Genomic DNA, 40,725 nt, shown 5'->3' with positions numbered 1-40,725 from the left:
ATCGGGAGCGGCCATTCGTCGCCGGGAACGTCGGCTTCGATCGCGCCTTCCGTCGAGCAGACGACGAGCCACTGACCGGCGTACGACCCGAGCGGCGGCAGGCTCCAGCGCTCGCCGGGCGCAGGATCGGCGCTGAAGACCGGCAGCCGGCCGCTCGCGACGAGCCACGTCGCGAGCACCGGCGGCGGCTTTCCTTCGATGCGCGCGAGCCGAAAGCCCAGCATCGACGTGACCTGCTGCGCCACCGCGAGCGCCTCCGCAAGCGACGGCGAGCGCACGATCAGCCCCGCGTTCGGCCGGTCGCGCAGCATCGCGGCGCGGCGTCGCGCCTCGTGCGTCACCTCGTGCGGCAAAGGCAGCGGCGGCGCGGGCCGCAGGCTCACGCAGTCGAAGTCGGCGTCGCAGCCGCACAACGCCGCCGCGAGCGGCGTCGGGATTGCGAGCGTGCGTTCCGCGAGCGCCGCCGATTCGCTGCCCGTCGCCGAAATCGTCGCGATCGTCAGCAGACCGGCCCGCGCGGCCGCGCCAAAGGCCAACCCCGCCACGCTAGCGCCCACGCATTCGAACACCGCCGCCGCGAAACCGAGCAAGGGCCGCGAGCCGCCGAGCGGCGTCTGGGCTTCGGCGAGAGCGCGGGCGACCATCGCATCGGTGTCGGCGGCGAGGATCAGCGCGACCGTCAACAGTTCGAAACGATCCAGCGCGAAGGCTTCGGCGACGCGCAGCAGCCGGCGATCGCGCTCGCTGCCGACGACCTGCAGCGCGTCGATACACGCTGGCAGCATGCGCGCCTGAAAGCCGGTCTCGTCGCGGCCGAGATGCGCCGAGACCGCGGCCAGCGCCAGCACACCGAGATCGGCGACGGGCGGCCCGGAGAGTCCATTCATCGTCAGGCCTCGTCGCGATAGTGATACGTGATGTGCCGCCCGAGCCAGCCGACCCAGCCCGGATCGACATCGAGCGCGCGCAACCGCAGCGCGATATCGGCCTGGGAGAGCCGGAAGCGCACGCTCACGCCCGAGGGATGTGCGCTCAGCCAGCCGCGCCGCAGCACGACGCGCGCGAGCGTGCGGCGCACGCGGCGGCGCAGCCAGCGGTCGAGGCCGACGCGCCATGCCGTGAGCCATCCGGGCTGAAGATCGTCGATCGGCGGCGGCAGGAACGCGAACAGCGGATCGTCGGGCGGAACGCGCATGCCCCACGCGATGTGCCGCAGCAGCGCCGGTCCGAAACCAGCAGCGGCGAGCGCGGGCCGCGCGTCGAGCCACGCGCCGAAGCCGATGCACTCGAGCGGTCGCACCAGCAGCCAGACGCCGGCAGCGGCGCTCGGCTGTTCGTCGGGCGCGGCGATCCACGCGTGCTGAGGCGTGTCGGCGTCGAGCGTGGACAATGCCGTCGCGGCGTCGGATGCCTGCGCGTCGCGGCGCTGCTTATCGCCGCGCGCGGGCGCGATGTCGAGCGGGAACGGCGGCGCGTCATGCGGCGCGTCATGGCGCGCCCCGGTCGGCAAATCATGCAGCGCGACGCTGCGCTCGGCCGACGGCCGCGCCTCTTCTCGCAACAGCGCGATGACCTCGTCCGCGCAGGCGTCGAGATGAGCGGCATCCGCGACGAGTTCCGGGGAATCCGCGATCAGCGCAAGGCGCACGAACAGGCGCAGCGCGGCGAGGGGCAGACGCGCGTCGCGCGCGGCCTCGGCCAGACGCGCGCGCGAGGCCATACGCGTCGCGCGCCGCCGCGCCTCGGCCGGCACGGGCACGGGGCGCGCCGCCGCGAACGGCTCCCGCGTGGCGAAGGCGCTCGAAGGCGCATCGCCGATCCACGGCGACAGCGCGCGCATCAGCGGCACATCGGCAATGTCAGTCACGATACGCGCCAGTTCCGCCAGAAGCTTCGGACTCCGATTCGCCTGCGCGAGCAGCGACGCGAAATAATGGCGCGCGGCGGGCGCGTCTTGCCAGTCCGGCACCGCAAGACGCCAGTACCACGCGGACGGCCGCCGTCCCACCGCCAGCTGGGCGAGCAGGAGCAGGCGCGCTTCCATGTCCGACGCGAACCAGACCGCCTCGGCGGACGCGGCGGCGACGGACGACGCATGCACGGCGCGCGCGATCGATCCGGACAGGCGCGTGTGCGCGCGCTGCGCCCACTGCGCCGCCGATGCCGTCGCGCGCAGGCAGCCGAGATCGAGCCGCCGCACGACGACGAGCCGCTCATCGTCCGGCGCGGCGATGCGCAGCGCGTCCTCGGCGCACGCCCGCGCGCGCGTCGCCGCGGCGGCGGGCGCGCGCAGCCGCAGGCAGGCGACATCGACGCGCGTCACGCTCATCCGACCAGCGACGCGGCGAGCGCGATCGGCCGGTCGCTGAGATCGATGCGCGTGGACGCCGTAAGCGTGTCGATCGCGCCGAATGTCTGTGTGATGCGCGACTGCGCGACGCCATCGGACAAGTCCTCGACGACCGCGTGCGCGAGCACCTTGCCGCCCGCATCCCGCACGAGCGCCGTCATGCCGATGCGCACCGCGCTGCTGTCCGCGAACACGTGGAACACGCTGCCCGGGCGCGCGGGCGCGGGCGCGACGAGGCGCGCCGGAATCAGCCGCTCGACCGGCGCGTGCGCGGCCATCAGCAGGCAGATGCGCACGAGTTCGCTGATCGCGGTCAGTGCGGCGGGAATCGACGCATCGATGCGGCCGAACAGCCAGTCGACCAGACCTTGCTGCGTGCGCCGCGTGTCGGGCGGCAAACCGGTCCAGCCGGCGAGGCCGCTGAGATCGCGCAGCAGCACGGGCTTGTCGAACTCGCTCAGAAGCTCCGCCCATCGCAGACGGCTCGCGGGCGGCGCGTCGCCGAACGCGGCGTGCAGACACGCGGCGGCGGCGGCAATCTGATCGATCTCCTTCGCCACCGCCGTGCTCAGGACGGCGCGGTTGTGATCGCCCGCGAGCAGGTCGGCGAGCGAGCCGCGCTGGATCAGCACGCGCCGCGCGTTCGCGAGACTGCTCGATGCGATCGCGCCCAGATCGAGCTGCAGCGCCTGCGTGCGGCGGCCGGCGAGCGCGGTCTGCTGCGCAACCATCACCCGCCCGACCGTCAGCAGGAATTTAGACGCCGTCGCCGACGCCGCGACCGACGCGGCCGCAACCGGCGCAGCCGCGGCCCGCTGTTGCACGGAGACGAGCGCGGCGCGCACGGCGTCGAGCCGGTCGATGCGATCGACGAGCGGATGCACGTTCGGGAACCACGACACCGGCGCGTCGCGCAGCAATGCAACGTACGCCTGGATCTGCTCGGGCACGGCCGGATGCTCGCGGTTGCACGCGACGATCGGCGCGGCATCGGACGCGGACGCCGCCGCGACGGTCGGCACCGATGACATGCGCGCCGCGCGCCGCGGACGCCGGTACAGCACGATGTTTGCGTTGGCCGCGAGCACAGCGTGACGCCGCGCGTTGAGCGCATCGACGCGCGCCTGTTCCTCCGCGCGCAGCGACGACGCGACGCCGAGATCCTGGCGCGCTTCCTCGACCTGCACGTCGATGGTGCGCAGTCGCGCGTCGGCGTCGACGATATGGCCCGTCAGCGCGACGCGCACGCTGCGAGCATCGGCGACGAGGCCGTCGTAGGTCGCGATGCGCGCCTCCACCAGACGCATCATCGCGATGCTGTTGTCGATCGCCTTGACGGCAAAGGTGAAATAATCGGCTTCGTGGCGCGCCGGTGCGCCGTTCTTGTCGGGGATGGCCTCGGTGTCGCCGAACGCGCGCTGGTCGGCGGCCTTCTGCTGATCGGCCAGCAACTGGGCGACGGTCGGCCCTGCGTCGCCGGCCTTGAGCGCGTGAAATCCAGGCGCGGGCAGATCGCCCAGCGCGATGCCCGCGGGCCGCACGCTGCCATCGGTCTGGATCAGGCCGCCGAGCGCATCGACGACATCCTGCTTGCCTGCGATGGCGTAGCTGTACGCATCCACTGACGGCGGCGGCGTCAGGCGTTCGGCGACGCTCGCGGTGCGGTCGATCGGCCCGGCGATGGGCAGTTGCGCCCGCACGTCGGCGATGCTCACGCCGCGCCACTGGGCCGCGAGACCCGCGGCGAGCGACGTGAGGGTGACGGGCGTCTGTACGTCGTGCACGAGCGCCGCACCCGCGAGCGCCGACACGGCGGACGTGAGCGTCAGCGTGCCGGGCGTCGTCGCGGCGGCGAGCGAGACTTTCTGCGTCGCGGAGGGCGTAACGATGGGCGTGAATATCGGCGCAGCGAAGGGCGTGGCGATGGGCGCAGCGGCGCCGATGACCGGGCTCACCCGCGCGATGCGCGTGAGGTCGAAATTGCGCACGGGCGGCACGGCCACCGCGACCGGCGTGAACGAGCGGATGTCGTCCGGGCCTTTGGCCACCGGCTTGACGATCGGCCCGGGCGCGTTGCCGGGCGCGGCCGGCGTCGCCTCGAAGGTGCCCGGCGGCGCCGTCTTCAGCGGATTGGACGGATCGCGCAGAAAATCGGTCTCGTAGGCGGCCTTCGCGAAGGTCGAGAGGTCGGCGCTCTGCGCGCGGGCGCTTTCATTGCGCACGACCGTATCGGCGAGCGCGGGCGACGTCACGAGGCGCGACGCGGCATCCGCGCCGAGTATGTACTGGCGCACGCGATAGATGTTCGCGCGCGACTTGAGGAAACCGAGATCGACGGCGTCGTTGGTCGCCGTGATGCGGCTCTCCAGAGCCTGCACGAAACCGTCGATGCCGGCTTCGTCGAGATCGCGGAAATCGTTGGCGAAGAGATCCTGCGGCCAGCGCGCGCGGAGAGCCAGCACCTCCGCCGCGGTGCGCACGCCGCCGCTCGCGACGGTCGCGAAGTCGTCCTCGGGCGGATCGGGATTCACACCGCCGCCCGCCGGAACGCTCGGCCAGACGCTCGCATTGGCGTTCGCCGAATCGGCCAGACGCGCGCCGGGCGGCGCCTCGTCGGCGATCCAGACAGTGTCGAGCCCGGCGGCGTCGAGCTTGCCGATCGGCCCCCACTGCACCGTGCCGCCGTGCTGCGCGAGCTGAATGCCGTCGATGCTCATGCGCACGAGCGACGCGTTCGCCGCGGTCCACGCGCGATCGGCCGGCACGCGCAGCATAGTCCACTGGCTCGGCGCGGGCAGCGCGCCCGCCGACAGGTTCGCCGGAGGCGCGCCACCGGCCGCGTCCGCCGCGCCCCAGAACGCCAGATGGCTCCAGTCGGGCGCGGCCGTGCGCGTATTCATGCCGAGCGCGACGGAAAATCCCGTCAGATTCGCCGCATCGACGATGCGCACCCAGCAGTAGAAGACATCGCCCGGCGCGAAGACGAGCGAGCTGCCCGCGGCGGTCATTGTCAAGGTGCGCGGGTTCGCGCCTGCCGCTACCTCTCGGATCTGCGTGCAGCCGAGCGGCGCCCGCGCGGCCGGGTCGGGCAGCATCTCGTCGGCGCTGACGTCGGCGGTCGGCCAGCTGGGACGCTGGCCGCTCACCGCGTCCTGCAGCACATCGCGGCGGCGGCGCACCCACTCACGCCGCGCGAGCCACTCGCTGCGCGCCGCGATCGCGCCATCGACGGCGCGATCGAACGCGGGATCCATCCCGGCGATCTGCAACAGGCCCGGCTCGTAGACCCGCTCCGGCACGGGCACAAACAGTTCCGCCTCGTCGATGACGTCGAGATTGAACGGCAGCAGCGCGGCCGATTCGGCGGCGACCAGATCGGCCTGTTCGAGCGGCAGTGGCGCGAGCGTCACGCCCCATCCGGCGGAGAAGAAGTTCTGCCGATGCTGCGCCAGCTCGACAACATCGATCGGCAGAAAGCCGACCGGCGGCAGACGCCGGAATGTCGCGGCGAGCGTCGCGGGCGCGAGGTCGCTCAGGCTCGCCATCTGTTCGGAAAACTGCGAAACCTGCGCCTGCCACAGCAGCGCGTTGCCCGCGCCCGCCACGGCCGGCGTGCGCGGCTTTGGCATGCCCGCGAGCCGCGCGACGCTGCTTCGATCGACGAAGGCGAGCGTCCAGTCGGCATTGAAGCCGATCAGCGCGAGCGCCACGCCGACGTCTTCCCACGGATGCGTCTCGTCCGGCGCCTGCAGCCGCTCGACATCGAAGATCCGGTACGCGAGTTGATTGCGCTGGGCGGGTCCCGGCGCGGGCAGCGAATAATCCGAGACGCCCGCGCGCGCGACCATCTCGGCGGGCCACAGATCGAGCAGCAGGCGCACGCCGTCGACGCGCTGGAGATCGTCGTAGGGATCGTCGCGCGGATCGGGGCCGCAGGCGTCGGCGGCTTGCGCGAGCATCGTGACCGTCACCGGCTGCGCGACCAACACTGCGACGCGCGGCAGCGCCGCTGCGGCCGCCGCGCCGATCAGCCCGCCGAGCGACGGCTTCGAGAGCCGGCGCGGCAACGGCGCCGCCATGCCCGCGAGCACGCCCGCGACCGCGATGCCCGCGCCCGCCGGCACTGGCGGAATGGCGGGCGCGGGCGCGCCGGAGGCGATGGCATCGAGCACATCGACGCGCGCCCGCACCGGCAAATCCGCCAGCGCGATGCTGCGTGGCGACGCCACCACCACGTCCTCGCCGGAGCGCGCGAGGCCGAGGCCCGGAAGAATCTGCATGCGCGCGTGGTTGGGCGCGCCGCCGAGAGCGCCCGGCTCCAGCATCACGTCGAGCCCGGAGACGATGCCCGCGCTCACGCTCTGCCCGCGCAGCCGCTGCACGCCGGCACGCGCATCCTGTTCGGCGGTCAGCGCGAGATCGCTCAGCGAGCGGCCCGCGAGCGGATTGATGCGGCGCCGCCACACGCCCGGCAACTGCGCGACGAGCGGCGGATCGACACCGATCACGTGTTCGTCGGCGAGCGGGCGGTCGATGGCGGAAACGATGCGCATGAGGGACTCCTCGTCGTTAGCCGCCGGGCGCGTCGGCGATCAGCGTCTTCAGCGCGGCGGCGGAAGCGTCGTCGGCCTTGCGCGCGAGCGTGCGCACCGAGGCGGCGAACTGAGTCAGCGCGTCGCCTGCGAGATGCAGCGCCGCCTGATCCAGGTCCGGCGCGAGACCAGTGCCGCCGATCCAGAGCTGTGCGTTGTTGTCGAGCGGATCGCTCGCCTGCGCGGCGAACAGCGCGATGAGGCCGTCTCCGGCATCGGGCGCGTCGTAGCGATTCGTGATGTCGATGACATCGCCTTCCAGCAGATGCGCGCTCTTCGGCTGCAGCGGCGGCAACTGCACGCCCGGGCGCGGCAGGATCAGGCGCGGCGGCGGATTCGGCGCGGCGGGATCGGCGGGCGGCGCGGCTATGGCGAGATCGTGCACAACCGACGCCGTCAGCACGGTGGAGGCCGCGATGCGCGGCAGTCCCAGCAGCGCGTAGATGCGCGCGACGGCGAACGGCGTCGCGCGGCTCACCAGGTCCTTGAGCTTAGCAGTGAGGCCGAGCGTCTGCAGGCGGGCGTCGACGCTCAGCATCAGCGCCTCGTCGCCGTCGCCGGCCTCGACCGCGAGGCCGATCATCTGTGAATCGTAGGCGACTGCGCGGCGGCGCACGTACCAGAGCAGCGGCACGCCCGACGCATCCGGCGCGATCGCGGCGAGCGCCTCGGCCCAGGAGGTCTGCCAGAGCTGCGTCTGCTGCTGCGCCTGCGCATTCGCGGCGAGCGCGGGCGGCGCGGCCGGCCTCATCTGCGGCAGGCGAATCTGGCGCGACACGAGCTGCGCGAGCAATTGCGACGGCACGCGCCGCAAGCCCTGCGAGGGGTCCGACCGCGCGGGCTGCGACAACGCCGCGAGCGCCGATTCGAAGCGCTGCAGCATCGAACGCGCGACGGGCGCGAGCACGACGACGCCGGTCGCGTCGAGATCGGCGGGATCGGCCAGCAAATCGATGGGCGGCAGCGCGAGACTTTCCTCAACCAGCGCCGCGATCTCGTCGGCCGGAACGAAGCTCACGTCCACATCGACGCTCGGCGGAAACCACATCTGCCGGAAGCCGAGGTTGTCCGGCAGGATCGCCGCGGCGGGCATTTGTCCGGCGGCGGGCAGCGCGGCGAAGTATTGCGCGGCGGAGAAGGCCGGCGCGAGGCCGGCGCGCGCGCGATCGGCAAGCACGTCCGCGAGATGCTGCCGATGCTGCAGCACGAACGCCTCCGACAACGCGCGCGGGCGAGCGCCCATGTTGACCTGCAAGGGCGTGTCGGTGCCGGTCTCGCGCCGCACGAGATCGACGTCGATCCAGCGCACCGTTCCTTTATCGAGCGCAATCATCGCGAGCGGCAGCGCGTCCTGCGGCAGTCCGTGCGCCGCGCCGAGAAATAGCCGCCGCGCGACCGCGCGCCGCGAGTCGTCGAGGGACACGGAGCCGGCCTCGGGATACGGAATCAGGTCGATCGACGTCGCCTCGATGATGTCGCCGTCCTGAATCTGGCGCGGCCCGTCGATGCGCGTCGGATACGCGGCGATCGGATTCGCGGTGAATTCGACCGGGCGCAACGCCAGCACGAACAAGCCTGTGCGCCGGCCGATCGGCACGCTCGGCAGCTCGCTCAGGCCGAAGGTGACGTCGAGCTGGCGGCTCGACGCGAGATCGAGCAAGGGCACCGCGCGCGCGCTCGTGACCATCACGAGATCGCCCGACGGCGTGATGCCGTGTCCCGGCTGGATGACGAGCGTCTGGCCACCACTCGCGCCGCCGAGGCTCACGCGCAACCCCGTCACAACGCCCGTGCCGCTGGCGCGCGCGAGATCGCTCTGGCGCTGGCGCACGTAATCCTGATCGCGGCTGAAATCGACGCCGGTGAGAAAGCGGCCGTCGAAATAGCGCGGCCGAGTGCGCAATCCGTCGAGCACGAGCGCGGACTGGCCGAGCAGGCTCTGCATGTCGTCGTTCGAGATGATGCCGGGGTCCGCCGTGCGCGCCATCCGCGCGATTTCGGAGACTTCGGCGACGTCGATCCCGATCCGGCTGCTCGCGACGCTGAGGTTGAGGTTTTTCATGGGCGGTTCCTCCGGTCCTCATGTCCGTCATCAAGGCTGCACGAGCGGCGTCGCGTCGAACGCGCGGCCCAGCCACTTGCCGGGCATGAAGATGAACGGCCGCAGACTGTTGTCGACCGACACTCGCCGTGCGAGATCGAGCGCGGGCCGGTCGTCCGCGCCGTTGCCGACGTTCACCGGAATCGCCACGCGCGCGAGCAGCGTCGCCGACGTGTCCTGGCCGATCACGTGCTCTTGAAGCGGATCGAGGCCGCCCTGCGCATCGTTCGCGTCGGGCGCTTCCCAGCTGCCGAGCACGGCCTGCAGGCGCGTGGCGGCGTCGGCGGTCGGCGCGGGCCAGAAGTTCTTCGGCGCGGGCGTGGGCGACGCCTCCGCGCGCAGCACCAGATCGAGCTGCGGCTGCTCGGCGAGACGCGCGGGCGTCACGGCGTCGAGCCCTTGCGCGAGGCCGCTCGCGAACGCCTGCGTCTTGCCGCGCGCGCAACAGCGTGCCGACAGGAACACATCGGCGACGAGATTGCCTGGCGTCGGAATCGCCGCGCGCAACAGCGGCGTCGAGGTTGCGGCGAACCAGCGCGCGAGCCGGATGCACTGCGGCGCGTCGATCTGGATCAGGCGTCCAAAACGATCGACCGCGAGTCCCGGCGAGACGCTCAGCTCTAGTTCGGCGTCGCCCTCGGCCGGCGGTACGACGCGCAAGCCGCTGAGCGTGCCGAAGCCGTCAACCGCCTTGAGCGCCGCCGCGAGACGCGAGCGGTGATAGGTCTGCTCGTCGACGAAATCCTGCGAATCGAGCAGCACGCCCGTCGCGTAATTGACGCGCTCCGGCGGCGGAAGTGCCTGGAGCGGGTCGGCCGGAGCAAGCGGATCGGCGCTGGTCATGGGCGTTCATCCTTCGGGTCGACGTTTAGGCGACGTTGGGGGCGACAAAGCCGGTCGCCGGCACCCGGCTCACGCGTTCAGTCCTGCGACAGGATCACGGCCGAGTACGCGCCGAGGCCGGTGCTCCCGCCGAACGGCATCGGATCGTTCGTGCCCCAGCTCGCATAGGTGTCGGACGACGCGCAGTTCGCGAAGCTGTCGTCGTAGCCGCTCCAGTCGCTGTTCAGGCGCACGCGCCACAAGCCTTCGCGCGGAAAGCCCAAGCTGTACGACGGAAAACTGCGCGCCGAAAAGTTCAGTACCACGACGACATCGTCGCGCGGGCCGCCGCCATACCAGCGATGAAACGCGACGACCTTATCGGCGTGATTGCGATGAAACACGTGCACATGCGGGCCGCGCAGTCCGCGCGTCGTGTCGAACCAGTTGCGCCGCAGGCGCACCAGATCGCGATGCAGATCGATCAGGCCGGGATACGCGTCGCTGCGCGCCCAGTCGAGCGGCTGCGCCTCGCTGAACGCGCCGCCGCACAGGAACTCCTGGCCTTGGAACAACATCGGCATGGCTGGCACGGTCATGACGAGCGCCGCGCCTAGGCTCGTGCGCTTCTTCGACGCCCAGGAATCGGCGTTGCCCGGCCAGATGTCTTCCGCGAGCCGCCGCTTGCCGCTGCTCGCGCCTGATTCGTCGTGCGACTCCGTGTACACCATGCGGTGGAGCGCGTCCTCGTTGAAGGTCGATTCGATCGCGCCCACGATGTCGTCGAGGTTGCGTTCGTCGTCCCAGGTCGCGGCCAGCACGCCGCGCACCGCGTGGACGAAAGCCGCGTGCCACTGCGTGTCGAAGCCCGCGCCGCCCGCCGCCGTGCGCTCGGTCAGCCACGGATTGTTCTGCATATCCTCGGCGACGGTGAGCTTCCACGGCATGCGCGCGTCGATTTCGTCGTTGATCCAGCGCAGGAGGCGCCAGCCATCGGGAATCTGCCGCCAGTCGTTGTCGACGGTGCGGATATAGTTGGTGCCGTCGAAGCGCAGGCCGTCGAGGCGAAACAGCTCGAGCCATTGCAGCGCGTTGTCGCGCAGGAACTGGCGCACTTCGCCTCGCCCGTAGTCGGGACGCGGCCCGCCCCACGGCGTGTCGATGCGTTCGAGATCGTAAAAATAGATGCCATCCGGATGCGATGGATCGGACCAGCCGTCGAAGCACTTGAGGTCGAGATCGCCCGGGCCGAGATGGTTGTAGACGACATCGAGAATCACCGCGATGCCGTGCTCGTGCGCCGCGCGCACGAAACGCTGGAGCGCCGCCGGGCCGCCGTAGTCGTGCTCGATCGCGAACAGGAACGAGGGGTCGTAGCCCAGGCTGATGCCGCCCATGAATTCCGCCGACGGCAGCACGATTACCGCGTTGACGCTGAGTCGGTCGCGCAGATAATCGAGCTTAGGAATGATCGTATCGAAGGTGCCGGGGCCGCCGCCGGACGCGTCGTTGAAGGACCCCGCGTGCAGCTCGTAGAAGACGAGTTCGTCCCAGGCCGGCATGCCGTAGCCGTCGTTCCACGAGAACGCCGTATCCACGACGATGCTGTTGCCGTTCGAACTCGATGTCGCAAGCGCGTAGGGATCGTTCTTCCAGAGCTTGTCCGCCGCGCCATTCGACAGCAGGTAGCGATACTGCTGCCCGGCTTTCGCGCCGCCGACGTTGCCGGACCAGTAGCCGCCGCCTTCGTGTGCGAGCGGATGCGCCGAGTCGCTCCAGCCGTTGAACTCGCCCGCGACGCACACAATCGAGGCGAACGGCGCCCATACCCGGAACGACACGCCGCCCGATGCGGGCCGCGCGCCCATGCCGGGAAGGTTCGATGGCTGAGGCATCGCTATGAGCGCCGGGCGGCTGCGTGACCAAAGCGTGACTTAGGACGCGCGGCTCGTGTGTCGCCGGACGGGCTCGGGACGGCGAGTGGATGCTCTCGGACGAGCCATGACCTTTCTCCTGGTAAATGGCGGACGCGAAGGCGCAGGCCTCTGGTTCCATCATCGAATGTAGGACAGTGCCAGAGTCTGTCAAGAAGCAAATTCGGCGGCGCGCGTCATTTTCTTCGTGATCCTTGATAAGCGGAAGACATGTCCTAGAATGCAACCACATCGCGCCACTTGCCGCGGACTTCGCGGACACCAGAGACGCCACGGCTGCCGTCCGAACGTTCGAACGCAGCAGCACGACAACGACATTTCGATCATCACTCGCGCCATGCACTCTTTTTGCGCATGGCGGCCGAACGATGCAGGGCCGCTCGGGCGCGGCGCCTCGCGGATCGTCTCCCCGGCGCGCCTTTGCGCGCTTCGCGTGGTTCATATTTTCGGTAGTACCAAGCATTTCGCTGGAGTCTCATCACGTAATCATTGCAGCGGGAGGCATGCGTTACTTTTCGCCGCGAGCCGTCCGGAGGATGACGGCGCGCGCGGCAAGCGCTTCGCATCCGGCGCGCACGCGCGGATCGACGAGCGGATCAACCCACAGGAAGCCGCACCGATGGCCGGACTCGCTGCAATCAATCAGCTCGGCGAGAGCATCGTCGCGCTGCTCGTCGCGCGCCGCAACCTGCTCGCCGCCGAAGGCAAGCTCGGGCCGATCGCCGCGGCGCTCGACATCTCGCAGATGCCGCTTTCGAAGCTCGCCTCGTCGCCGGAACCGGACGCGGGACTCACGATCAGTTGCCTGCGCATCGCGTTCTCCGACTATCCCGCGCCGCGCGCGCCATCCCCTGACACGGCGGAAGCCACGTCGATCGCACTCGAAGTGAGCTATCTCGCGACGGTCTGGTCGGGCGGCAACGCGGGCGACGAACAGTCGATCCTTACTTGGGCGATGCTCGAACTCATGGCGCGCCCGAGTCTCGACCGTTCCGTGCTGATCGGGCCGGCCGGCACCTGGGAGCCGGACGAAACCGTGCAACTGGTGCCGGAATCGCTCACCGACGATGCGCTGTTCCGTCTCTGGGCGGCGCTGCAGCGCAAGCTGCGCACGAGCATGACCTTTCGCGCGCGCGTGCTGCGCATCCGTTACGGGCCTGGGCCGTCCTGGCCGAACGTGGTCGCGACGCGCTTCGACGTCGCAGATGTCGACGATGCGCTGCTCGCGAGCGCGTCCTGACGCGCCGCGCTACGAAAACAGTACGGAGGATTGATCGATGCGGGAGCAACGGCCATGAGCACGATCCTCGCGTGGGAGACGGTCGATCGCCGCGTGCTGGCGGCGCTCGCCTTCACCGGCCCGCTCGGCGAGCCGGTGCGGTCAGCGGTGTCGGTGCGCCCGGCTCTGCCCGGCGTGCGGACGTTCCCCGCGCGCGACGGCCTCGTGGTCATCGCGCGCGTCCCCGGCCTCGACGCCTACACCGCGTTCGATCTGCCCGCCGCCGGCCTCGCGCCCGCTGTGGGCTCGCTCGACGTCGTGCTCGACCTGCGCCCCGCCGATGCTTCGCTCGGCACGCGCCGCGTTACGCTCAAGCTGCCGCGCGATCCCAACGCCGCCGCACCCGCGCCCGCGACGACGCCCGTCGTCGTGGCGCTGCTCGCCGCGCCCGCGGCGCAAGCCACGGGACTCACGGCCGCGGTGCGGGTGAATGTGCGCCGCGCCGACGATGAGCGCGTCGTCGAGCAGGCGCTGGCGCGTCTGCGGCCGGCCGGGCTGCCCGAGCAATACGCGCTGACCGACGCCGCCGGCGACGCACTGTTCCTGGTGGCGGGCGTGCCGCTCAGCTCTCCCGCGCCCGGCGCGACTGTCACAGCCGAGATCGCCGGCGAAGTCGATGCGATCGTCGATCCGGCGCTCGCGCTGTTCCATCGTCCCGACGAAATCATTCGGGCGCGCCGCGACGCGCGTCTGCGCCAGTCGGGATTCGTCGATCCGGACGATCTCTCCGTTCGGCTCGCGGCCCGGGCGACGCCGCCGCAAAACGTGCAGCTCGCCACCGGCCGATCCGCCAGCGCGGCGCTCCACTGGACGCCGCAATGAAGCGGCACGCTCGAGGACACTCACATGCCTGAATATCTCGCACCCGGCGTCTATCCCGAAGAAGTGAGCCTGCGCCCGAAGTCGATCGCGGGCGTCGGGACCAGCACCACCGGCTTCGTCGGCATGACGGGGCGCGGCGCGACGGGCATCACGCCGCCGCTGCTCACCTCGTTCGCCGATTTCGAGCTGTATTACGGCGGTCTCGACGATCTGTCCATCGGGGGCAAGTCGGCGACCAACTATCTGGCGCATGCCGCGCGCGCATTCTTCGCCAACGGCGGGTCGCGCCTGTACGTCGCGCGCGTGCTGGGCGCGAACGCTAAGCCGGGCGGCGCGACGATCAACGACGACGCCGCCGACGACGATCACAAGGTCAAGCTCGCCGCGCGCACATCGGGCGGCGCGGCGGATCCGGTCACGCACGCGAATTTCACCGTGCAGCTCGCGCTTTCGAAGCTCGCCACGACGAAAGCGCTTGCGATGCGGCAGGACCCCGGAACCCTGGTGAACTCCGGCGACGACTACTTCGTGATGGGCACCGATCCGCTCAGGACGACCGCCGCCGACAGCGGCGCGGCCTTCAAGGCGCTCGACGCCAAGTCGCCGGTGAGCATCGTCACGCTCTCGGCCGTGGTGCGCGACGCCTCCGGCGCGGTCGTCGCCGAATACGCGGGACTCGGCCTCGATCCGGCGCACGCGCGCTACGCGCCGCTCGTGCTCGGCCCGACGCCGCCCAACACGCGCGACGCGCTAACCAATCCGGTGGTGCTCAACCCCGGCTCGAAGGTCGATACCTTCGGCTTGCGCACCGCGATCGAAAAAGGCGCGGGCACCTACGCGCTCACTGGCGGCAGCGATGGCGACGGCCCGCCCGCCGATGCCGACTGGGACAACGCGCTGAATCTGCTGCTCAACCTAGAGGACATCTCGATCATCGCGGCGCCGGGTTCGTCGACCTTCGAGCGCGACACGGCGGCCTCGATCAACCAGAAGCTGATCGGCAGCGCAGAGACGCGCCGCGCGTATCGTATCGCCGTGCTCGACACGCCGCCGTCAATGGAGCCGAAAGACGTCCGCGAGCTGAAATCCGCGCTCGACAGCAAGTACGCCGCGCTCTATTACCCGTGGATCATCGTCGCGAATCCGCTCGCATCGACCGATCCGACACGGCCGAGCACCATCGCGCTACCGCCTTCGGGCTTCGTCTGCGGTATCTACGCGCGCACCGACATCCAGCGCGGCGTGTTCAAGCCGCCGGCCAACGAAGTCGTGACCGGCGCGATCGGCCTGCAGCGCGACGTGCGCTTCGGCGAGCAGGAAGTGCTCAATCCGCTCGGCATCAACTGCATCCGTAGCCTGCCCAATCGCGGCATCCGCGTGTGGGGCGCGCGCACGCTCAGCTCCGACCCCGACTGGACCTACGTCAACGTGCGGCGCTATTTCCTCTATCTCGAGGCGTCGATCGATCAGGGTTCGCAGTGGGCCGTCTTCGAGCCGAACGGGCCGCCGCTGTGGCGTCAGGTCCGCGGCGGCATCATCGACTTTCTGCGCGTCGAATGGGCCAACGGCGCGTTGATCGGCGCGACGCCGAAAGACGCCTTCTACGCGCATTGCGACCGCACGACGATGGCGCAGAACGACCTCGACAACGGACGCATGATCTGCGAGATCGGCGTGGTGGTGGTCAAGCCCGCCGAGTTCGTCATCTTCCGCATCGGCCAGACGACCATCGGCGCGCGCGATTGAGGAGCATCGAGCTATGACGATCCAACGCAACACGCCCTACGGCGCCTATAACTTCCTGATCGAGTTCAACGACGGCAGCAATTCGCGCGATCCGATCGGCGGCTTCTCCGACGTGACTGGCATCGGCACCGAAATCACGCTGATGGAATATCGCCAGGGCAACGACGTGGAGAACCACGTCCGCAAGATTCCGGGACTGCACAAGGCCGCGGACGTCACGTTCAAGCGCGGCGTAATGGGCACGACGAATTTCTGGCAATGGGTGCGAGACACGCGCACCGATCCCACCCTGTCGCGCGTCCTGTCGATCACGCTCAACGACGAGCAGGGCAATCCCGTGCAGACGTGGAAGCTCATCAACGCGCGGCCGATGAAATGGACCGGCCCGACGCTCGCGGCCAAGGGCGGCTCCGACGTGGCGGTGGAAGAGCTCGTCGTGTCGTCGGAAGGCTTCGAGTTCGACGACAACTGACGGAGTGCGCCATGCCCGTGCCACGCCTGACCCTGCGTGACGCGCCGGCCGCCGCCGGCGTGCCGACCCGCGCCGACGTCGCGCTGTTCACGGGTCTCGTCGCGCGCGGTGCGAACCCGTTGCCCGACGCGCTGCGCGCCGCGCTCGAGGCCGCCGGCTGGGCGGGTGCGGGCCCGTTCGCGCGCCCGCCGCAGCAGGTCGACGCGCTGCTCGACGTTCCCGTCGCGGTCGAGAGCTGGAGCGCGTTCGAGGCGCTCTACGCCTGGAACGCGCGTCCCGCCGATGCCGCCGGAGGCGCGACCGCGCCGTGCGCGCTCGGCGTCGCGGTGAAATCGTTCTTCGAGGAAGGCGGCGCAAAGGCGTGGATCGTGCGCACCGGCGACCCGCTGCCGCTCGTCACGCCGCAGACGCCGGCTGAAAACCGCAAACGGCTGATTTCGCTCGACGCGCCGCAGCCGGCGGACCACGGAACGCGCGTGCCGATCGTGCCTGGCTGGAAGGGCGCGGCCGCTCCCGGCGATGCGCGCGCGCCCGCGACCTGGCACGGCTACGAGCACGTCTTCGGCCTCGACGACGTCGCGTTCCTGCTGCTGCCCGATCTGCCCGAACTACTCGCGCTGCCGGCCGATCCGCTTGCGCCCGCGCCCGCGCCGCCGCCGGTTCCGGAGCAATGGAAAACCTGCGCGCCCGCCCTGCCCGGCGTGTTGCCCGACGCCCGCCCGACGCCCCCGCCGACGCAAGCGCCGCGCCTCGCGCGCGCGGGCTACGGCGACTGGAGCGAGATCGTTGCGTTCGTGCTGGACCGGCTCGACGCGGCCGGCTCATCGGCGCATCGGCGTGACGTGATGCTCATCGCCAGCCTGCCGTTGCCGTCGATGCAGCCCGACGCCGTGCCCGCGCGCAGCCAGGCGTGGCCACTCGCGCTCCTGTCGGAGCCGGGCAACGGCGTCGCTAGGCAGGCGCTGCTCGATAGCATTCCCGGCGCGCGCGTGCAGTTCGTCTATCCGTGGGTGCAGACCCAGGCATCGCTCGGTCTGCCGGAAGGGCTGCAGGCGCCCGAAGGCGTGTTCGCGGGCGTGCTCGCGCGCAACTCGCTCGGCATCGGCACGTTCCGCGCGGCCGCGGGCCAGCCGTGCTTCTCGGTGCGCCGGCTCGCGCCCGAGCTCGGAACGGCGGACATCGAGCGCGGCCTGCCGGGCGCCGCCGCGAGCTGGCTGGGCGACCGGCTGTCGCTGCTGGGCGAGCGCGCCGGGCGCTTCGTGCTGCTGTCCGACGCCACCTTCGCCGCGAACCTCGGCTGGCGCGCGGGTGGAACCTCGCGGTTGATGGGCGTCATCATCCGCGCGGCGCGCTGGCTGGGCGAGCAGCGCCTGTTCGATGTGTCGGGGCCGGCGCTTTGGGCGAGCGTGCGCCGCGATTTCGAAGCGCTGCTCGATGACCTGCGCGCGGCGGGCGCGCTCGACGGCGCGCGTCCCGCCGATGCCTACGAAGTGCGCTGCGACACCTCGACGATGTCGCAGCAAGACATCGACGCCGGCCGGCTGATCGTCAGGATCTCGGTGAATCCGGCGCAGTCGGTCGGCTGGATCACCGTCACGCTAGCCGTCGGCGGCGTCGCGGATGCCGTGCGGGAGGCCGCCTGATGCCGATCCCCGTGCCCGCCGGACAGGACCCGCTGCTGCCGCTCGCCGGCTTCAATTTCCACGTGTCGTTTGCGCGCGCCGGCTTCGCGCCGACCGCCGGGCTGCCCGACGAAGTGACCGGCGCGTTCTCCGAAGTCTCCGGCCTAGAAGCGACGATGGAACCGAAGACCATCCGCGTCGGCGGCCGCAACTACGGCGCGCTGCAGCGCGTCGGGCCGGTCACGTTCGGCACGGTGATCATGAAGCGCGGCGTGATCCAGGCGCGGCATCTGTGGGCGTGGTGGGCGCTGTTCGCGGGCGCGGACCTGACGGCCAACGGCAACTGGCAGCCCACGAGTCGCAGCGACGTGACGATCGCGCTGCTGCGCGGACGCGCGCCCGTGGTCGCCTGGACGCTGACGAACGCGATGCCGACGCGCTACCGCGCAGGCGATCTCAACGCGCGCACCGGCGAGATCGCCATTGAGGAACTTCATCTGGTCCATGAAGGTCTGCACGCGGAGGCGACGCCATGATGAAGATCGAGCCGGCGACTTTCGAACCGGAGGGCAGGAAAGCCGAAGCTTTCCCGGTGATGTTCAACCCGGCTTCGCTCAAGCTCACCTGCACCAACAAGCTCCAGTCGGAGGAAGCCGGCGGCAACAGCAAGACCGAGGCCAAGCAGGCCACGCAGGCGACCACCGCGAAGATGGATGTCGAACTGTTCTTCGACAGCACCGATCTCGGCGTGGACGTGCACAAGTTCACCGACAAGCTCGACGCGCTGATCCTCGTGCAGAAGAGCGACAAGGCCGAGGCGCCGAAGACCGTGACCTTCCGCTGGGGCTCGTTTTCGTTCGACGGCGTGATCGAGTCCGCGACGACGACGCTCGACTTCTGGTCTGCCGAGGGCACACCGCTGCGCGCGACCGTGGCGCTGACGATCGTGAGCCTCCATGGCATGCCGATGCCGGCCGGCTCCAAATACGTCACTATCAGCTATGTCAACGCGCCCGGGAACGGCTCACTGGCGACCACCATCGCGACGCTCTGCGGCGACGCGCGGGCCGGCCGTGCACTGGCCGCCGCCAACGGCCTCGAATCGATGCGCATGGGCGCGGGCGCCGCGGCGGGTTTCAGCGCAGGCGCGGGCGCGATGCTCGCGGTGTCGGGCGGCGTGCAGCTCAAGGCGGCGGCGGGTTTCAGCGCGGGCGCCTCGGCGGGGTTCGGCGCGGGCGGATCAGCCGGCGTGGGTGCGTCGCTCGGAGCGGGCGTGGGGTTCGGCATCGGCGCTAAGGCCGGCGGCTCGGCTTCCGCCGGCGCGGGATTCGGCGCGAGCGCTGGCCTGGGCGTCAGCGCATCGGCGGGAATCGGCGCAGGCGTAGGCGTCGGCGCGGGAGCGGGATTCAGCGCAAGCGCAGGCATCAGCGCGGGGTTCGGCGCGAGCGCAAGCGCGGGCGTGTCCGCGAGCAGCGGCGCGTTCGCGGGACTCGGCGTATCGAAATCGGCCACGCTGAGCACGCGGCTCGACCCCACGCGGCTGCTGGCGAGCGGTCCCGCCGCGGTCTACGGCGGCGCGACCGCGCGCTTCGACATCACCGGCCGGCTCATCGCCGGCGACGCGTCCGGTTCGGCCGTGGCCATGGCCGGCGGCACTCCCTTGACCGCCTCCGTGCGCATCCGCTGAGAAACGATCATGCCCGTGACCATCGGCGAAGTGCAGCTCGAAACCCCCGAACCGGATTCCCGCGAACCGCGCAACGACGACGGCGGCGGCGCGCGGTCGGCCGCATCGATGCGCGCGCCGCGTCCCGATCCCGAGGCGCTGCGCCTGTTCCTGCGGCGCGACGAAGAACGCGGCATGCGGCTGCGGGTGGATTGACATGGGCGCGTCCGAGTCCCCCGTCCTGATCAGCGCGGCCCCGACCGTGCGCATCGCCGAACAGTCGCTGCCGCTGCTGACCGACTCGATCTATTCGATGCGCGTCACCGAGCAGCTCGGCGGCCTCTCGAACCTGGAGCTGAGCCTGTACGACAACCTATCCTACGCCGACGGCACCGCCGACTGGGGCGCGACCGCAACATCGCCGGTACAGCTCGGCGCGTCGATCAAGATCTATTGCGGCGAAACCAGCGCGCCGCAGGAAGTGTTCGACGGCGTCATCACCGCGATCGAGGGCGAATACGCCGACGGCCGTCCGCCGCTCTTCACCGTGCTCGCCGAAGACCGCCTGTGGGGCGCGCGCCGCAAGCGCCGCAGCCGGGTGTTCGAGAACCAGTCGCCCGCCGATCTGGTGCGGGCCATCGCGCGCGATCACGGTCTCACGCCGCAGATCCGCGACGGTCTCGACGTCCCGCAATCCGACTGGGCGCAAATCAACGAAAGCGACCTCGCGTTTCTGCGCCGCATCCTCGCGCGCTTCGACTGCGACCTGCAGGCTGTCGACGACAAGCTGCAGGCCGGCCGCCGCGCCGTCGACTCGCGCACCAGCGTCGTGCTGCGAAACGGCGTGCAACTGGTGCGCGGGCGCATCACAGCCGATCTCGCCGATCAAGTGACGAGCGTGCGCGTCGGCGGTTTCGACGGCGCCGCGGGCGAAGCCGTCGACGCCGTCGCGAGTTCGGGCGAGCTCGGCCCGGGCGCGGGCACCGACGGCCCGTCGGCGTTGCGCAAGCGGATCGGCGAAGTCGCCGAGAACAGCGGCGACGCCGACGCGCTCTCGTCCGCCGAGGCCGACGCCGTCGCCCGCGCGCTCTATGGCCAGCGCGCGCGCCGCTTCGTGCGCATCGACGGCTGTGCGCAGGGCGATCCGCAGATCCGCGTCGGCAGCAAGCTGACCATCAAGGACGTCAATCCGTTCTTCGAAAACGACTTTTCGGTGACGCGCGCGGTGCACCGCTTCGATGTCGCGAGCGGCTATCTCACGGATTTCCTCGCCGAATGTGCCTATCTGGGAGACGGCGCATGAAGATGAACGCGCTCGGCGCGCGGCACGGGTGGCTCTACGGCCCGCACATCGGCCTGGTGGTCTCGGTGAAGGATCCCGCCGAGCGCGCGCGCGTGCAGGTGCGCCTGCCGGGCCCCGAGACCGACGGCTCGGCCCCGCTGTGGGCGCGCGTCGCGGTGCCGTTCGCGGGCGACAACCGCGGCGCGTTCCTCATTCCCGATGTCGGCGACGAAGTGCTAGTCGTGTTCGTCGGCGGCGATCCGCGCGCGCCGGTGGTAGTCGGCACGCTGTGGAACGGAGCGACGAGCGTGCCGGAATCGATCGGCGGCGAGCGCATCGACCGCTGGACGCTGACCGGGCGCAATGGTACGCGCATCGCGATCGTCGAGGCGGCGGATGGGCAGGAGAAAGTGGAGATCGAGACGCCCAACGGCGTCACCGCTACACTCACCGACGCGGCCGGCGGCTCGATCACGCTCGACACCGGCACGGGCAGCACGATCACCGCGAACACCGCGGGCGTCAGCGTGCAGAGTTCGGGCGCTGTGTCGGTGACGGCGACGACCGTATCGGTCTCGGCGAGCGAAACGACCGTCAATTCCGCGATGGCGACGTTCTCCAACGTCGTGCAATGCCAGACGCTCAGCGCCACCAGCGTCGTTTCGCAACACTACTCGATCGGAACCAACAATTTGCTATGAGCACGCTCGCCGACAAGACGCCGCTGCATCCGGCGCAACGCCGCCGCCTCGCCGCCACGCTGCCGATGCAGCCGGCTCATGACGTCGTGCTGCGCCCCCTCGGCGGCGGCGACGCCGGCACGGTAATCGTCAGCCTGCGCGAAGATGCGTTCCTGCAGGCGCTTTTCGCCGATCTGCGCGCCGACGACTGGGAAACGCGCCTCGCCGCGCGGCGCCGACTCAGGCACGGCGCGGACGGCCGCCTTGAACTGAGCCTGCCGATCCACCGGCAGCATCACGTCGCGCTGTTTGAAGCCGCGTGCCGGATGCCCGGCATGCCGCCGGTCGATCCGCGCAAGCTCGCGGGCATGGGCCTCGTACTACGGCGCCTGAATCCCGCCGACGGCTCGCTGCTGGGGTGGATGAAGAGCAACGGCCAGCCGCTAGGCTGGCGCTTCACGGCCGCCGCGCCCGGCGCGTCTCCGGGCGCGGATCCCGATCCAGATCCGCCGCAGCGTCCGGCGACCGCGCTGCCCGCCAGCGCGCAACTGGCGGTGCGGCTGTCCGCACGGCGCGGCGCCGCGCCGCTGCCGGTCGAGGACGTGGTGCCGCTGTACGTCGCGCCGCCGGACATCTGCCGGGCGCGCGGGCGCACCATCGTTTTCGGCGTGGTGCCGGTCGCGAGCAGCGAGCGCGTCGCGACGGCGTCCGCGCCCGACTTCGACGCGCTCTCCGGCGACGACCTCACGCAGGTGCTCCTGCACTTCTCGGAATATCTGAAAGCGCGTCCCGACATGTCGATGCCGCGCGCCGGCCAATCGCTCGATCCGGCGTGGAACGTGCTCGGCACGCCCGCATCCGCCGACACCGACGAGGGCCGCCTCTACGCGTTCGGCGTGTTCCTGCAGCAGCTTCAGGTGGAGCTCGGCGCGTTCAGCGGCGCCGCCGCCGCACGCGCGCTGCTCGCCGAGCTCGCGCAACTCGTCCTGCCAATGGGCGCCGACGCCGACGGCAACGCGCGCCCCGACGTGAACGCCGCCGATTTCGCCGCCGCGGCGGCGGACATTCTCGTCGGCGGCAATGCCAACGCTAGCGGCCTGACGATGCCGACCGGCTGGCCGCGCATCGACGACGCCGCGGGCGAGCGGCTCACGCGCTGCGCGCTGGCGTGTCTGTCGGCGCGCGTAAGCGACGTCGCGCCGCATACGCCGAAGTTCGATCGCGACGATGCACTCTACGTCGTGCGCGCCTTCGCACGCATGCAGAATCACGCGCAATGCGCGTCCGCGCTCATTTGGAGCACGTGCTATTGCGAGCCGTTCCGGGTCGTGCCGTGGTGGGACGGCGACGGCCCCCCCATGCGCCTCGCGATGCCGCCGCTGTCGAAGCTGAAGATGCTCAGGCCGTCGGTGACGTTCGAGGTGCCGCCGGAAATCGCCAATCTGCTGAACGGCGACATGAAGAAGCTCGCGAGCGGCGAAGGCAGTCGGCCATCGGGCATCGGCATCGGCTGGCTGTGCAGCTTCTCGCTGCCGATCATCTTCCTGTGCGCGTTCATTATCCTGAACCTCTTTCTCAAGCTGTTCGACATCTGCTTCTTCTGGATGGCCTACGTGAAGATCTGCATTCCTTACCCAAAGCCGAAATGACATGAACGGCCCCGTCCTCACCGGTGGAAAATCCGCGCAGCCGCAAGTGGCGGTCGGCTGGCCGCTCCTGCCCGTGCCCGACGCGAGCGGCACGCTCGTCTGGCCGGACGCCGCCGCGTCGGTGAAGCAGATGATCGAGGTGATCCTGCGCACCACGCCCGGGGAGCAACTCATGCGGCCGCAGTTCGGCGCGGGCACCGAGGCTCTCGTCTGGCAGCCAAACACGCTCGCCGTGCGCACCCAGGCGCGCGAGGCGATCCTCGCCGCGCTGGAGGATTTCGAGCCGCGCATCGTGATCGACCGGGTCGATGTCGAGGCCGGCGCGGATCCGCGCGAACTGCTCGTGACCATCGCGTACCGGCTCGCGCTGACGGGCGTAGCTGCGCAGTTGAGCGCGCTGGTTCCCGTGGGAGCAGGCTGATGCCGATCCGACCGCCCGCGCTCGATGACCGCAGCTTCGACGATCTCGTCGGCGATCTCGTGCGCCGCATTCCGGCGCACGCGCCGGAGTGGACCAACCCGCGCGCAGGCGATCCGGGCATGACGCTGATCGACCTCTTCGCGTGGCTCCACGACACGGTCCTGTATCGCGCCAACGTGCTGCCGGAACGCCAGCGTCTCGCGTTCCTGCGCCTGCTCGGCGTCGGCATGCTGCCCGCGCAGCCAGCGCAGGGTCTCGTACAGATCGCCATCGACGATCCAGCGGTCGTCGCGCCGGTGACGCTGCCGCTGCATGCCGCCATCGATCGTCCCCAGCATTTCGAGACGCTCACCGAAGTCACCGTGCACGCGGTAAGCGCGCAGGCGTACATCAAGCGCCGCCCGAACGCCGACGAAGCCGCGCAGTTTCGCGATCTGCTGCCCGACCTGCAGGAGCTGTACGGGCTTTCGGAGCTTCCGAATGGCTATGTCACGACGCCGCTGTTCTCCGCCGGCGCGGAAACCGACGGGCGCGACGTGGCGCATGAAAGCGTCGACGGTTACTTGTGGCTCGCGCTGCTCGCGGCCCGGCCCGCGCAGATCGACGCGGTGCGCGCGGAGCTCGGCGGCGGGGCGGAAAATCGCCGGCTGGTGCTGAACATCGGCTTTGCGCCGGCCATGCCGATGCTCGCGCCGTTCGACGACGTCGGCGTGCGCGCGCGCATCGCGCATGTGTGGGAAGTGAACACCGGCGTGGACGCGGGCGACGGCTATCTGCCGCTCGAACTGCAGATGGACGGCACCGCCGGGCTGACGCGCGCCGGCATCGCGCGCGTGCTGCTGCCGGGCAAGGACGACATGGGCGCGCCCGTCAACGACGTGACCAAGGAGTACAGCGCGGGCGTCGGCGAGAAGCCCCCGCGCATCGACGATCCGGCCGTCGCGGCGCGCATCGTCACGTGGATCCGGCTGCGGCCGCTCACGACGCTTGCGAGCCTGCGCGTGTGCTGGGCCGGCGTCAACGGGGTCGCCATCGAGCAGCGCCGCACGCTGGGCCGCCAGACGATCGGCTTCGGCACCGGCGCGTCCGGCCTGCAACTGCCGCTCGGCGCGGATTCGGTGGAAGCGGTGACGCTGCAGATCGACGTGGAGGAAGAAGAAGGGTTGCGGCCCTGGCGGCAAGTGCCCGACACCGCCGCCGCCGGGCGCGACGATCGCGTCTACAGCCTCGACGCCGAAGCGGGCATCGTCAGTTTCGGCGATGGCGTGCGCGGCATGGTTCCGGCGTCGGGCCGCGCGGTGCAGGTCGCGCTGATGCGCGTCGGCGGCGGCGCGAGCGGCAACGTAGCGGCTGGCTCGATCAAGAGCATCGCTGGTCCGGCCGCGCCGCGCCTGAAAGTGACGCAGCCGCTGCCGACGCTCGGCGGCGCCGACGCCGAAGACCTCGCGGCCGCGGAGGCGCGCATTCCGGCGATTCTGCGGCACGCGAATCGAGCGGTGACCGCAGCGGATTATCGCGAGCTGGCGCTGCGCGTGCCGGGCGTGGCCGTCGGGCGCGCGGAAGTGCTCGAGCGCTTTCTGCCGGCGCAACGCCGCAGCAACGTGCCCGGCGTCGTCTCGGTGATGGTGATTCCCGCGCGCGACGGCTTCGCCGCGCCCTGCCCGCGCCCCGACCGGCCGATGCTCGAATCGGTGCACACGTGGCTTGACGAGCGCCGTCCGCTCGCCACCGAACTGTACGTGATCGGCGTCGATTACGTGCCGGTCGGCGTGCTCGCGGGCGTCGAACTCGTCGATACGACGCAGCGCGAGGCGGTCCTCGCCTCCGTCGCCGACGCCATCCGCCAACATCTCTGGCCGCTTCTGCCCGGCGGCCCGGACGGCAACGGCTGGCCGCTGGGGCGCAGCGTCGAAGACCGGATGATCGAGGTCGCCATCGGCCGCGTGCCGGGCGTGCGCAGCGTCGTGCCGGTGCAGCTTTACGCGCGCCGCGCCGGCGAAAGGGCGTGGCGGCGCGTGCCCGAGGACGCGACCGGCCGCGTGCATCTGCCGCTTCTGCCGTGGCAGTTGCCCGAACTGTCTATGCTCGCGGTGAGCGAAGGCGATCCGCCGAACGTGCTGCCGCCCGAAAGCGATGCCGGCGGCGCGGTGCCGGTACCGGTCGTGCCGGAGGTGTGCTGATGGACGTCAACGGACTGCGCTGCTGGCAGGTCGCCGACGCGACGGCTTTCGGCCTCGGCGCGGCGGCCGGCGGCGAGCCGACGAATCTCGCCTGGCGCGCCGATGCGCGGCAGTTGCGGCTTGCGCGCCAGCAGAATCCGCCGCCGCTCGCGGAGGATCGCGACTATGCGCAGGCGCAGGCGGGCAAGCCGTCGCCGGTGGCGGATCGCGGCGGCAGTTTCGCGTGGTGGGACGCCACGGCGGGCGCGCTGTTCGCGGGCGGTTTTCTGCCCGGCTCGACGTCGATTTCGCTGCCGCCGGAAACGCCGCCCGACGCGACGCCGCCATTCGACATCGCCTTCGGGGACGACGAGATTCTCTACATCGCCCGCCACGACGCCATTCTGATGATCGACCGCCGCGCGCGTTTCCCCGCCGCGCGCGTCGCGCTGTCGGGCTTCGCCGCGCGCCGCCTGTGCGCGGTGAGCGACGGCGGCGTCTGGGCGCTCGATTCCGCCGCTGGCACGCTCGCGCGCCTCAAGGGCGTGCCGCTGCGCGACACCGGCTACAGCGCCGACGATCCGACGAGCTTTCGGCCCGTCGAGCCGAATCCGCATCCGCCGCGTTTGCGCCTGTTGCGCAGCGCGCGTCTGCCGGCGGGCAGGCAGGGCGTCGCGCTGGCGGCATCGGTCGGCGGGCGCGTCGCGCTGCTCGCCTGGATCGACGGACAAGACGCCGAACTTTACACGCTCGACGCGTTTCAGCTGCAACGGCGCTTTTCGCTGACGGGCGTGCGCTTCCCGTACGGGCTGGCGTGGCTCGGCGAAGACCGCATCGCCGTGCTGGTCAGCGATGGCGCGCGGCCCGCGGCCAACGCGCTGGTCTACGACTGCGATCAGGTGTTCGCCGACACCGCCAGCGCCGCCGCGCTGCCCGATGGCGACGTCTATCCGCTGCTCGGCGTGTGGGACGGCACGTTCTGCAACACGCTCGGCGAGGTGCCGCGCTATCCCGTGGCCGCCGGCCGGCGCGACACGCCCGCGTCGCTGCGCACGCTGCTGGCCGTGTCGCGCGCCACGTATGCGCGCGCGGGCAGCGTGCGCCTCGGGCCGTTCGATTCGGGCGCGGCGGGCACGGTCTGGCATCGCGTGCAGATCGAGGCGTCGCTGCCGCGGCATGCGGGACTGCGCGTCTGGGCGCACGCCGACGACACCGGCGGCGTGCCGCCGAAGCCCGGCGCGGAAGGCGCGCCCGACTGGTGGCCGCACGTTGCGGGCGCGGCCGCGCTGCCCGACATCGCCGATGCGCCGAGCGCCGCCTGGTGCGACGCGCCTTCCGAGATGGCGTTCAACCCCGGCCTGCTCGGGTGCGCGGCGCGCGCGGGCCAGAGCGGGCGCTTCACCGTGCTGCTGCAACGCGCGGGGCGGCGCGTGCGTCGTCTGGAAGGCCGCTGGCTCTATCTCACGCTGGAACTGCTCGGCGACAGCCAGGCGACGCCGGAAATCGCCGCGCTGCGAATCTACGCGACGCGCTTTTCGTATCGTGACCGCTATCTGCCGGCGCTCTATCACGAGCGCCTGTCGGGGCCGGACATGGACCAGGCCGGCGGCGCGACGCCGCCGGATTTCCTGGAGCGCTATCTGTCGATATTCGAGGCGCCGCTGACCGAGCTCGAAGGCAAGGTCGCCGACAGCTGGCTACTCACCGATCCCGCCGCGACGCCGGAAGACGCGCTGCCGTGGCTCGCGAGCTGGATCGGCGTCGAGCCGGAGGACGGCGCGGCGCACGCGTGGCTGCGTCAGCGGCTGCGCGCCGCGCCTCACACCGCGCGTCTGCACGGCACGCTCGGCGGCCTGCTGGCGACGCTCGAACTCGCGACCGGCGGCGTCGTGGTTGAAGGCGGCGTGCTCGATCCGTACCAGCCCGCGCCGCGTCCCGGCGAGCGCGCGCTGGCCTCGACCGGCGATACCGACGTCGACGTGCTCGTGCTGCGCAGCGCGGGCGGGAACGGCCCGCCCGTCATGCTGGCGGGCGGGGCGGTGACGCGCGGCGAGATCGTCGTGGTCGAGGGCTACCGGCTGCGGCGCACCTTCGCGACGATTCTCGGCGCCGATCTGTCCGACGGCGACGATCCGCTCACGCTCGGCACGATGACGTCGGGCAACAGCTTCGTCGGCGATACGCTCGTGCTCGGCGCGACTGAACAGCGCGAAGTCGCCGCGCTGTTCGCCGCCGACATGCCGCAGAGCAACGCCGACAGCCAAGCCGTCGCCGCTTTCTTCGCCGCGCTCGCGCATACGGTGCTGGTGCTGGTGCGGCGCTCGCCGCGCACCCGCGATGTCGCGCGGCTCGCCGCCATCGCCGATGCGGAATCGCCCGCGCACGTGCAGACGCGCACCGCGATCGCGTCGCGGCCGCTCATCGTCGGCGCGGCGTCGCTGGTCGGCGTCGATACCTTCCTCGCCGCGAGTCCGCCGGTGGAAGCCGCGCGCATCGGCCATACGCGCATCGGCGAGGGCGATCGCGTGATGGGACGCGCCCGTCTCGACGCGCGCGCCGACGGTCCCGCCGGCGCGCCGCCGCTCGCCGTCGTCGACGGGCCGGCCGCGCTGATGGAAGGCACGGGTTTCCTCCTCAGTTCGGTGCGCTCGCAGGCCGCGCGCGGGCGCACGGTGGCGCGCAGCATCTGGACCTGGCTCCAGTAGGAGACGCCGATGGCCGTCTTCAAGCCCAATCAGCCGGTCCCGCTGGACGCGCCGCAGGTGCTCGTCGACGTCTCCGCGGCGAATCCGCTGCCGGCGGGCGCGAACCGCTTCCAGCTGGTCGTCGTCGATGACGCGGGCAATGTTTCGGAACCCGTCGTGTTCCAGGTGATCGTGCACGCAATGGGCGATGCGCCGGTCGCTCCCGTCGTTCCGCAGACGGTCCGCTGGAGCGATTGGGCGTCGTTCGGCAAGCCGGGCGATGCCGTGCTCGGCCGACCGGTCGTGCAGCGCAACCAGGACGGCCGGCTCGAAGCGTTCGCCTTCGGGCCGGACGGCTTGTTCAGCATCGCGCAGTCGCCGCCGAACGCCGCGCCGCTCGCGTGGTTCGATCACGGCAAGCCCGCCGCGAACGTCGGCATCCGCGCGCTGGCCGTGGGGCGCAACGCGGACGGCCGTCAGGAAGCCTTCGTCATCGGCGACGACAACGCGCTCTGGCAGCACTGGCAAGTCGCGCCAAACGGCGGCTGGAGCGGCTGGAAATTGCTCGGCAAGCCGCCCGGCGACGTCGCGCTCGCCGACCGCCTCGCCGCGGGCATCGATCAGGATGGCAGACAAACCGTCTTCGTCACCGGCAGCGACGGCAATCTCTGGCTCATCGGGCAGACGGCGCAGAACGGCGCATGGAGCCCGTGGCAGGCGCTGGGCCGGCCCGCGCCCGGCATCCGCGACGCCGACCGTCTCGCGCGCGCGAGCAACGCCGATGGCCGTCAGGAACTGTGCGCGATCGGCCAGGACGACGCGCTCTGGCATCTGTGGCAAATCACGCCGAATGGCGCCTGGAGCGGCTGGGCGAGCCTAGGCAAGCCGCGCGACGCCTTTGACGGCTCCGAGCCGCCAAAGGCGCGCGATCTGTCGCAACCGCTCTTGCAGCAGAACGCCGACGGCCATCTCGACGTACTCGCGCCCGGCAGCGGTGCGTTCTGCAACCGCTGGCAGGAAACCTGGAGCGGCGGCGCAGACAAGGTCGTGTGGCGGCATCAAGGCTGGAACGCCGAGGCGGGGCCGCGCGCCGATATCGGCATCGCTTGGATGGAAACGGCCGTCGATTTCGACAAGCGGCTGACGGTGCTTGCGATCGCCACGGACGGCGCGCTCTGGAGCACCCGCACGATCGACACGCCGCCGTTCTGGAACGCGTGGGAAAGCCTTGGCAGCCCGCCGCCGAAGCTGCGCGGCAACGATCTCATGGCGCTCGGCGTGAACGCGGACAAGCATCTGGAAGTCTTCGCGATCGGACAGGACGGCGCGCTCTGGCATGTCTGGCAGTCGCGCTGACGGCAAGCGATCTGATCTGGCGGATCGGGGGTCGAGATTGGCGTCTTCCTACTAGGCGCGCGCTTGTCTAGAAATTGTGGTGTACTAACATGAACAGGCAGGCCGCGAATCGACAGGACGCATCCGCCGTCGCGCTCGTCGCGCCACGCCACGCCACGCGGTCCTCCCATCTTCCGCGCGCCGGTTCGTCCGACTTCCTCCCCGCGATGCCGCGCAGGCCCATCGCGCCCGCGCCGCGCCCTCTTCCGGGTTCGTCAAGGAAACCAACATGAGCGCAACTTCGCCTTCGGCCACCTCGACTCACGCGCTGTATCTGTCGAACTGGCAGGATCTCGTGGGCATCTGGAAGGCCGCGCGGTTCACGCAGCTCGACCAGGCTCCCACCGCTCCGTGCCTGCGCGAGCTGCACTATCTGCGCGGCTCGCTGGCGCGACGCGCGGTGAATCAGATCGTCGATTACAGCGGCTTTTTTCGCGACGAGACGAACCACTTCTCCTACACGCACGCGACCGATTTCGATTCCGAAGCGTGGTTCGAAAGCAGCAGCGACGACGCCGGCCTGCTCACGACGAACTACCTGAACTATCAGGATCAGGCGACCTCCGTGCGCATTTCACGCTCCTTCGCCGCGCCGCCAAATCAGCCGTTCTTCATCGTACGCTACGTGCTGACGAACCCGGGCGCGGGCGAGATCGAGTTCAACGTGCTCGATCAGGTGCATCTCAACAATCTGGACGCCGGCAAGTCCGTGCACGCGTGGCACGAGCCGAACCGCGACGCCTTCATCGCCGACATGACCGCGCCGGGGCAACTGTTCGTCGTGCTGGGCGCGCTACAGCCGCCGGACGGCTATCAGGCCGGCCGCGACAGCGACGCCTCGACCCAGAGCGCAACCGTCTCTGGCTGGTACAGCTTCGACGCCGACGGCGCGCTGCGCAACAACAACGACGTCACCGCGCCTGATGTCACGCTCGCGTTCAACCAGCGCGCGCGGATCGGCGCGGGCAAATCGGCGACGCTGTATTTCTACATCGGCGTGTGTGAGACGGAGGCCGACGCGCGCGCCGCGATCGACGCCGCGCGGGCATCGACGGGCGACGCGTGGCTCGCGAAGAGCGCCGCGGCGTGGAACGCGTGGCTCGCGAACGGCAATCAGGGCCGGCGCACGCAATTCGAGGACGACGCGCTCAACCAGATGTACGACCGCGCGCTGATCTTGATGAAGAACGTGCAGAATCCGGTGCTTGGCACGCTCGCGGCGACCACCAATCCGTTCGCCTATTCGTATAAGAACTGGGTGCGCGACGCATCGGTCGCGGCGATGGCGCTCGACGCCAGCGGCCACTTCGCGGAAGGCGAAAAATACTGGCGCTGGATGAGCGGCAGCCAGAGCAGCGACGGCACTTGGAAAACCACCTACAACGCGTGGGACGGCAGCTACGTGCCCTTCGTCGAGCCGGAATACGATGCAGTCGGCGCGTTTCTCTTCGGCGTGTATCACCACTACACGCTCACCGCCGACGCCCGCTTCCTGAGCGATCTATGGCCGAAGGTCAAGCGCTCGGCGGACTGGATCATCGCAAACATCCAGCCGAACGGCTTCGGCCAGGCGGACTACAGCATCTGGGAGGAAGGCGACAATCTCGAACACAACGGCTACACGCAAGGCTGGTTCGTCGCCGGCCTCTACGCGACGCAGGCGATGTGCGAGCGCCTCGGCGAAACCGCGCTGACCGAATGGTACGCGGGCGGCGCGGCGTCGATCATGACGGCCGTGCAGCGCTCGTCCGAGTGGAGCCCGCCGGGATTGTGGAATCCGCAGGGCTATTTCAACCGCGCGGTCAATCTGAACAATACGCCGCGCACGCTGGTTGATTCGTCATCCTGCATGCCGATCGCGCTGGGCGTCATCGATCACGAATCGGGGCGCGCGTCGAGCCATGTCGCCACCGTCGCAGGGCAGCTCACGCGGCAGAACTACGGCATCGCGCGCTACCCGGGCGACATGTTCTACTACACCGGCGCGTGGAGCCCGGGCGGCAACGAGGCGCTCGGGCCGGAACCGTCGTGGCCGCAGATGGGCCTGTGGATCGCCATCTTCGACATCCTGCGCGGACAGTCGCCCGCCGCGCTCGCAAGCATGCAGTGGTGCGCGAGCGTCTGGGGCAAGGGCTACATGGCGCCGGGCGAGGCGGTCTCGAACGTGTCGATGCAGCCGCTCGTCAGCTCGATGTGCGAACCGCTGACGGCGTCGGCGTTCGTGCTCACCGCGCTGGTCTACAGCCGCCAGAGCGCGTTCTCGTGCGTGCCGCCGCTCTACAACGCGGGCGCGTTCAAGACGATCGACATCGGCGCCGGCGCCGGCGCGGCGGACGACGGCGCGCAGTGGTCGAATGTCCCGTATTTCGTGGCCGACCGGCCGGCGACCAGCGTGCAGGCGCGCGCGCCCGAGCACTCGATCAAGCGCGTGTACCTCACCAACGACTACGACAATCTGTATATGCGCATCGACAACGTCGCGGGAACGCTGCCGCGTTATCAGGCGCAGCCGGCGTTCGGGCTGCAGATCTACGCGCAGGATCTGTCCGTCGGGTGGGCGCTGTCGAGCAATTTGGGCGTGTTCAATCAGCCGTTGAGCCGGCCCATGCACTTCATGGTCGAGCGCCGCAGCGACTCCGAGACGTTCCAGCGCTGGCGCCTGGCGGGCGCGATGTGGATCACGGACGATGCGCTCCGCGGTGTACAAGCGCCGCAGTGGAACCCGGACACTGGCAGAATCGATGCCGTCGTGCCGATCCACGCGCTAGCGAGCATGAACGCCGTCTTCGGCGGCTGGGCGGATCTGCTCGTCGTGCTGATCGCGCAAGATCCCGCGACCAACGCCTGGGCCGACGTCACGCGCATGCTCCTTCACTATCGTCTGAGCACGCACGATCAGGCGTGGATCTACGGCAACATCGAAATGTGAGCGGCGGTTTCGGCGCGTGCGCGCGGGCCGCGCGAGTCCGAAAGCGGCTCGAAAGTGGCGGGATCGCGCGGGGGAGATGGCTATACTGTGACGCGCCTCCAACGAAAAATTTCAACATGCGCAACCATCACTTTCCGCTTTGATCCTGGACGGCAGCACGATTCTCTTCGGTGGATGCGCCGCCTCGCTGCAGACCCAGAACACGCCGCCCGTGGGCGCGAAGACCGCCGACGCGAACATCGTGTTGCCGCCCGCCTCCGCTAGTATCATTGTGTTGCGCATGAGCGGCTCGTCGGTCGCGACGACCGCGTCCGACTGGCCGCGCGTGCAGACCGAATGGCGCGAAGCCATGCAGGGCGCGTCGTACGAAGCCGACACCGCGTCGTCGATGAAACCTTAAAGCGCACGGCGCGCCGCGACGGCGCACGGTCGACGACGCCTACGTGGAAGACTTTCATCCCGTCGCGCCGGTTGTCGTGAAGCTGTCCGCCGGCACGCCCCGGGCCCAAGTTCGCGGCATGACGAGCACCTGGCTGCACAGCCTCCCGTTGTGGCAGATGGGGGCGAAAGTCGGAGTCGAAAGCGTCGGGCCCAATCTAATGGAATGGACGCCCCCACCCGAAACGGCATCGATGTGCCAAAGTGGAAGTGTCTAAGCAACCACTTGAACGAGGGGAGCGCCCACCATGAAGATTACGACAATTGGCATCGATCTGGCGAAGACTGTTTTTGCCGTGCATAGCGTGAATGAACATGGCAGAGCGGTGCTGAAGAAAATACTGAAGCGCGATCAGGTTTTGGCGTTCTTCGCAAACCTGTCGCCCTGCCTGATTTGTATGGAGGCGTGCGGAAGCGCGCACTACTGGTCTCGCAAGCTCCAGGCGATGGGACACACCGTGCGGCTGATTGCTCCGCACTGTCAAGCCATACTTGAAAACGAACAAGAACGACGCGGCCGACGCCGAGGCGATCTGCGAAGCCGTCGGGCGGCCAAATATGCGCTTTGTGCCGGTCAAGAACATTGAGCAGCAATCGGTGCTGTCACTGCATTGGGTCCGGCAAGGCTTCGTGCGGGCCCGTACTGCGCAAGCCAACCAGATACGCGGGCTTCTCAGTGAGTTCGGGCTGGTTGTCCCGCAAGGGATATCACACATTGCCGGACGGGTGCCCGAACTCATCGAAGATGCTACCAAGGAGTTGACCGGATCCTTCCGGGTGCTGATACAGCGCCTGTTGGAACACCTTAAAGAACTCGAGGCGCAAATCCAAGCTTGGCACCGCGAGAACGAAGCCAGTTGCACGCTTGCGAAGGTGCCCGGGATCGGGCCGATTACCGCGAGTGCGTTGATAGCCTCCATCGGTGATGCAACCAGCTTCACAAACGGCCGCCAGCTTGCCGCATGGCTTGGACTCGTGCCTCAGCAGAACTCCGGCGGTGGCAAGAACGTGCTACTCGGTATCAGTAAAAGGGGCGACTCTTATTTGAGAACCTTATTGATCCACGGTGCGCGTTCAGCGATGCGGGCTGCCAGCCGCAAGGAACAGAAAGAGGGTTGGTTGCAGCGCCTGTTACAACGACGAAACCCGAATGTCGCAGCCGTGGTACTCGCGAACAAGAACGCGCGGATCGTGTGGGCACTTCTGGCTCACGGGTCGCCAGTTCCACAGCGATTACGCGGCGCCAAAAATGGCGGTTTAAGCACAGTATTACTTCGCATCGTTGTAACGAACAGCAGGAGACTTCAGCCGATTGCCTGGGCAATCATGACGTGATGGCAGAACAGGTAAGACCGTGGTTGGGAACGTCTGATTACCCCAGTGTGCGCGAAGCACGCAGATTTGATGAGACCCCGACCAGCAAATTCCATCAGGGACCGCCGGCTTGCGCCGGGACATCGAAGTCTGGATGCATGGCTGCAATCATTACCTTCACACCGTCGCAAATGATAGCTTGGCAAACCGGGGGCGTCCATGCATGGGGTAAGCGTACTTTCCGGGCATCTATGGATCCGGCGCCCTTTGCAAGCTTCGTTTCATGATGTCGAAACGGTCTGCACGCATGTATATGGCTCGCCCGTGGGCGCTTGCCGAACGCACGCCCGCAGCCTCGATTAGATCCGCGCACCCCGTCCTTAACATTGTCGCGGCTTGCAAGGAAACGGGAGCCGGCACGAAAAACAGATTTCAGAGTGCGGGTTCAACCTCTTTCGTCATCGCTTTGAGAAGCTTCGCAAAACCTGTAAGGGTGTACGGGTGTGATTCTCCATGGAGGTGTGACGCGTCAAGCGCAGGCGCGAGCAGGGCAAGGCGAACGCTTTACGCGTCGTCGGCTTGTCATGCTATGGCATGGCTGTGAGCACGGCACCGCTCGTCCGCGACGATCGGCGCCATGGAGCTGGAACATGTGCTCTGCGAGATCGATGCCGAGGATGTCGATTTCCATGATCGCCTCCACACGTCAGATGTCAGGATCGTCAGTGTCCCCCGAAGTCATGATCCGATCGCTCCACGCCGATGGGACCGAACGTCTCAACGCGGTCGCGCTGAACTACCTGCGACCGCCTGTCACGTTGGCGAGGTGCTCACGTAAAATGCGCGATGAAGAAGAAAAAATCGCTTTATAACGGCCACCGGTTCCCCGCGACGGACATCAGCCACGCGGTTCGGTGGTACTTCCGGTTCCAACCCAACTTGGGTGATATTGAACACTGTTCGAGCGCGGTGTCATCGTCAGTCACGAGACTGCTCCGCCGCTGGTGCGACAAACTCTGCGCGGGCTTCGCACATCGCGTCACGGCTGCTCGCCGCAAACCTGGCAGCACATGGCATCTTGACGAGGTTTTCGTTACGTTGCGCGGTGAGCCTAACTGCTGAGGCGGGCGGTCGACCAACACAGGGCCGAACTCGACATCCTGCTGCAGAAACGTCGCGATAAGGCCGCAGCAAAACGCTTCTTCGAACGCGTGCTGGCCGCCTGTCCCGACGCGCCGCGACTGAATGAATTCCCCTTGCATATCTTGCGCTTTGGGCTACCTTGAGAACCATATGCGATGCGTGGAGAAGGACGCTTCGATGTTCTGCGAAACGCCGGACCGCGCCGGCGCAAGCGCGCAAGAAGTCGCCCGCAGGCCCGCTGCAACAAGGACGCAGTTCATCGGCAAGCCATGAGCGCTTTATGCGGACGGATGGGTCGTCACGCAGTCCCTTTGCATGTCGGTTCTGGCCGTCAATTCGCAGACAAACCGACAGCGCTCCTCGTCAAAGGCATATTCAATGCACTGCTCATCGCAACGATGCACAGCAGCGCCCATCTCGGCGACAAAGACCGTGCAGTCCCTGGCGCTGGTGGCCTAACCGTGCCGCTATTGCTCGACTCGGCACGCCTCGCTCTGGCGGCAAGAACCTCGACGTGTCGAGCACCAGCCAGGCGACGTTGATCGTGAGGAGGAATCCAACATGACTACAAGGTACACGGAGATGCGAATCGCCGTTGACAACTTCGAGGGGGGCACACTCTCTCCGGCGGGTCAAAGCGGTGACTGGCTTGACGTTTTTATATCGTTCGAAGGCGATTTGCCTGTGAAGATTCCTAATTTCGCTGCTTCGCCGCGCGTCATTGTCACACCGGTGAAGGCTACGAAGTTTAGCGGAGGGCAATTGAACGTAGCGACGCCCGTCTGTCTTGCAAGAGATGTGAGTACAAAGGGCTTCAGGTTAGCCGCCCGAAACGCGGACCCGGATTTCGGCGGGTCTTTCGCATTCGATTGGGTCGCGATAGAGGAATCTCCGGGTGTCACTGGTTCAGTACCCGCACTGGAGAGAGGGACCTTCCCACCCAGGTACTTTGCGCCGTCTCGAGAGAGCTTGCTCGGACGCAGGACCTTCAGCGACCATGTCTATTATCTTTTACCGAGAGAGCTGAGACTTCTGGACACGAAGCTTTCTTCCGTACAACTCACCGCGACTGATCAAAATGTCGCCGGCCCCAGCGTTCCCGCTGTGGGAATCGTCGATGATCCATTCGAGATTGACGAGCTCGACCTTTCTGCCCACAACACCGACCTCATTGCCGGGAGTTGCGCGTTCAACTGGGCAACGTTTTCCTACTCAAAGTTATTCGACCCAACCGACGGGAACACACCGGACCAGCGCATCGACACCGGCGAGGTCGCGGAGGCCTGGTTTGAATCCAGCGGGAATGCTGGCGACTGGCGGACGTGGGATGTGGTGTTCAAATCTCCGTTCGCAGTAGAGCCGATCGTGCTATTGACGGCGAACAAGCGCGCGGACATACCCGTACGACTGAATCCGGCAGTGCTGGGCGTCGCTCAAGCGGTGACGTCCCATGGCTTCAGACTAGCCGCCCGGAATTCGGACTTATCGCCTGGCCTCGCCGGTTTCCACTGGATCGCCATCGGCGCATCATCGTGATTGGCTTCCCGTGTCCGGAGTTTCAGGGGGCCGCTCCAGTTGCGCAGTGTCCCCTGCACTGGGGCAGGGAGAACACGAAGCCAGCGATGGGCCACGCGAATAGGGTCCGGCTTTAACAAAGCGGAAGCCCCACGTCCATGAACGACGGACGACCGTACAACTTTGCGTCGGATGACCCTTCGCTGTTCTGTTGCTGTAGCGTGACAATCCAACAATGACGTGGCGCCGGCGACGCGCATTGGCATAATGCGATTGACGCAGCCGCTCCCATCCGCTTATGCCCTCTCCGACCGGTCGCCACCGCATGAATCGAAAACCGCCGCGCGGCACCATCGCGCGTTATCGCGATCGCATCGTCGAGGTGCTGGGTGAAGCGCGCGGACAGCGCGTCATGATCCGGTCCATTCACGCCGACGGATCCGAACGCCTCACCGCGGTCAAACTCATCAACCTGCTGCCGTTGGATAACCAGCTATTCTGACGTAGCTGAACGACAGACTCCGCCGCTTCACGACTGATTAACGGCATCCTTGAACGCCTTGCCCGCCCGTAAATCTGACGGTTTTGGCTGCCGCAATTTTGATGGCTTCGCCGGTCGCTGGGTTTCGCCCCGTTCGTGCTGCCCGCTCGCCACGTCCGAACGTGCCGAAGCCGATCAGTTGAACAGCGTTGCCTGCCGCAAGTTCCTTCGAGATAGTGTTCAAGACCGCGTTGATCGCCTCTTCTGCGGCGCTCTTGCTCGTACCCGACGTCGACGCGACCGCGTCGACCAGTTCTTGTTTATTCATTGATTCCTCTTCCTCTCTGTTGAAAACGAGCCCGATCTTGCCGAGCCGCTAAAAAGCCCGACGCTACTCGTTCTACGGTGCTGGATCACTGGCACCGTGGTCGAACAGATCCGAGGTCGTGGGGTGTTTATCCAGGAGATCTGGCAAAGCACCACTTCGAACCTTCGCCAAGGTATCGGGCGACAGCCAGGCTTCTTCGATCGCGTCGATACCGCCCTCGATCATCTGCTGCAGGAAAAAGGACTGCTTTCGCCCTGTCGCTTCCGCCAACACGCGTAACCTCTGTTCGATGACGGGGTCGAGCGGACCGCGACCACCCTCAGTTTGTTCTCTGCCGTTCTTCTCAATTTTTCACTCCTTTCCCGGACCCACGCAAGCGAGGTCGAACTCGCCACGACGCCAAGGCTATGTTTGGCTCTTCGTTCCCGCCGCTTTCCCAGCCGTCGCCTTGCGCGTTGCGCGCCTGGCTGGAGGACGGGATTCGGCCGCGGGCGCGCGTCGTGCGGAGGGACGCGTCGTTGCGCGCAGCGACTTCAACTGCTCCTGGAGCGACTTGTATGCCTCCTCGAGCGCGGCCAGCTTGCCCTGCAACACCCCAGTCTGCTGGCGAGCATCGCCCTGCTGCTCTTGCAGCGCTTCGACTGTCCGACGATGTTCAGCATCCCGCTTTTCTGCGCGCTTGGCGGCTTCCGCCAATTCTTTCTGTACTTTTACCACTGCACCGCGTTCGCGATCGATTTCCAGCAGCGCACGCTTTTCCGAGGCGCGTAAGCGCTCTTCCGCTCGGTCAGCCGTCTCCCGGAGCTTATCCAGATCACGCGAAAACGTGTCGCGTACTTTTTCCAGTTCTCGCTCGCGCGCGACCGCCTCCTCGCCGAGACGCTTGATCTGCGCCTCGAGCGCCATGCGCGCGGCCGCCTCGTGCGCCTGCTGCCGCTCCAACTCTCGAATTTCGACCTGCGCCGCAAGCAATGCCGCGGTGCGTTGCTCGAGCGCCGTCTCAGTCCGACTGAGCTCCCCGCGCGCGGCGACGACTTTTTGCTCCGCCTCGGCGCAACGCGCTTCGATGTCATCGCGAAGCGACGTGAGTTCGGCGTGTGCGGAAGCCGCCGCGCGCGTCCAAAGCGTTCCGATCAACTCGCCGGCGGCGTCGCTCAACTCCTTTGGCAAGTCCGGGTGCTCGATACGCACCCGACTCTTCTCTCGTAACTCCGCCCAAAACTCGGCGAGCACCGACGCCGGGGTGCTCATGGTGCCACGCCGTACCAGGTTGTACAGGCGATTGGCAGTCGGCGGGACGCCGAAGCGGAAAAACAGTAGCGCACACACCTCGCGATAGAGCTCGCGCGTCTTCGGGAATTCGACCTTGAGGCGCTCGATATCGGCTGCGAGGCGGGTTTCGTCGGAAAGGACGTCGGACATGAGCGGGTGATGGCGAGAAATACCGGTAATAATACAACGTATTTCGGTGCTTGTCTAACTATAGCGGGGGATAGATTTGACATTAGTGCTATAATGTTGACTTATTTGTATCGTACCGACCTCGAAACCGCGTGACACTCAATGCGCGATCTTCCGCCACCGACATCCGTTGCACTCCAACCCGCGCCCCCTCGAATCCCTCGTGATTCCGTCGACGCTCGACGGTAGTGTCGGGGCGAATCGCGCGACGGACGGTCGGGCGCAGATCGCGGCCAACAACGACCTCGACGCGATTCGCGCGTGGCTCTCGCGCTTCCACGACACAAAGACCACCTTCGGGAGTTATCGCAAGGAGGCCGAGCGCTTGCTGCTCTGGTCGCTCGTGACGCTCGGCAAGCCGCTCTCGTCACTGACGCACGAGGATTGTCTGCGTTACCAGCAGTTCCTGGCCGATCCGCAACCCGCCACGACCTGGGTCGCCGGAGGTGGTCGCAAGCACCCTCGCCACGATGCACGGTGGCGGCCGTTCTATGGGCCCCTGTCGCCCGCGAGTCAACGCCAGGCGATCGTCATTCTCAACGCGCTGTTTGCGTGGCTCGTGCAGGCAGGCTATCTTGCTGGCAATCCCCTTTCCCTATCCCGCCAGCGAACCAAACACGCCCCTCCACGCATCACCCGCTATCTCGAGCCAGGGCTCTGGCAGGAAGTCAAGGACACCATCGCCGCGCTGCCGCGCGACAGCGATCGCGCGCGTGCGCATGCCTACCGGGTGCGGTGGCTATTCACGCTGCTGTATCTGGGCGGGTTGCGAATTGCCGAAGTGGGCGCGAACACCATGGGCCAGTTTTTTGTGCGGCGCGACGCCGACGGTACCCTTCGCTGGTGGCTGACCGTTCACGGCAAAGGTGGCAAGGAGCGACTGGTGCCCGCGACGCGCGAAATGACGATGGAGCTTTCGCGCTACCGCCAGCAACTGGGCCTGAGTGCACTGCCCTCGCCCAGCGAAGAGACGCCGTTGGTTTTGCCGATTGGCGCAACCGCAGCCAATGACCGGGCGCAGGCATGCGCGCCGCTGACGCGCGCCGGACTGCACGCGATCGTCAAGGACGTTTTTGCGAAGGCGGCTGCGCGACTGCGCGAGCGAGATGGCGCTTCGGCGCGCGCAGAGTTATTGGAGAAAGCTTCCGCCCACTGGTTGCGTCACAGCGCCGGCTCTCACATGGCAGATCAAAAGGTTGATCTTCGGCTCGTTCGTGACAATCTTGGTCATGCTTCGCTGACTACGACCAGCCTGTACCTGCATATCGACGATGACCGGCGGCATCAGGAAACGGAAGACAAGCACCGTATCGATTGGTAGCAACGCATCGGTCTCGCGTTCTATTCGATCCAATGTACCATACTCGAGAGTGCCGAGTTCTTGCGCCTTTCTCACGGTCTCATCTTGGCGTTCGTGAGCGCCGATCCAGTTCTCGGTAA

At 68.4% G+C, this 40,725-nt stretch carries 28 protein-coding genes and 3 pseudogenes; 22 read left to right on the top strand and 9 right to left on the bottom strand.

The window, feature by feature from the left end; all coding sequences use genetic code 11:
- The 6 genes from AWB81_RS26745 to AWB81_RS26720 form a co-directional block, all read right to left on the bottom strand.
- On the bottom strand, positions 1–887 hold an 887-nt coding region (locus AWB81_RS26745; protein WP_144444190.1), incomplete at its 3' end, for a hypothetical protein.
- 2 nt (positions 888–889) lie between these two features.
- Complete coding sequence (locus AWB81_RS26740; protein WP_062639546.1) at positions 890–2,329, bottom strand: hypothetical protein; 1,440 nt, start codon at positions 2,327–2,329, stop codon at positions 890–892.
- A complete protein-coding gene (locus AWB81_RS26735; protein WP_062639545.1) occupies positions 2,326–6,903 on the bottom strand; it encodes a hypothetical protein in 4,578 nt (1,525 codons plus the stop codon). The genes AWB81_RS26740 and AWB81_RS26735 overlap by 4 nt, the downstream gene beginning before the upstream one ends.
- Positions 6,904–6,919: 16 nt before the next feature.
- Positions 6,920–9,004, bottom strand: coding sequence for a hypothetical protein (locus tag AWB81_RS26730; protein ID WP_062639544.1), 2,085 nt, complete (start codon positions 9,002–9,004; stop codon positions 6,920–6,922).
- A 30-nt stretch (positions 9,005–9,034) separates the two neighbouring features.
- Positions 9,035–9,886, bottom strand: coding sequence for a hypothetical protein (locus tag AWB81_RS26725; protein WP_062639543.1), 852 nt, complete (start codon positions 9,884–9,886; stop codon positions 9,035–9,037).
- Positions 9,887–9,963: 77 nt separating this feature from the next.
- Entirely contained in the window at positions 9,964–11,760 is a 1,797-nt protein-coding gene (locus AWB81_RS26720; RefSeq protein ID WP_200822550.1) for an alpha-amylase family glycosyl hydrolase, read from the bottom strand.
- Between the two features lie 658 nt (positions 11,761–12,418).
- On the opposite strand from AWB81_RS26720, the gene AWB81_RS45860 reads away from it, so the two are divergent.
- The 21 genes and pseudogenes from AWB81_RS45860 to AWB81_RS26615 all read left to right on the top strand — a co-directional run bounded on the left by AWB81_RS45860 (position 12,419) and on the right by AWB81_RS26615 (position 37,517).
- Complete coding sequence (locus AWB81_RS45860) at positions 12,419–13,039, top strand: Pvc16 family protein (RefSeq protein ID WP_159938942.1); 621 nt, start codon at positions 12,419–12,421, stop codon at positions 13,037–13,039.
- A 54-nt stretch (positions 13,040–13,093) separates the two neighbouring features.
- Positions 13,094–13,900, top strand: coding sequence for a hypothetical protein (locus AWB81_RS26710; RefSeq protein WP_144444189.1), 807 nt, complete (start codon positions 13,094–13,096; stop codon positions 13,898–13,900).
- 24 nt (positions 13,901–13,924) lie between these two features.
- Entirely contained in the window at positions 13,925–15,646 is a 1,722-nt protein-coding gene (locus AWB81_RS26705; RefSeq protein ID WP_062639539.1) for a phage tail sheath family protein, read from the top strand.
- A gap of 13 nt (positions 15,647–15,659) precedes the next feature.
- A complete protein-coding gene (locus tag AWB81_RS26700; protein WP_062639538.1) occupies positions 15,660–16,118 on the top strand; it encodes a phage tail protein in 459 nt (152 codons plus the stop codon).
- 11 nt (positions 16,119–16,129) lie between these two features.
- Positions 16,130–17,761: a hypothetical protein gene (locus tag AWB81_RS26695; protein ID WP_062639537.1), complete on the top strand. Its 1,632-nt coding sequence runs from the start codon at positions 16,130–16,132 to the stop codon at positions 17,759–17,761.
- A complete protein-coding gene (locus AWB81_RS26690; RefSeq protein WP_062639536.1) occupies positions 17,761–18,276 on the top strand; it encodes a phage tail protein in 516 nt (171 codons plus the stop codon). Before AWB81_RS26695 ends, AWB81_RS26690 begins: the two co-directional genes overlap by 1 nt.
- Positions 18,273–19,427, top strand: a complete 1,155-nt coding sequence (locus tag AWB81_RS26685; protein WP_062639535.1) for a CIS tube protein — start codon at positions 18,273–18,275, stop codon at positions 19,425–19,427. The genes AWB81_RS26690 and AWB81_RS26685 overlap by 4 nt, the downstream gene beginning before the upstream one ends.
- Positions 19,428–19,442: 15 nt before the next feature.
- Positions 19,443–19,622, top strand: a complete 180-nt coding sequence (locus AWB81_RS26680; protein ID WP_144444188.1) for a hypothetical protein — start codon at positions 19,443–19,445, stop codon at positions 19,620–19,622.
- Position 19,623: 1 nt separating this feature from the next.
- Positions 19,624–20,709, top strand: coding sequence for a phage late control D family protein (locus AWB81_RS26675; protein ID WP_062639533.1), 1,086 nt, complete (start codon positions 19,624–19,626; stop codon positions 20,707–20,709).
- Entirely contained in the window at positions 20,706–21,389 is a 684-nt protein-coding gene (locus tag AWB81_RS26670; RefSeq protein ID WP_062639532.1) for a phage baseplate assembly protein V, read from the top strand. Before AWB81_RS26675 ends, AWB81_RS26670 begins: the two co-directional genes overlap by 4 nt.
- Positions 21,386–23,017 carry a hypothetical protein gene (locus AWB81_RS26665; protein WP_062639531.1) on the top strand — a complete coding sequence of 544 codons (1,632 nt, stop codon included), beginning with the start codon at positions 21,386–21,388 and terminating at the stop codon, positions 23,015–23,017. The genes AWB81_RS26670 and AWB81_RS26665 overlap by 4 nt, the downstream gene beginning before the upstream one ends.
- Position 23,018: 1 nt before the next feature.
- The gene (locus tag AWB81_RS26660) at positions 23,019–23,438 is read left to right on the top strand and encodes a GPW/gp25 family protein (RefSeq protein ID WP_062639530.1); all 420 of its coding nucleotides are present in this window, start codon (positions 23,019–23,021) and stop codon (positions 23,436–23,438) included.
- A complete protein-coding gene (locus AWB81_RS26655) occupies positions 23,438–25,618 on the top strand; it encodes a putative baseplate assembly protein (protein WP_062639529.1) in 2,181 nt (726 codons plus the stop codon). Before AWB81_RS26660 ends, AWB81_RS26655 begins: the two co-directional genes overlap by 1 nt.
- Positions 25,618–28,302: a phage tail protein gene (locus tag AWB81_RS26650; protein WP_062639528.1), complete on the top strand. Its 2,685-nt coding sequence runs from the start codon at positions 25,618–25,620 to the stop codon at positions 28,300–28,302. Before AWB81_RS26655 ends, AWB81_RS26650 begins: the two co-directional genes overlap by 1 nt.
- A gap of 9 nt (positions 28,303–28,311) precedes the next feature.
- Complete coding sequence (locus AWB81_RS26645) at positions 28,312–29,637, top strand: PLL family lectin (RefSeq protein WP_062639527.1); 1,326 nt, start codon at positions 28,312–28,314, stop codon at positions 29,635–29,637.
- 268 nt (positions 29,638–29,905) lie between these two features.
- Positions 29,906–32,605: a glycoside hydrolase family 15 protein gene (locus AWB81_RS26640; RefSeq protein WP_062639526.1), complete on the top strand. Its 2,700-nt coding sequence runs from the start codon at positions 29,906–29,908 to the stop codon at positions 32,603–32,605.
- A gap of 139 nt (positions 32,606–32,744) precedes the next feature.
- Positions 32,745–33,005 carry a hypothetical protein gene (locus AWB81_RS26635; protein WP_062639525.1) on the top strand — a complete coding sequence of 87 codons (261 nt, stop codon included), beginning with the start codon at positions 32,745–32,747 and terminating at the stop codon, positions 33,003–33,005.
- Positions 33,006–33,291: 286 nt separating this feature from the next.
- Positions 33,292–34,255, top strand: a pseudogene (locus AWB81_RS26630) (IS110 family RNA-guided transposase); the annotation flags it as partial.
- Positions 34,256–35,203: 948 nt separating this feature from the next.
- Positions 35,204–35,598: pseudogene (locus tag AWB81_RS26625) on the top strand (DDE-type integrase/transposase/recombinase); the annotation flags it as partial.
- 463 nt (positions 35,599–36,061) lie between these two features.
- Entirely contained in the window at positions 36,062–37,036 is a 975-nt protein-coding gene (locus tag AWB81_RS26620; RefSeq protein ID WP_062639524.1) for a hypothetical protein, read from the top strand.
- Between the two features lie 277 nt (positions 37,037–37,313).
- Positions 37,314–37,517 (top strand): hypothetical protein, encoded by a 204-nt coding sequence (locus AWB81_RS26615; RefSeq protein WP_062639523.1) that lies wholly within the window; start codon positions 37,314–37,316, stop codon positions 37,515–37,517.
- 27 nt (positions 37,518–37,544) lie between these two features.
- Here the strand turns inward: AWB81_RS26615 and AWB81_RS26610 are convergent.
- The 3 genes and pseudogenes from AWB81_RS26610 to AWB81_RS26600 form a co-directional block, all read right to left on the bottom strand.
- Positions 37,545–37,824, bottom strand: a pseudogene (locus AWB81_RS26610) (HU family DNA-binding protein).
- A 72-nt stretch (positions 37,825–37,896) separates the two neighbouring features.
- Positions 37,897–38,097, bottom strand: coding sequence for a YlcI/YnfO family protein (locus AWB81_RS26605; protein WP_374730517.1), 201 nt, complete (start codon positions 38,095–38,097; stop codon positions 37,897–37,899).
- 132 nt (positions 38,098–38,229) lie between these two features.
- The gene (locus tag AWB81_RS26600; RefSeq protein WP_062639522.1) at positions 38,230–39,246 is read right to left on the bottom strand and encodes a DNA-binding protein; all 1,017 of its coding nucleotides are present in this window, start codon (positions 39,244–39,246) and stop codon (positions 38,230–38,232) included.
- A 148-nt stretch (positions 39,247–39,394) separates the two neighbouring features.
- On the opposite strand from AWB81_RS26600, the gene AWB81_RS26595 reads away from it, so the two are divergent.
- Positions 39,395–40,606, top strand: coding sequence for a tyrosine-type recombinase/integrase (locus tag AWB81_RS26595; protein ID WP_062639521.1), 1,212 nt, complete (start codon positions 39,395–39,397; stop codon positions 40,604–40,606).
- Positions 40,607–40,725 lie beyond the last annotated feature (119 nt).

The sequence above is a fragment of the Caballeronia arationis genome, from assembly GCF_001544975.2.
Taxonomy (GTDB): Bacteria; Pseudomonadota; Gammaproteobacteria; order Burkholderiales; family Burkholderiaceae; genus Caballeronia; species Caballeronia arationis.
Note: the sequence above shows the minus strand (reverse complement) of the source record. Positions and strands in the feature narration are given on the sequence as shown.

Bases quoted from the DNA above. Each gene is read 5' to 3' on its own strand.
- AWB81_RS26650 (WP_062639528.1), top strand. From the start codon at position 25,618: ATGGACGTCAACGGACTGCGCTGCTGGCAGGTCGCCGACGCGACGGCT.
- AWB81_RS26665 (WP_062639531.1), top strand. From the start codon at position 21,386: ATGAGCACGCTCGCCGACAAGACGCCGCTGCATCCGGCGCAACGCCGC.
- AWB81_RS26620 (WP_062639524.1), top strand. From the start codon at position 36,062: ATGACTACAAGGTACACGGAGATGCGAATCGCCGTTGACAACTTCGAG.
- AWB81_RS26695 (WP_062639537.1), top strand. From the start codon at position 16,130: ATGCCCGTGCCACGCCTGACCCTGCGTGACGCGCCGGCCGCCGCCGGC.
- AWB81_RS26700 (WP_062639538.1), top strand. From the start codon at position 15,660: ATGACGATCCAACGCAACACGCCCTACGGCGCCTATAACTTCCTGATC.
- AWB81_RS26640 (WP_062639526.1), top strand. From the start codon at position 29,906: ATGAGCGCAACTTCGCCTTCGGCCACCTCGACTCACGCGCTGTATCTG.
- AWB81_RS26725 (WP_062639543.1), bottom strand. From the start codon at position 9,886: ATGACCAGCGCCGATCCGCTTGCTCCGGCCGACCCGCTCCAGGCACTT.
- AWB81_RS26705 (WP_062639539.1), top strand. From the start codon at position 13,925: ATGCCTGAATATCTCGCACCCGGCGTCTATCCCGAAGAAGTGAGCCTG.
- AWB81_RS26615 (WP_062639523.1), top strand. From the start codon at position 37,314: ATGCCCTCTCCGACCGGTCGCCACCGCATGAATCGAAAACCGCCGCGC.
- AWB81_RS26655 (WP_062639529.1), top strand. From the start codon at position 23,438: ATGCCGATCCGACCGCCCGCGCTCGATGACCGCAGCTTCGACGATCTC.
- AWB81_RS26600 (WP_062639522.1), bottom strand. From the start codon at position 39,246: ATGTCCGACGTCCTTTCCGACGAAACCCGCCTCGCAGCCGATATCGAG.
- AWB81_RS26740 (WP_062639546.1), bottom strand. From the start codon at position 2,329: ATGAGCGTGACGCGCGTCGATGTCGCCTGCCTGCGGCTGCGCGCGCCC.
- AWB81_RS26735 (WP_062639545.1), bottom strand. From the start codon at position 6,903: ATGCGCATCGTTTCCGCCATCGACCGCCCGCTCGCCGACGAACACGTG.
- AWB81_RS26645 (WP_062639527.1), top strand. From the start codon at position 28,312: ATGGCCGTCTTCAAGCCCAATCAGCCGGTCCCGCTGGACGCGCCGCAG.
- AWB81_RS26685 (WP_062639535.1), top strand. From the start codon at position 18,273: ATGATGAAGATCGAGCCGGCGACTTTCGAACCGGAGGGCAGGAAAGCC.
- AWB81_RS26675 (WP_062639533.1), top strand. From the start codon at position 19,624: ATGGGCGCGTCCGAGTCCCCCGTCCTGATCAGCGCGGCCCCGACCGTG.
- AWB81_RS26720 (WP_200822550.1), bottom strand. From the start codon at position 11,760: ATGCCTCAGCCATCGAACCTTCCCGGCATGGGCGCGCGGCCCGCATCG.
- AWB81_RS26730 (WP_062639544.1), bottom strand. From the start codon at position 9,004: ATGAAAAACCTCAACCTCAGCGTCGCGAGCAGCCGGATCGGGATCGAC.
- AWB81_RS26690 (WP_062639536.1), top strand. From the start codon at position 17,761: ATGCCGATCCCCGTGCCCGCCGGACAGGACCCGCTGCTGCCGCTCGCC.
- AWB81_RS26710 (WP_144444189.1), top strand. From the start codon at position 13,094: ATGAGCACGATCCTCGCGTGGGAGACGGTCGATCGCCGCGTGCTGGCG.
- AWB81_RS26660 (WP_062639530.1), top strand. From the start codon at position 23,019: ATGAACGGCCCCGTCCTCACCGGTGGAAAATCCGCGCAGCCGCAAGTG.
- AWB81_RS45860 (WP_159938942.1), top strand. From the start codon at position 12,419: ATGGCCGGACTCGCTGCAATCAATCAGCTCGGCGAGAGCATCGTCGCG.
- AWB81_RS26670 (WP_062639532.1), top strand. From the start codon at position 20,706: ATGAAGATGAACGCGCTCGGCGCGCGGCACGGGTGGCTCTACGGCCCG.